General features: G+C 60.1%; 51 protein-coding genes (1 of these 51 cut by a window edge). 31 read left to right on the top strand and 20 right to left on the bottom strand.

Annotation, left to right across the window (positions count from 1 at the left end; genetic code table 11):
• Window positions 1-266 precede the first annotated feature (266 nt).
• From LDL32_RS00550 to LDL32_RS00560, 3 genes are all read left to right on the top strand, one after another.
• The gene (locus tag LDL32_RS00550) at window positions 267-1,343 is read left to right on the top strand and encodes an SGNH/GDSL hydrolase family protein (protein ID WP_233063558.1); all 1,077 of its coding nucleotides are present in this window, start codon (window positions 267-269) and stop codon (window positions 1,341-1,343) included.
• A 145-nt stretch (window positions 1,344-1,488) separates the two neighbouring features.
• On the top strand, window positions 1,489-2,733 hold the full coding sequence (locus LDL32_RS00555) for an NAD(P)/FAD-dependent oxidoreductase (protein WP_233063560.1): 1,245 nt from the start codon (window positions 1,489-1,491) through the stop codon (window positions 2,731-2,733).
• A 200-nt stretch (window positions 2,734-2,933) separates the two neighbouring features.
• Window positions 2,934-3,869: a LysR family transcriptional regulator gene (locus LDL32_RS00560; RefSeq protein WP_233063568.1), complete on the top strand. Its 936-nt coding sequence runs from the start codon at window positions 2,934-2,936 to the stop codon at window positions 3,867-3,869.
• A 37-nt stretch (window positions 3,870-3,906) separates the two neighbouring features.
• On the opposite strand, the gene LDL32_RS00565 is transcribed toward LDL32_RS00560, so the two are convergent.
• From LDL32_RS00565 to LDL32_RS00575, 3 genes are read right to left on the bottom strand one after another with little or no spacing between them, the layout of a single operon-like run.
• Window positions 3,907-5,673, bottom strand: a complete 1,767-nt coding sequence (locus tag LDL32_RS00565; RefSeq protein WP_233063576.1) for an ABC transporter permease subunit — start codon at window positions 5,671-5,673, stop codon at window positions 3,907-3,909.
• A 15-nt stretch (window positions 5,674-5,688) separates the two neighbouring features.
• Entirely contained in the window at window positions 5,689-6,735 is a 1,047-nt protein-coding gene (locus LDL32_RS00570) for an extracellular solute-binding protein (protein WP_233063578.1), read from the bottom strand.
• 34 nt (window positions 6,736-6,769) lie between these two features.
• Entirely contained in the window at window positions 6,770-7,912 is a 1,143-nt protein-coding gene (locus LDL32_RS00575) for an ABC transporter ATP-binding protein (RefSeq protein WP_233063587.1), read from the bottom strand.
• A gap of 341 nt (window positions 7,913-8,253) precedes the next feature.
• Here LDL32_RS00575 and LDL32_RS00580 point away from each other — a divergent pair, with 341 nt between their 5' ends.
• A complete protein-coding gene (locus tag LDL32_RS00580) occupies window positions 8,254-9,594 on the top strand; it encodes an LLM class flavin-dependent oxidoreductase (protein WP_233063589.1) in 1,341 nt (446 codons plus the stop codon).
• 96 nt (window positions 9,595-9,690) lie between these two features.
• Here LDL32_RS00580 and LDL32_RS00585 read toward each other — a convergent pair whose 3' ends face one another.
• The gene (locus LDL32_RS00585; protein ID WP_233063591.1) at window positions 9,691-10,119 is read right to left on the bottom strand and encodes a RidA family protein; all 429 of its coding nucleotides are present in this window, start codon (window positions 10,117-10,119) and stop codon (window positions 9,691-9,693) included.
• A gap of 171 nt (window positions 10,120-10,290) precedes the next feature.
• Here LDL32_RS00585 and LDL32_RS00590 point away from each other — a divergent pair, with 171 nt between their 5' ends.
• Window positions 10,291-11,127, top strand: coding sequence for an IS5 family transposase (locus LDL32_RS00590; RefSeq protein WP_048856220.1), 837 nt, complete (start codon window positions 10,291-10,293; stop codon window positions 11,125-11,127).
• A gap of 123 nt (window positions 11,128-11,250) precedes the next feature.
• Here the strand turns inward: LDL32_RS00590 and LDL32_RS00595 are convergent, their stop codons facing one another.
• Window positions 11,251-11,982 carry a class II aldolase and adducin N-terminal domain-containing protein gene (locus LDL32_RS00595; RefSeq protein WP_233063599.1) on the bottom strand — a complete coding sequence of 244 codons (732 nt, stop codon included), beginning with the start codon at window positions 11,980-11,982 and terminating at the stop codon, window positions 11,251-11,253.
• Window positions 11,983-12,515: 533 nt separating this feature from the next.
• Here LDL32_RS00595 and argE point away from each other — a divergent pair.
• Together argE and LDL32_RS00605 are read left to right on the top strand one after the other, a co-directional pair.
• Window positions 12,516-13,655, top strand: coding sequence for an acetylornithine deacetylase (gene argE, locus LDL32_RS00600; protein WP_233063606.1), 1,140 nt, complete (start codon window positions 12,516-12,518; stop codon window positions 13,653-13,655).
• Window positions 13,656-13,803: 148 nt separating this feature from the next.
• On the top strand, window positions 13,804-14,481 hold the full coding sequence (locus LDL32_RS00605; RefSeq protein WP_233063614.1) for a DUF1028 domain-containing protein: 678 nt from the start codon (window positions 13,804-13,806) through the stop codon (window positions 14,479-14,481).
• A gap of 153 nt (window positions 14,482-14,634) precedes the next feature.
• Here LDL32_RS00605 and LDL32_RS00610 read toward each other — a convergent pair whose 3' ends face one another.
• The gene (locus LDL32_RS00610; RefSeq protein WP_233063616.1) at window positions 14,635-14,814 is read right to left on the bottom strand and encodes a hypothetical protein; all 180 of its coding nucleotides are present in this window, start codon (window positions 14,812-14,814) and stop codon (window positions 14,635-14,637) included.
• A 470-nt stretch (window positions 14,815-15,284) separates the two neighbouring features.
• Here LDL32_RS00610 and LDL32_RS00615 point away from each other — a divergent pair, with 470 nt between their 5' ends.
• The 6 genes from LDL32_RS00615 (at window position 15,285) to LDL32_RS17940 (ending at window position 20,362) form a co-directional block, all read left to right on the top strand.
• A complete protein-coding gene (locus LDL32_RS00615) occupies window positions 15,285-15,563 on the top strand; it encodes a hypothetical protein (RefSeq protein WP_233063619.1) in 279 nt (92 codons plus the stop codon).
• Between the two features lie 360 nt (window positions 15,564-15,923).
• Window positions 15,924-16,301 carry a hypothetical protein gene (locus LDL32_RS00620; protein WP_233063627.1) on the top strand — a complete coding sequence of 126 codons (378 nt, stop codon included), beginning with the start codon at window positions 15,924-15,926 and terminating at the stop codon, window positions 16,299-16,301.
• Between the two features lie 7 nt (window positions 16,302-16,308).
• Complete coding sequence (locus tag LDL32_RS00625) at window positions 16,309-18,021, top strand: hypothetical protein (protein WP_233063628.1); 1,713 nt, start codon at window positions 16,309-16,311, stop codon at window positions 18,019-18,021.
• A gap of 20 nt (window positions 18,022-18,041) precedes the next feature.
• Window positions 18,042-18,233 (top strand): hypothetical protein, encoded by a 192-nt coding sequence (locus LDL32_RS00630; RefSeq protein ID WP_233063629.1) that lies wholly within the window; start codon window positions 18,042-18,044, stop codon window positions 18,231-18,233.
• A 2-nt stretch (window positions 18,234-18,235) separates the two neighbouring features.
• Window positions 18,236-18,796: a hypothetical protein gene (locus tag LDL32_RS00635; RefSeq protein WP_233063631.1), complete on the top strand. Its 561-nt coding sequence runs from the start codon at window positions 18,236-18,238 to the stop codon at window positions 18,794-18,796.
• Between the two features lie 15 nt (window positions 18,797-18,811).
• The gene (locus LDL32_RS17940; RefSeq protein WP_233063668.1) at window positions 18,812-20,362 is read left to right on the top strand and encodes an AAA family ATPase; all 1,551 of its coding nucleotides are present in this window, start codon (window positions 18,812-18,814) and stop codon (window positions 20,360-20,362) included.
• A 189-nt stretch (window positions 20,363-20,551) separates the two neighbouring features.
• Here the strand turns inward: LDL32_RS17940 and LDL32_RS00645 are convergent, their stop codons facing one another.
• A complete protein-coding gene (locus LDL32_RS00645; RefSeq protein WP_233063671.1) occupies window positions 20,552-21,286 on the bottom strand; it encodes a DUF72 domain-containing protein in 735 nt (244 codons plus the stop codon).
• A gap of 431 nt (window positions 21,287-21,717) precedes the next feature.
• Window positions 21,718-23,463, bottom strand: coding sequence for an oleate hydratase (locus LDL32_RS00650; RefSeq protein ID WP_233063674.1), 1,746 nt, complete (start codon window positions 23,461-23,463; stop codon window positions 21,718-21,720).
• A gap of 321 nt (window positions 23,464-23,784) precedes the next feature.
• On the opposite strand from LDL32_RS00650, the gene LDL32_RS00655 reads away from it, so the two are divergent.
• The 3 genes from LDL32_RS00655 to LDL32_RS00665 all read left to right on the top strand — a co-directional run bounded on the left by LDL32_RS00655 (window position 23,785) and on the right by LDL32_RS00665 (window position 25,976).
• Window positions 23,785-24,231 (top strand): MarR family transcriptional regulator, encoded by a 447-nt coding sequence (locus LDL32_RS00655; RefSeq protein ID WP_233063687.1) that lies wholly within the window; start codon window positions 23,785-23,787, stop codon window positions 24,229-24,231.
• 65 nt (window positions 24,232-24,296) lie between these two features.
• A complete protein-coding gene (locus LDL32_RS00660) occupies window positions 24,297-25,328 on the top strand; it encodes a 2OG-Fe(II) oxygenase (protein ID WP_233063690.1) in 1,032 nt (343 codons plus the stop codon).
• A 63-nt stretch (window positions 25,329-25,391) separates the two neighbouring features.
• Window positions 25,392-25,976: a nicotinamidase gene (locus tag LDL32_RS00665; protein ID WP_233063695.1), complete on the top strand. Its 585-nt coding sequence runs from the start codon at window positions 25,392-25,394 to the stop codon at window positions 25,974-25,976.
• Between the two features lie 110 nt (window positions 25,977-26,086).
• On the opposite strand, the gene LDL32_RS00670 is transcribed toward LDL32_RS00665, so the two are convergent.
• From LDL32_RS00670 to LDL32_RS00695, 6 genes are all read right to left on the bottom strand, one after another.
• Window positions 26,087-26,683: an LUD domain-containing protein gene (locus LDL32_RS00670; RefSeq protein ID WP_233063716.1), complete on the bottom strand. Its 597-nt coding sequence runs from the start codon at window positions 26,681-26,683 to the stop codon at window positions 26,087-26,089.
• Window positions 26,680-28,206, bottom strand: coding sequence for a lactate utilization protein B (locus tag LDL32_RS00675; RefSeq protein WP_233063719.1), 1,527 nt, complete (start codon window positions 28,204-28,206; stop codon window positions 26,680-26,682). The genes LDL32_RS00670 and LDL32_RS00675 overlap by 4 nt, the downstream gene beginning before the upstream one ends.
• A complete protein-coding gene (locus tag LDL32_RS00680; RefSeq protein WP_233063722.1) occupies window positions 28,203-28,946 on the bottom strand; it encodes a (Fe-S)-binding protein in 744 nt (247 codons plus the stop codon). The genes LDL32_RS00675 and LDL32_RS00680 overlap by 4 nt, the downstream gene beginning before the upstream one ends.
• Before the next feature lie 36 nt (window positions 28,947-28,982).
• Window positions 28,983-30,734: a D-lactate dehydrogenase gene (gene dld / locus LDL32_RS00685; protein WP_255673752.1), complete on the bottom strand. Its 1,752-nt coding sequence runs from the start codon at window positions 30,732-30,734 to the stop codon at window positions 28,983-28,985.
• A 39-nt stretch (window positions 30,735-30,773) separates the two neighbouring features.
• Window positions 30,774-32,219: a carbohydrate porin gene (locus tag LDL32_RS00690; RefSeq protein ID WP_233063725.1), complete on the bottom strand. Its 1,446-nt coding sequence runs from the start codon at window positions 32,217-32,219 to the stop codon at window positions 30,774-30,776.
• A gap of 238 nt (window positions 32,220-32,457) precedes the next feature.
• Window positions 32,458-33,801, bottom strand: a complete 1,344-nt coding sequence (locus LDL32_RS00695) for an IS1182 family transposase (RefSeq protein ID WP_233063728.1) — start codon at window positions 33,799-33,801, stop codon at window positions 32,458-32,460.
• Window positions 33,802-34,024: 223 nt separating this feature from the next.
• On the opposite strand from LDL32_RS00695, the gene LDL32_RS00700 reads away from it, so the two are divergent.
• Both LDL32_RS00700 and LDL32_RS00705 read left to right on the top strand, forming a co-directional pair.
• Entirely contained in the window at window positions 34,025-34,240 is a 216-nt protein-coding gene (locus LDL32_RS00700) for a hypothetical protein (RefSeq protein WP_233063731.1), read from the top strand.
• Between the two features lie 50 nt (window positions 34,241-34,290).
• Window positions 34,291-34,473: a hypothetical protein gene (locus LDL32_RS00705; RefSeq protein WP_233063733.1), complete on the top strand. Its 183-nt coding sequence runs from the start codon at window positions 34,291-34,293 to the stop codon at window positions 34,471-34,473.
• Between the two features lie 306 nt (window positions 34,474-34,779).
• Here LDL32_RS00705 and LDL32_RS00710 read toward each other — a convergent pair whose 3' ends face one another.
• Entirely contained in the window at window positions 34,780-35,259 is a 480-nt protein-coding gene (locus LDL32_RS00710; protein ID WP_233063736.1) for a lipocalin-like domain-containing protein, read from the bottom strand.
• 166 nt (window positions 35,260-35,425) lie between these two features.
• Here LDL32_RS00710 and LDL32_RS00715 point away from each other — a divergent pair, with 166 nt between their 5' ends.
• Window positions 35,426-36,346, top strand: a complete 921-nt coding sequence (locus LDL32_RS00715; protein WP_233063739.1) for a LysR family transcriptional regulator — start codon at window positions 35,426-35,428, stop codon at window positions 36,344-36,346.
• A gap of 444 nt (window positions 36,347-36,790) precedes the next feature.
• On the opposite strand, the gene LDL32_RS00720 is transcribed toward LDL32_RS00715, so the two are convergent.
• Window positions 36,791-36,952, bottom strand: a complete 162-nt coding sequence (locus LDL32_RS00720; RefSeq protein ID WP_233063762.1) for a hypothetical protein — start codon at window positions 36,950-36,952, stop codon at window positions 36,791-36,793.
• Between the two features lie 321 nt (window positions 36,953-37,273).
• On the opposite strand from LDL32_RS00720, the gene LDL32_RS00725 reads away from it, so the two are divergent.
• From LDL32_RS00725 to LDL32_RS00735, 3 genes are all read left to right on the top strand, one after another.
• On the top strand, window positions 37,274-38,104 hold the full coding sequence (locus tag LDL32_RS00725) for an IS5 family transposase (RefSeq protein ID WP_233043143.1): 831 nt from the start codon (window positions 37,274-37,276) through the stop codon (window positions 38,102-38,104).
• Between the two features lie 64 nt (window positions 38,105-38,168).
• Window positions 38,169-39,023, top strand: a complete 855-nt coding sequence (locus LDL32_RS00730; RefSeq protein WP_370636728.1) for a transporter — start codon at window positions 38,169-38,171, stop codon at window positions 39,021-39,023.
• Between the two features lie 431 nt (window positions 39,024-39,454).
• Window positions 39,455-40,390 (top strand): DMT family transporter, encoded by a 936-nt coding sequence (locus LDL32_RS00735; RefSeq protein WP_233063767.1) that lies wholly within the window; start codon window positions 39,455-39,457, stop codon window positions 40,388-40,390.
• A gap of 43 nt (window positions 40,391-40,433) precedes the next feature.
• Here the strand turns inward: LDL32_RS00735 and LDL32_RS00740 are convergent, their stop codons facing one another.
• Window positions 40,434-41,228, bottom strand: a complete 795-nt coding sequence (locus LDL32_RS00740) for a family 1 encapsulin nanocompartment shell protein (protein WP_233063789.1) — start codon at window positions 41,226-41,228, stop codon at window positions 40,434-40,436.
• Window position 41,229: 1 nt separating this feature from the next.
• A complete protein-coding gene (locus tag LDL32_RS00745; protein ID WP_233063791.1) occupies window positions 41,230-42,267 on the bottom strand; it encodes a Dyp-type peroxidase in 1,038 nt (345 codons plus the stop codon).
• A gap of 695 nt (window positions 42,268-42,962) precedes the next feature.
• On the opposite strand from LDL32_RS00745, the gene LDL32_RS00750 reads away from it, so the two are divergent.
• Together LDL32_RS00750 and LDL32_RS00755 are read left to right on the top strand one after the other, a co-directional pair.
• Window positions 42,963-44,468 carry an aspartate ammonia-lyase gene (locus LDL32_RS00750; protein ID WP_255673753.1) on the top strand — a complete coding sequence of 502 codons (1,506 nt, stop codon included), beginning with the start codon at window positions 42,963-42,965 and terminating at the stop codon, window positions 44,466-44,468.
• A 1,141-nt stretch (window positions 44,469-45,609) separates the two neighbouring features.
• On the top strand, window positions 45,610-46,506 hold the full coding sequence (locus LDL32_RS00755) for a fructose bisphosphate aldolase (RefSeq protein ID WP_233063794.1): 897 nt from the start codon (window positions 45,610-45,612) through the stop codon (window positions 46,504-46,506).
• A gap of 178 nt (window positions 46,507-46,684) precedes the next feature.
• On the opposite strand, the gene LDL32_RS00760 is transcribed toward LDL32_RS00755, so the two are convergent.
• Window positions 46,685-47,293 carry a hypothetical protein gene (locus tag LDL32_RS00760; protein ID WP_233063798.1) on the bottom strand — a complete coding sequence of 203 codons (609 nt, stop codon included), beginning with the start codon at window positions 47,291-47,293 and terminating at the stop codon, window positions 46,685-46,687.
• Window positions 47,294-47,823: 530 nt separating this feature from the next.
• Here LDL32_RS00760 and LDL32_RS00765 point away from each other — a divergent pair.
• The 3 genes from LDL32_RS00765 (at window position 47,824) to LDL32_RS00775 (ending at window position 51,075) form a co-directional block, all read left to right on the top strand.
• A complete protein-coding gene (locus LDL32_RS00765; RefSeq protein WP_233063801.1) occupies window positions 47,824-49,455 on the top strand; it encodes a DUF885 family protein in 1,632 nt (543 codons plus the stop codon).
• A 217-nt stretch (window positions 49,456-49,672) separates the two neighbouring features.
• Window positions 49,673-50,134 carry an Lrp/AsnC family transcriptional regulator gene (locus tag LDL32_RS00770; protein ID WP_233063804.1) on the top strand — a complete coding sequence of 154 codons (462 nt, stop codon included), beginning with the start codon at window positions 49,673-49,675 and terminating at the stop codon, window positions 50,132-50,134.
• A 143-nt stretch (window positions 50,135-50,277) separates the two neighbouring features.
• Window positions 50,278-51,075, top strand: a complete 798-nt coding sequence (locus LDL32_RS00775; protein WP_233063807.1) for an alpha/beta fold hydrolase — start codon at window positions 50,278-50,280, stop codon at window positions 51,073-51,075.
• A 19-nt stretch (window positions 51,076-51,094) separates the two neighbouring features.
• Here LDL32_RS00775 and tmpT read toward each other — a convergent pair whose 3' ends face one another.
• Window positions 51,095-51,733, bottom strand: a complete 639-nt coding sequence (gene tmpT, locus LDL32_RS00780; protein WP_233068615.1) for a thiopurine S-methyltransferase — start codon at window positions 51,731-51,733, stop codon at window positions 51,095-51,097.
• A gap of 883 nt (window positions 51,734-52,616) precedes the next feature.
• Between tmpT and LDL32_RS00785 the strand changes: the two genes are divergently transcribed.
• The 4 genes in view from LDL32_RS00785 to LDL32_RS00800 are tightly spaced (at most 11 nt apart) and all read left to right on the top strand, a layout consistent with a single transcriptional unit that may run on beyond the window.
• Window positions 52,617-53,093, top strand: a complete 477-nt coding sequence (locus tag LDL32_RS00785) for a hypothetical protein (RefSeq protein WP_370636612.1) — start codon at window positions 52,617-52,619, stop codon at window positions 53,091-53,093.
• A gap of 11 nt (window positions 53,094-53,104) precedes the next feature.
• A complete protein-coding gene (locus tag LDL32_RS00790) occupies window positions 53,105-54,358 on the top strand; it encodes a TolC family protein (protein ID WP_233063811.1) in 1,254 nt (417 codons plus the stop codon).
• Window positions 54,355-55,506 (top strand): efflux RND transporter periplasmic adaptor subunit, encoded by a 1,152-nt coding sequence (locus LDL32_RS00795; RefSeq protein ID WP_233063818.1) that lies wholly within the window; start codon window positions 54,355-54,357, stop codon window positions 55,504-55,506. Before LDL32_RS00790 ends, LDL32_RS00795 begins: the two co-directional genes overlap by 4 nt.
• Window positions 55,506-57,671: the 5' portion of an efflux RND transporter permease subunit gene (locus LDL32_RS00800; protein WP_233063822.1), read on the top strand. The gene runs 909 nt beyond the window's last position; 2,166 of the gene's 3,075 nt are visible here — the first part of the coding sequence; the start codon lies at window positions 55,506-55,508; its stop codon lies beyond the right edge, outside the window. Before LDL32_RS00795 ends, LDL32_RS00800 begins: the two co-directional genes overlap by 1 nt.

Here is a 57,671-nt window from a genome sequence, read left to right on the forward strand (position 1 = left end):
TATGATCCTGTTGCAATGCCGGCTGGTCCCGGCCTTCAGGGAGCGGATTCATGTCCGGATCAGGCGCGAAAATGAACCGAAGGCGGTTCCGGACCCGATGTTCAGGAAAGCCATGGCGGAAAGTATCGTGTCTGCACGGGGTGCTGGCCGGAATCATTGCATGGTCTGTTCCGGCGTATGCACAGCCGTCCTGGGTGGGGTCATGGGGGGCGTCCCAGGTTGGTACGGTCTGCCCGGAAATTGCCAGGCAGACCGTGGTGCAGGTCATGCGGTTAAGCGCGGGCGGCACGGATGTGCGCTTCAGGTTTTCCAATGAGCTTGGACAGTTTCCCCTGTCGATCGGCAGGGCGTCCGTCCAGGCCATTGCTAACGGTGCCGGCGCCAGCCCCGCAGCACCTGCCCCATTGACCTTTGGCCGGGGGGCACGCTCCGCTGTCGTGGCGCCAGGGTCTTCGGTATTGACCGGCCCTGTCACGCTCCATCTGCCGCCGCTTTCCGATGTCAGGGTGCTGATCTACATTGATCGTGATACGGGTCCGATGCCCTGCCATCCGCTTGGTATGGCAACCGCGGTCATTTCCGCCCCCGGGGACTATACATCGGGCGCATCCCTGCCAGTGGCACGGACCGCAACCGCCCGTCTTGTCGTAACCGGGATCGATACAGGCCCGCAGGCGGATGGGGCGGTGGTGCTGCTGGGGGATTCCATTACCGATGGTTATCATTCCGGCATGGACCGGAACCATCGCTTTTCCGATTTTGTGGCGCAGGGACTGGTGGCAGCCGGCAGCGGCCTTGGTGTGGTGAATGCGGGCATCAGCGGGAACCGGCTGCTGCATGACCTGCCGACAGTGCAGCGCGGGCCATCCGCGCTGTCCCGCTTTGACCGGGATGTCCTTCATGTCAGTGGGGTACGCGCCGTCGTGCTTCTTGAGGGGATCAATGACATTGGCGTGCCCGATAGCCAGGGCCTGCCCGATCAGGCGGTGTCCGCGACGGATATCATAACGGGATACCGGCAACTGATCGGACGTGCCCATGCATCGGGCCTGATGATCATCGGGGGCACGCTTCTCCCGTTCGCCAATACGGCCGAGGATCATTACTATTCCGCCAGCAAGGAACGGACGCGCGAAGTGGTCAACCGGTGGATCCGGACATCCGGACAGTTCGACGCCATCATCGATTTCGACGCGGCACTGTCCAATCCGGCCAGGCCCGCACAACTGCGCCCGATGTTTGATAGTGGAGACCATCTGCACCCTGACGACCGGGGCTATCAGGTCATGGGGCAGCTTACGGCAAAGGCGCTTGACGCCGCACTGGATCATGCACGCAACTGATCTTCCGGATGTTCCCCCGGCAATAGGGAAAAGCTAATCAGGGGTGAGTAATATTGTTGTTTCGGTATTGTCATCAATACAATACAAGGATGTGGACACCTTATTTTTTCTGCTGTTTTATGTAATTCCGGAAAGAGTGCCGAACATGTCCGTTGAAAAAGTCGATACACTGATCATTGGTGGCGGGCAGGCCGGACTGGCGATGAGTGAACATCTCGGCAGGCGTGGGCTGTCTCACCTGATTGTTGAAAAAAGCCGGATTGCGGCAAGCTGGCGTGGACGATGGGATTCCCTTGTGGCCAATGGTCCCGCCTGGCATGACAGGTTCCCCGACATGACATTCAGCGGGGTTGATCCTGATGCTTTTGCATCACGTGAAAAGATCGTGGAATATTTTGTTTCTTACGCGGAGCGTATCGCCGCGCCGATCCGCTGTGATACGGAAGTGAAGACCCTGCGCAGGAAGCCCGACGGATCCGGTTTTGTGGCGGAAACGTCTTCGGGCATCATTGAAGCGGCCAATGTCGTTGCCGCGACCGGGGCGTTCCAGCGCCCGGTCATGCCGGCCATCGTGCCGCCGGATGCCGGGTTCAACCAGATTCATTCCTTTTCTTACCGCAATCCGGCCGGGTTGCCCGAAGGGGGCGTGCTGGTGATCGGCGCCGGGTCGTCCGGTGCACAGATTGCCGATGAACTGATGCGCTCCGGGCGGCGTGTCTATCTCTCGGTTGGTCCGCATGACCGGCCGCCACGCCGGTATCGCGGGCAGGATTTCGTATGGTGGCTGGGCGTTCTGGGCATGTGGGATGCCAGGCCCGACAGATCATCATCCGCCGAGCATGTCACCATTGCCGTCAGCGGGGCACGTGGCGGGCATACCGTTGATTTCCGTGAACTGGCCAGCCGTGGCATGACCCTGCTGGGGCGCGCGCGGACATTCGCGCAGGGCACAATGGAATTCGAACCCGATCTGGCCAGAAATATTGCCCTGGGGGATGCGAACTACCTGGCGATGCTTGACGCCGCCGACGCGTACGTGGCGCGTGAAGGCCTTGACCTGCCGGAAGAACCCGCCGCCCGGATCATCGCACCGGACCCGGAATGCGTGACCAGTCCCCTGCTGCATCTGGACCTGGCGCAGGCCGGGATCACGTCCATCGTATGGGCGACGGGCTATGCGCTTGATTTTACCCGCTGGCTGAAGGTGGATGCATTCGATCCATCCGGTGCCCCGATCCATGAACGGGGGGTGGCAAAGGTGCCGGGACTGTATTTCCTGGGGCTGCCCGGCCTGTCGCGACGGGCCTCGGCCTTCATCTGGGGCGTGTGGCACGATGCGGATTATCTGGCAGGCCATATTGCCGCCGGGCGCAGGGTCGCGGTCGCGTAGCGGGCTGCCGTCCCATCCCCCCGGCAGCGTCCGGGGGGAACGGGCGTGGTGAAGGCGGGGCCGGCCACCCGTGTTGATTATGGGGGGGAAGGCGGTCGGGTCCGGCTAGCCCTGAACCGGCGTGACAATGCGCGGATTTTGTGGCTCAACTTTCTTCCGTCGCACCCTGTTCGCGGTGTGGGACCAGAGCGGAAGGCATCATGCGCTATACATTACGTCAGCTCGAATACTTCATCGCCGCGGGTGAGGCGGGCTCCATCAGGCATGCGTCAGAGAGATTATCAATCTCCCAGCCCTCCATTTCGACCGCGATCAGTCATCTCGAGCAGGAACTGGGGGTCCAGCTTTTTATCCGCCATCACGCGCAGGGTCTTTCACTGACACCGGCAGGACACAAGCTGGTGGCGGAAGCCAGGCGTATCGTCCAGATGGCCGAAGGGCTGTATGCCTCTGCCTCTGATGCAACGGGGCAGGTTCGCGGGTCCCTTACGGTCGGGTCCATGGTCACCCTGGCCCCCATGATCATGCCCGAACTGGCCCACAGCTTCATGTCCACCTATCCGGGAACGGAAATCCGGCAGTTCGAGGCCAATCTCGAACGGCTTGTGGACAGGCTGAAGCGGGCTGAAATCGATATTGCAATCACGTATGACCTGCTGATCCCCGAAGGCATCGATTTCGTGCCACTGGCAAGCCTGCCGCCCCATGCACTGGTCAGTGCAGATCATCCCTTTGCCCGCAGGGCGGAGGTGGAACTGGCGGAACTGGCCTGCGAACCCCTGATCCTGCTGGACCTGCCGCTTAGCCGCGAATATTTCCTGGCCCTGTTTTTCAGGGAAAAGCTGAAGCCGAAGATGTATTCATATTCCACCCATCAGGAAGTCGTGCGGACCATGGTGGCCAATGGTTATGGCTATACGCTGGCCAATGTCAGGCCACGCTCCGATCTGGCACTGGATGGGCGGCGTGTCGTACGGGTACCGATCGCGGGTGAACAGCGGCCCATGGTCATGGGGATCGCAACGCCTGCGAATGTGCGCAGGTCACGGCTGCTGCAAAGCTTTGCCGACCATTGCCGGACCACCATATCCGATGCCCGCATTCCGGGAATGGCAGGACCTGACCGCACGCCCTGAACCTGCCAGCCACCCGCAGGGCGCGCAGGGTGGCTGCCTACAATGTGGCCCTGTTGCGCTGCATGCTTTCCATCACCACGAACAGCACCGTTATGATCAGCATCATGACGACGGAAACCGCGACCAGAAGCGGACTGACCTCCAGCAGGACTGCGTCCCACATCTGTTTGGGAAGCGTTGTCCTGAGACCACCCCCCAGGAAAAGGGCAACGGTCAGTTCATCGAACGAGGTAAGGAAACCCGCGACAAGACCTGCAACCAGAACGGGGCGCAGCAGGGGAAGCAGGACACGGGTCAGTACCTGCGGCATACTGGCCCCCAATGTTGCCGCCGCCTGGTTGAGCTGCCAGTCATACGACCGGAACCCGCCAAGCAGAATGGTAAAGACGATGGGCATGCACAGCACGGTATGTCCCAGCATGATTGCACTGTCGGTCGCAATCATTGAAACGCGGGCGAACAGTCCGAACTGCGCCAGTGCAATGACAATCGGCGGCACCGCCAGGGGCACCATGAAGGCAAGGATGCCCACACCCGCCATCCGGCCCTGCATGCGCGCAATGCCGGATGCCGCCAGACCCGACAGCACGACGGACAGCACGGCCGCCCCAAGGCCGATCCGGAAGGAACGCAGGGTGGCCGAAATCCATAACGGGTCATGGAAATAGAGCGCAAACCAGTGCCATGTTCCCAGGTGCGGTGGAAAGACGATAAAGGAATCCCGTGTAAAGGCCATTGGTATCATGGCCAGCAGGGGCGCGCCCAGGAAGGTGATGACAGACCATGCAAAGCAGGCCAGCATCACCCCGGCCCGTTTTCCCGGTCGCATGCGGCGTGGAACAATACCGCCAATTGCGCCTGACAGACGTGCCATTCCATCATAAATTGCGGGCGGGCGGGACGTCGCCGCGGCACGTGCCGTACCCGAAAGGTCGAAAAGCCAGTTGGTCAGGACAATGGCCGTGCCCCCGATGATGACAAGGATCACCGCCAGCGCATTGCCAAAAGTCCAGTTCTGCAGTCGGTCGATCTGCAAAATGATCATTTCACCAAGAAGGACGTCATGCCGGCCGCCCAGCAGCATGGGCGTAATGAAGAACCCAAGGGCGGAGAGAAACACAAGCAAACCGGCCGCCGCCGTCCCCCGCATGGAGAGCGGCAGGTAGATGCGCCAGAACAGGTCGGCAGGCCCGGCCCCCATGGTGCGGCCCGCATCCAGCCATTGCCGGTTTATGCTGCGGTGCGCGGGAAGCATGGCAATGATCGCCATGGGAAGCATGACGTGCAGCATGGCCAGGATCAGCAACGGGCGATTGAAAAGGAGTGAATCCGCCCCCTTCAGCCCCATGGCGCGCATGAAGCCTGCAACCGGTCCATGCCGCCCGAGCAGCACCAGCCAGGTAAAGTTCCGCACCAGCACACTGGTCCAGAACGGCGCCATGATCATGAACAGCGCCCGGCGGCGCACGGCCTCCGATGTCACGGCCAGCCAGTATGCAACGGGATAGCCCATTCCCATGGACAGCAGTGCGCACCACAGCGCAACCCATATTGTATTCCACAGGACATGACGATAGGCCGGTATCTGGAACACATGCAGGAACGCGGCGGCACTGAGCCTGCCGCTGGCCGGATCGTGGATGCTGCTCCAGGCCGTCTGCATGAGCGGGAAAACCAGGAACATGGCCATGAAAAGAAGGCCAGGCAGCAGTGGCGCACAGGGCAGGAACCACCTGTACCGGCCTGTCGGCATATCCCCGGCCGCCATGGCGGGTGGGGGCAGCTTTGCAGAGGTTGCTTTCATTGGAATCCTTGATCCTCATTCAAGCAGGAATTCTTCAAAACGCTCGGCGATCGACCTGCTGTTCTCGCCCCACCACTGTGCGTTGAATGCGCTCAGATTGCTGAAATTGGCTGGTGACGTGGGCAGGAATGCCGCTTCCGCCGGGGAGAGATAGTCAAAGGCGCGGCGGTTGGTCGGCCCGTTCGTGCTATGAACCGCATATTCGGCCTGCCGGTCGGGGCGCATGCAGTAACGGACAAAAGCCCGGGCAATGTCCGCCCGCGGGCAGCCTGCGGGAATGGCCCATCCATCGGCTGCGTACAGGCCATTCCAGACAAGCGTGATCGCCGCGCCGCTGCGCCGTGCCATCTGTGCGCGTGCCGACCATGTATCGGAAAGGTCCAGTTCATCACTTTCCAGTAACAGCGTGTTCTGCGCGCCGCTGGTCCACCAGATGTCCACATTGTCACGCAGGCGCGCCAGGGAAGCAAAGGCCCGCTCCACATCCAGCGGGTACAATGCCTGTGGCGCGACACCATCGGCCAGCAGCGCCAGTTCCAGTGTCGCCGCGGGGGCCCGGCACAGCCCACGCCGGCCGGGGAAGCGTCTTACATCCCAGAAATCCGTCCAGTTCCGCGGGCCACCATGCGGAAAACGGGCGTTCTGCCATGCCATCATGATCGCATAGACGGAAAAACCCATCCAGATGTCACTGGTCATGCCGGGAATGAAATCCGCTGTCTCCGCCGGGGTGATGTGCAGGGGTTCGAAATACCGGCCCTCCCGGTTCAGCCGGGCGATATGCTCCGAATTCAGCATGCAGGCATCCCATATGTAGGAACGTGCGTCGACCATCAGTTTGAACTGGGTAACCGGGTCGGCGGCATGCGGGACCGATATGACGCGGATGCCGGTTTCCTTTTCAAACGGGTCATAGAAGGCCCGGCGTATGGCAACCGAGGGCGCGGCCCCCACATCCGCCACCGTCAGCTGCGTGATCCCCTGTGCCCTTGCCCGTCCTGCCGCGCCCAGCAGCCCGCCTGCAGCACCTGTTGCCAGAAGTGCCCGTCGTGTCAGAAACATGGAAAAAGTCCGGCCCCTGTGCTGGAATGAATGGTCATGGACAGGCGATGAAATGCCCGGCGCCCGGTTCCCACCGTACACCGGCCTGTTGGCCCGCATGCAGGGGCATGTCCGCCGGTGCGCGAAGGACGACGCGTTCATCATTTTCCAGCCGGAAGACAACCCTCTGGTCCGGCCCGCTGAATGTCACATCCTCGACATTGCCCCGCAGGCCGGATGTATCACCGGTATGAAGGATCAGGTTTTCAGGACGCAGCACCATGGCGCCTTCCGTCCCGGCGGGAGCGGTACAGTGACGGGGCAGGGGGATGGGCCCCATGGGGGTCTGTAGCGTTCCGTCCGCGCGCACCACGCCGTGCATGATGGTGGAGGCCCCGATGAAACGGGCGGCAAACACCGTGCGCGGCGTTGCATATAGCGCACGGGGCGTATCGAACTGCACGACCCGGCCCTCATTCATCAGGCAGATGCGGTCGGACATCGTCATGGCTTCTTCCTGATCATGGGTGACGAATATGAAGGTGGTACCGGTTTCACGATGGATGCGCCGCACTTCATCCTGCATGACCAGGCGCAGGTTCCGGTCCAGCGCGGAAAAGGATTCATCCATCAGGATGAGCGAAGGCCGATAGACCAGGCACCGTGCCAAGGCCACGCGCTGCTGCTGGCCACCCGAAAGTTGCGCTGGCATGCGCGCGGCATACCCGTGCAGGCCGACCATCTCCAGTGCTGCTTCCGCCCGCCGGACCATGGCAGCCCTGTCCACACGCCGGATCCGGAGCGGGAAGGCAACATTCTCCCCGACCGAGAGATGCGGGAACAGGGCATAATTCTGGAACACGACCCCGATGTCCCGTTCCGCCGGCGGGGCCCAGGTCTGGTCGCGGCCATCAATGAACAGTCTGCCGCCGGCTGGTGGGGTCAGCCCGCAGATCAGCTGCAGCAGGGTGCTTTTGCCCGACCCTGACGGGCCGAGCAGGGTCACGAATTCACCCGCCGCGACATGCATGTCGATACGGTCCAGCGCCAGCGTCCGGCCATAAGTCTTGTACAGTCCCCGTGTCTGCAGCTTGTATGCGCACCGGTCCATGGCGCTGCCGGATGGACGGGTGCTTGAGTGGCCCGCATCATGCAGGCCGGGTGACATCTTGCTGCCCGATCTCTCCATGCCTCTCATGAAACGTCCTCTCTGGCCGTGTGTCCACCGTGGGCGGAAGGCACAACCATCCGAAAGTGATATGAACCGCGCCGGGACCCGCAGGACCTGACGTGACCAATCCTGCCATGCCTGCGTTTTGATACAGTAATAATATTTTTTGCGGACCTGATATGGAAAATCCGTTGCCGTGAGGATCTGCCCGTTCCCGCCCGCGCTGATCAGGCAAACTGAAGAAAGGGGCTTTACCTGCCTGTGCCTGTCGCGCATTCTTTTCTTGTTCGTAATGGTATTGGCGACTGGAATGGCCATCGGCGCCCTGTCGCGTCTTGCCGTGCCTGAACATGAAGGGAAGCCGTGAAATGAAGCAGACCGGCGGACATATGGTTCTTGGTGGTCTTTTTGAAGCCTATGGCTACCATTCAGCGGCATGGCTGCAGGAAACGGCACAGGACAATGCCGCAACGGACGTGGATTATTTCCGCCAGATCATACAGCAGGCGGAGGCAGGCAGGCTCGATTTCTTTTTCCTGGCGGATACGCCTGCGGCACGTACGGAAAATCTCGATTTCTGGAGCCGCTCCCCGCTTTACATGAACATGCTGGAACCTGTTACGCTGCTGTCGGCCCTGGCCGGTTCCACCCGGCATATCGGTCTTGGCGCGACGGCGTCCACCAGCTTTTATGAGCCGTATAATATTGCCCGTCTGTTCGGATCGCTGGACCATATCAGCCACGGCCGCGCGGCATGGAACGTGGTGACGACGGCCAATGATTATGCTGCCCGGAATTTCGGGCTGGACCGCCTGCCGCCGCGTGACAGGCGTTATGAAAAGGCTGCCGAATGTCTGGAGGTCGTCCAGGCGCTGTGGGACACGTGGGAGGATGATGCATTCATTTTCGACAGGGCGGGGGCGCGCATGTTCGACCCGGAAAAATTCCACGTTCTGGACCACGCGGGTGAATTCTTCCGTGTCCATGGCGGACTGAACATGTGCCGTTCGCCGCAGGGGCAGCCGGTCATCTTTCAGGCTGGCGCATCCGAGACCGGGCGGGAATTCGCGGCCCGGACCGCCGAGGTGGTATTTGGAACCGGTGCCACGCTGGCGCAGGCACAGGCATTCTACACCGACCTGAAAGGCCGGATGACCCGGTACGGACGCACGGCGGATTCCCTGAAGGTACTGTCAGGTGTATCGATCGTGATGGGTGAAAGCCGGGAAGACGCACGCAGGAAATGGGCAAAGTGGCAGGAAAGCGTACCAATCGAAATTGGTCTCATGTATCTCAAGACCGATCTGGAAACCGACCTGTCGGACCTGCCGCTTGATGAACCGGTTCCGGAACATCGCATTCCGGAACGGTCGAATTTCCATCAGGTCTATTTTGAGGAGATCGTGGGCCTGATCCGCGAGGGACTGACCCTGCGACAGGTCTGCCGCACGTATAACCGCAGCAAGGTGATCTTCTACGGCACGGCCGGGGAAGTGGCCGACCAGATGGAAGAATGGGTCGGCAGCGGCGGAAGTGACGGCTTCATGATGGCCCTGCCGGTGCTGCCCGACAGCCTGACCGACGTTACGCAAGGGATTGTGCCTGAACTGCAGCGCCGGGGCCTGTTCCGCACGGAATATGAAGGCAGGACCCTGCGTGAAAATCTTGGCCTTGCACGCCCCGTGAACCGCCATGTCAGGAAGCGCTGATCCTGTCACGCGCTGTCGGGCATGATTGCATCATGCTGGCCCTGCCCCCGGGACAGGGCAGGGCACGCGCTCAGCACGTTCGTTCCTGTTGTCTGATCAGTCCATGACGGCGATGACATCCACCTCCACCAGCCATTCAGGGCGGGCGAGTGCCACGACCACAAGACCCGTGAAAACCGGAAACACGCCACGCAGATGCTTCCCCAGCGTGCGATAGACATCTTCCCGATAGCGTATGTCCGTCAGGTAGACCGTTACCTTGCAGATATGCCGGATGTCCGCCCCGGCCTCCCTGAGCAGAAGGGCGATGTTCTGTGCGACCTTTTCAGTCTGGCCAATGGCATCACCTACGGCAACATTCTCACGCGTGTCGAGATCCTGTGCGACCTGCCCGCGCAGGTAGATGGTATTGCCCGCCACGACAGCCTGACACAGGTCATTATCAAGATTCTGTTCAGGATAGGTATCCCTGGTATTGAAAGGACGGATACGCCGATGGGTTACCGTGGAAGGAAGTTCTGTCATCTTACGTTCACTCTTCAAGGACTGGGCTGCCAGCCTATTGCATCTGTCATGCCATCATAAATAATTAAAAACATAATGCCCGGTTATAAAATGACTAAGAGCCCGATCCGAAAGTTTTTGAACAATACCAGCCTGTTGTGATTCATCCGTCTTTGCAGAGAGATGGAGTGAATGGTGACATGGACTGGTATTGCCCGGCGCGAGTATAGCCGGGAAAGATTGCGATATCCATCGGACATGACGGACGGGGAGTGGACTTTGATCATGCCATTTGTGCCCCCGGCGAAACGGGGCGGTCGTCCGCGCACGACGGATATGCGCGAGGTGGTCAATGCGATGCTCTACATAGCCTCGGCCGGGTGTGCGTGGCGTCTGCTGCCGAAATGCTTTCCGCCGGTCTCGACCATCAGGCGCTATTTTTACGCCTGGCGTGATGCCGGAGTGTTCGAGGTCATGAATACGGTGCTGGTCATGAGCCTGCGCGAGATCGAGGGACGTGACGCCTCTCCGAGCGCGGGCGTGATTGACAGCCAGTCGGTGAAAACCACGGAAAGCGGCGGGATTTCGGGCTATGACGCGGGGAAGAAGGTCAAGGGCCGCAAGCGCCATATCGTGACGGATACCTGCGGCTTCCTGATCTTTCTCCTCGTTCATGCCGCTGATATCCAGGACCGTGATGGGGCCGTTGATGTTCTGGCAGCGATACGCAGGCGCTTTCCCTGGCTGCGCCACATCTTCGCTGATGGCGGCTATGCTGGCGACAAATTGCGATCCGCGCTCGCCTCCATGGGAAAATGGACCCTCGAAATCATCAGGCGGTCCGATACGGTGAAGGGTTTTCAGATCCTGCCGCGTCGCTGGGTGGTGGAACGGACATTCGCATGGCTGGGACGATGCAGGCGGCTCGCCAAAGATTGGGAACAATCCATTGCTTCCTCAACCGCATGGACATTGATCGCCTCAATCCGAATGCTCACACGACGGACAGCAAGGCATTGTCAGGGTTGAAAAACTTTCGGATCGGGCTCTAATTCATGATGCCGCAGGCAACGGATGCAGGACCTCCATATGTTCCGCTTCTGCATCATCGTGGCCGCCATGCCCGATGGGCAGCCACGCCCGCGGGCAGGTTCAGTCACGATAGTCCGGTTCGTCCCTGTCCAGGATCAGTTTCATTTCCTCAAAGTGGCGGATTGAGAAATCCGTGATTTTCTCCCAGTCCCGCGCGGTCTTTTCCGCCACGTCATCGGACAGTACGGACAGCTTGCGCCCGGTTGCACAGGCGGTGACGAAAATCTGGCAGGCCCGTTCCAGCGTATACATGTCATCAAACGCCTCACCCACCGACGGAGCCACGACCATCACGCCATGATTCCCCATCATGAGGCGTGACCTGTCCCCCATGACCCGTGCCAGGCGCGCGCCTTCGGCATCGCTGTCGGCCATGCCGCCATACATGCGGTCAATGGCAACCCGGCGGAAGTAACGGGCCGTATTCTGTTCAATGGGGAGGATGGTCGGGTCTGCAAAAGTGGAAACGGTGGTGGCGTAAACGGGGTGCAGGTGCATGGCAACCCGTGCATGGGGGTTGACGGTGTGCAACTGGCCATGGATGGCCCATGCCGTGGGATCAATATCATGGCCTGTGGCATTGCCGGGGCTGTTCAGGTCCACCATGATCAGGTCGCTGGCGCGAATACGCGAGAAATGTCGCCATTTCGGGTTGATGAGAAATCGGCTGCCATCATCGGAAACGGCGGCGCTGAAATGGTTGGCGACGGCTTCATGCAATCCAAGTCGTGCCGCCATGCGGAAAGACGCAGCCAGGTCCACCCGCATTCTCTGTTCATGGTCCTGCGTCATATCATATCTCCTCGATATCGGGGGCAGACTGGGGCAAGGGATGGTCTGTTTCATGATAGGCATGTCATTTCGTTCAGGAAAAGACAGTCCTGTTCGTATTCTTGTGGTCGATTTCAGTTGAAGCATAAGGAAAATATATGACCTGATGCGTTTTTTCTGAACATATGTATCATTGCATGGATATCGAAATGATGACGGAAAGCATGAAGATAGCGCGATCCGGCCCGTATCCGTGCATGGAATGCCCGGATGGTTTACTGGCGTCATACCCTTGCGCGGGCAGCGTATCGGGCCATGCCCTTCGGGCAGGCAGAACCTGTCGGGGGCAGGGGGCATGCCGCGTGTGTCCGGATCAGCCCGCGCATCCGGTCGCCCGCGCCATGTATTGCTTCGGTATTATTCATGTCATGGATCAGGAAATAATATCCCGCAGCCCCTTCCTGTGGGTTGCCCATTCACAAAGGGGACGTTCATGATGGGCCGACAGGACTGCCTGCATCGTGATGACCTGCCCCGCCCGGAGCGAATATGCAATGACGCTTACAGTGAATACCCTGCGCGAACTTGTTGCCTTCCGCAGCCTGTGCGGCGAGCCGAACGGTGACATGATCGACTGGCTGGAAACGTTTCTTGGCCGGGCTGGTGCGCGGGTCCGGCGCGTGGCGGGTGACAGGCCGGGTGCGTCCGGGCTGTTTGCATCAATCGGACCGGATGTGCCGGGCGGGATTGTCCTGTCCGCGCATTCCGATGTGGTTCCGGTGGCGGGGCAGGCATGGTCATCGGACCCGTTTGTACTGACCGAGCGGGATGGCAGGCTGTACGGTCGCGGCACAAGCGACATGAAGGGCTTTATCGCATGCATGCTCAGCAGCGCGGCCGGTGCCGCGCGGCGGGAACTCAGGCGTCCCCTGCATCTGGCGATTTCGTATGACGAGGAACTGGGCTGCCTGGGCGTGCATTCCCTGCTCAGGGCGGTGGCGGATAGCGGCGTGGAAGTGGGGGGCTGCATCGTCGGTGAACCGACGGGCATGCGGGTGGCCGTTGCCCACAAGGGCAAGATTGCCTTCCGCATTACCTGCCGGGGGGAAGCAGCCCATTCCGCCAATCCGTTCAGGGGTATAAGTGCCATCCGCATGGCGGCGGCCATGGTGGGGGAACTTGACGCGCTGCAGGACCATATCCGGGATACCGAAGCGCATGACACACGTTTCGAGGTACCTTTTTCCACCGTACAGGCTGGCCTGATCGAAGGCGGTTGCGCGCTTAACATCGTACCCGATCTGTGCACCATAACAGCGGAAATGCGGCTTCTGCCGGGGCAGGATGGTGCCGCCTGTCTGTCCTGGCTGCGGCAGGCCACCCACCGCGTGGTCGGGGCGACGGGCGGCGGCACGATCAGCATCGAGGTTACGAATGCCTATCCGGGGGTTGATAACCCGCCAGACATGGCCATCTGCTCACTGGCCTTGCACGAAGCCGGGCAGAATAGTACATGTGTCATAGATTTTGGAACGGAAGCGGGGCTGTTCAAGGAAATACTGTCCGTTCCATGCGTGATCTGTGGTCCTGGTTCAATCAGCAGGGCCCATAAGGCGGACGAATACATCACACAGTCCGAACTCGACCGGTGTGACCGCTTTCTTGAAGGTATTGTGGAAACGCTCTGCCAGTAATCTTGCATGAATCGCATTCTGGGCGGAGGGGAATGTGTGGCCATGCATGCATGTGCCCCGTGTCTTCTCCTTGCCTGATATCGTGCCGTACCATCATGGCGGACTGCCTGTCCGTCATTCCTGTTTTCAATAAGGAACCGGACAACACATGACATTTTCCATCGTGGCCAGATGCGCCCGGACCGGGCAGTTCGGCGTTGCCGTTTCATCTTCCTCCCCTGCCGTAGCCAGCCGCTGTGCCTTTGCCCGGGCGGGCGTGGGCGTGGTGGCAACCCAGAACATAACGGATCCGCGTCTGGGGCCACAGGGGCTGGATCTCATGCAGCAGGGTGCCAATGCCGCCCAGTGTCGTGATATTCTGGTAAACAATGCCGCGTTTGCCGAATTCCGGCAACTCGCCATCATTGATGTAAATGGTGAAACAGCTGTCTGGTCGGGTGCCCGTACCTTGGGCTGCCATGCGGCTTCCATGCACATGAATGTCGCATCGGCTGGTAACATGCTGGCCCACGAAGGTGTACCGGATGCGGTAACAGACGCGTTTCTGGCATCCGATGAAAACCTGCATCTGGGTGAGCGCCTGCTGGTCGCCATGCGCGCGGGACTTCAGGCCGGGGGGGAGGCCGGGCCCGTCCATTCGGCCGGGATGGTCGTGGTGGACAGGCAGGCCTGGCCGCTGGTTGACCTGCGTGTTGACTGGGATGACGCGCCCATTACCCGTCTTGCTGATCTGTGGCACATATGGCAGCCCCAGATGGATGACTATGTGACACGGTGCCTTAACCCGCTCTCCGCGCCATCTTACGGTGTTCCGGGGGATGCCTGACCCCGGTGACGGACCGCCCGGTGGCCTGTAACTACAGGCTGGCGGGGCGTCATCCGGCGGGTGAGGCAGCCGGTCCTGTGGTGCAATGGTGCGTCGTCATCAAAAATCACCCCCCATACAGCGCCTTCCGATGGGCCCGGCCGGGACGCGGTTTCACGCCTGTGTGTGGCGGCGGCCCGTGAGCGCGCCGGGTATTCCACAATGACAATCGAGATGCGTGCCATCACGATCGGATTGCACGATACCGAACGCCTGCGGCAGGCCGGCCCTGCCGCTACAGGCGGGTCTGTCACGCTGCGGCACGAAGCCTGCCACAAGAAGGTTCGACGCCACACAGATGTTCAGGGCACAGCATGCCCGGACGATCCGTTTTTTGTAATGACAGACCATATCCGTGCGCGGATTTCCCGGATGGACGTCAGGTAGTTCTCAAGAAATCATTTTCGAGCATGGTGCAGTAAATACCATTATGGCAACGCGCCTGATGGTGCGGGATAGAGAATGGCGGCATGCAGGTGGAGATTGATGTCCGGCCTTGACCGTATTTTGCCAATACGGCCCGTATATGCCAGGTGGTTCTGTTCGTTTTGAAATGTTTATGGATTATCCTGCCAAATGACAAAATAAAAAACAACAGTAAAAATAAAATACAGGGAATATATTAATAATAACGGTTTATTTTTATTTATAAATTATCTATTTTTATTCAATTGCGCACGAAACCCTGTTCAGCCCAGGCTGTTCTGTCATGGGACGGCCGAATGAACGACCGTCCCGTATCAGTAAAACAGGGAATGAAAAAAATGGCGAACCAGGGCGGAACCCATGAGCAGCACGTCAAGGCGGGCGAGCAGAGCCACAAGAACACCGGCACCACGCATGGTGACAAAGGTGAAGGCACGCACGGCGCCGGCACCCGGGGCGGCACGCATGAACAGCATGTCAAGGCCGGGCAGCAGAGCCACAAGAATACCGGCACCACGCATGATGAAAAGGGCGAGGATGCGCATGGAACCGGCACGCGTGGCGGCACCCATGAGCAGCATGTCAAGGCGGGCCAGCAGAGTCACAAGAACACCTGACATCGTGCCGGTCATCGGGGGGCGCCAGCAATACCGCTGGCGCCCCCCGGAACCGGGGACCATATTGCGGCATCTTTTCTGTCATGGGTCGTGGTTACCCGCAGCATGGAAAGGGGTCCTGTGGCGGCATGCTCGGGAAATATCGCTTTTTAAAGCCACGGCCTGATTGTGGTTTTGGTAAAAACAAGTAATTGACAGAATCCATTTACTTCAATACCGAATATAGAATATAGGGGATGCGGACTAATTGGAGTAAGCTGATTCTTTATGGCGCGGCAGATATTTATTAACAAAGGCGGAGCGGGAAAGCTCCAGACAGCAACCCATACGACCGTCCGGGATGCGTCCGCCAGCAGGCAGATGTCTGTCGAGCAGCTTCGCCGTCGGCGCAGCGGCAACTATGTCGATGCGGTCAGTCGGCTTGATACGGGGGGGCCGGTTTCAGCGCCGGATATCGACGCCATCCGTGCAGCCGTGACCGCGGAATTTCCCGACGGTCCCGCCAGCTGGCCACTGGGCTGGGTTTCCAAATGTTATCTTGGTACGCCCTACGAAGTACACATCGTTGATATTTCCGGTCATATCATACAGCATTTCAAGCGTGGTGAAGCGATGCCGGGCGGCATGGAACGTGCGCGTTCGCTTGCGGCTTCCGGCCGTTATGCCGTGATCGAGGTTTTTTCCGATCGTCTTGTCGCCATCGGCAGTGACGGCACCACATCCGTTTCAATGGGCTGATATTTCAATGGCTGAACGCATTATCCATACTGCTGACCTGAGTGCGATCCGCAACAACCTGCGCTCCCTTGCCGAAGGCATCGAAGATGTCGGTGATCGCGTTAATCACGTTGATGATACCATAAAGATCACCCGGCAGGAACTGTCCGACCTGCAGGCGCATTTCAACCAGTTCATTGATACCTACACCCGCGCCACGCAGGTCAGCCTGGCCGAGACGCGGCTGATCAAGCTCCGGCAGGAGCTGGCTTCTAAATTCGGGCATTATGATGATGTGCGCCGTGCGGCGGTCGGCCTGCTGCAGGCTACCGACATCAGCGTCGTCCATACGGCCACGATGCGCGACATTACCGAAGAACTGATGGTGCTCACACCTGCCTACTGGCTGGCCCCGGCCTTGGTGGCCCTGGCGGCATGGCTGCGTGATGACCAGCCCCTGGCCCAGCGCGCGCTGGGTGAAGCCCTGCGGCGGGATGATGAAAAAACCAGCCTTTTCTTTGCCCTGATCGCGCGCCGTGCCGGAAGAGGGACGGCCTGCGCCACATGGCTGGACCGCTTTCTGGGGCAGCAGGACCCCATGCAGCTGAAGCGGCAGACCATCGTGCTGATCAACGCCACCGCAGGCGGGGTTTTTGCCCCCGGTGTGCAGCAGATCTGCTACCAGCGCCTGCAGGCCTGGATTGATGAGCTCAGTGACCGGGCAGGCTTTGTGGAAGAGCAGCGCAGGCAGTGGCGCAAGGCCCTTGAATCCAAGATCCCCGAGGAGCAGCACGGCACGCGCTATCCGCATCTGGAACGGCTGTGCACGAACTGGCAGGTTCTGAACAGCCAGCTCAACCGTGCCAGCCTGAACACCGTGTTTCTTGATCACATGCGTGATATATTTGAATCACCGCTGCCTTCATCCGCCCGTCTGGCGGATGCGGTCGATGATCTGCTGACCCACCTGACCACCGATCACGATGCGGCCGAACTTCCCATGAAAATGGAGGAAGCACGGCTGGAGGCCATCATCGCGCAGGACGGCCGCGTCGATATTGCCCAGAAACATCATGACCTTGAGCGTGAGTCACTGGTGGAGGAAGTCAGCTTCACCCAGCTTCTGACGAATGCGGCCATGCATGCCGAGCGGTTCGGCGCCTCGCGCGCCTCGCAGCGCCTGGCCTTCGCGCTCTCGCGCGGCTGGGTGCATGATGCGTTTTCTGACCTGACGATTGAAACGCGGCGCAACCAGCCTGACTCAGCCCAATTGCAGATCGGCAACTGGAACGGGCAGACACATGATGGCACGGAAGAAAAAGCCCTGCAGTCCGGTCTGGAACAGCATATCCAGAGCGAGTGCATGGCGGCGGTGGCCCAGATCAGGCTGGGTCCCAAGCATGTGATCTGCAGCATAGTGGGTGTACTGCTTCTGCTGACCATCTTCATGGGCAATTTCATCTTTGCGCTTATCGGGGCGGCATTGCTGGCCTGGGTCTTCTTTGAATACAGGGGGCTGGAAAAAAAGCGCGACATGGTGCGGGATTCGTTCGACCGGCGCAGGCAGGCCGAAACGGCGGAACTGGGTGGATGCCTTGCGGAATATGTGGAATGGCTGCGTGATTTCGATGCACGTGACGCCGTGGCCACGCAGACCAGCGCCTATATCGATGCCATAGCCCCGGACACCCATCTTGCGCTGCGGGAGGAAAGTTCCCGCCGCATCCTGACCAACTCCTGAACCAGAGGGAAGCCGCTGCCATGACCCGCGATGTTTTCATCCCCCGCGCCGGAACGCCCCCCACGGTATCGACACTGGCCCCCGATACGTCTACTCCCGCTGCTCCCGCTCAGGCGCCCACGGGTAACGGTGACGCACCGCCTGACCCGCTGGCAGGGGCTTTTCCCGCATGGGATCTGGTACCTGCCACCCAGTTCGTACGGCGGCGATAGGCATGTTCGGACTATGGGGCAGGCGCGCTGCCAGGAATGGTTCCGATACAGACGGCGCACCTGAGACCTATGCCGAATGGAGCGCATGGTTCGAACGCTTTGAACGCGGCGGGGAAGATGACGTGCTGCTTGAACTTGCCAGCCGGGGCAAGGTCAACTGGTCCAGCGGCATGGCGACCAGCTTTGCCACCCGTGCGGCCAGTACGCTCCATGCACGCATGGAGGCCATCCGGCTCATGCTGCAGAAGCATCTTGGCACGGGGCGGGACGAAGGTGACCTTGGTCGCGCCGTGGTGAATGCCCGTCGTGCCTTTGCGCAGCTGTCACGCTATGCCGCGTTACCATGCTGGCCCGATCCGCTGCCCGGGCAGCTTGCCGACATGATCAGCCAGACGACCAGGGCCATCCAGCAAAGCCTGCTTGAAAGTGCCGCGACCGACCGCACCGGCCGCCTGGCCAAGATGCTGCGCGACAATCCGGTCGACCGTGAGGTGGCGCCTGTGGCCCCGATGGCGGAACATGGCCCCGCGTCACCTCCATCCGGTCGCCGCATCCTGCTCTGAGTGAACGAGGCCATAGTGAATACCAACGAATTTCTCGATGCTTTCGAACGGACCTTCAAGGCCCGTGTTCCCTTCATTCTTGTCCAGACAACGGAACGCAGCCGTGCGGTCGAACTGATCCGTGACGTATGCGCGCGGCAGAGTGTCACGGCCTATGTCCATACCCTGTCGAAGGGCACGCTGGATATTACGACCAACCGCGTGACCAACGAGGACCGTTCAGTCATCGGTGCCGTGGATTTTGCCGCCCAGCAGATGATGCAGCGCCAGCACCTGACTTTCGTGCTGACCGAACTTGATGATGTGGACACCGACAGCGCATTCGCACGCCAGCTGCTGGACACCGTTATCCTGGCTTCGGAAAAGGGCGGGACGATCGTCGCGGTCACGACCAAGACGATATGGAGCCAGGTGCAGCGCCTTGGCGTGTCGCTCATGCTTTCGCCGCCGGATCAGGACGAGACCTATATCAACATCTCCCGCCAGATCGATGATTACCGCAGCATCATGCCCATAGAATGGGATGATGCCGACATGCGGCGCGCCGCCACGATCCTGGGTGGCGTGACCAAGATCGAAGCGGAAAACATCATCGCGATGATGGCCGCGCGTGGCAGTATCCGCAAAAGCGATTTCCCCGAGCTCATGCGCGCGAAGGACAGTGTCTTTTCCGATGTGTCGGGCATTGAGCGGGTCGCCCTGCGTCCCGAGACCCTCAACATGGGTGGCCTGAGCGGGCTGCAGACGTGGCTGCAGCGCAAGCGCCCGCTGCTTACAGCCGACCTGCGCGAACGTGTGATCCGGCCGCCGCGTGGTGTGCTGCTGGTGGGCGTGCCGGGCTGTGGCAAGTCTCTGTCCGCCAAGACGATCGCGGCGCGGTTTGAAATTCCGCTTTACCGGCTGGATCTTGCCAATCTCATGGGGATGTACGTGGGCCAGAGCGAGGGACGCCTGAAGGAAGCCCTTGAGGCCGCCGACCGTGTGGCCCCCTGTGTGTTGTGGATTGACGAGATTGAGAAGGGCCTGGCCGCCGGTGGATCGGACTCATCGGGCGTGACCACGCGTATGATCGGGCAGTTCCTGTTCTGGCTTCAGGAATCACAGGCACGTGTTTTTGTGGTCGCAACTGCCAATGATGTCTCTAAGCTGCCGCCCGAACTGTTGCGGCGGGGCCGGTTCGATGAACTGTTCTTCGTTGACCTGCCTGGCAGCGATGAGCGGCGCGAAATCATTACCCTGTATGTGGAACGGGGCAAGCTGCTGCCACTGGATGCGGGGCTGCTGGAGGAACTGGTCGAACTGTCGGACGGGTTTGCCGGTGCGGACCTGGAAGCCGCCGTGCGCGAAGTGGTGGAGGAGGCTTTCCTGAACGGGGATGGCGCGGTCACGGCGGATCTCTACCGATCAAGCTTCCAGAACATCGTCCCGCTTTCGCGCACCAGCCCGGAGCAGATCGAGGCAATTCGCGCATGGGGCCGCGAGCGCGCGGTGCCTGCTTCTGGCCAGCCGATCGGGGATAATGCATCTTCTACCGCGCCCATGCGCCGGGCGGTACTGTTGGGATAACGGGCCACGCCGTTGCGTGCAGTCACGGCACGCGGCGGCCCCCTGACCCTTGGGCAGATGTGCCGCCATGGCAGAAAGATGGAGTAAGCATTCCATGCCGCCATGCGGGAATACGTAAGAAGGCAGGCATTTCCTTAACAGGGGCAGGTGGCCGTCAAAGACGTTATAACCCGTGCAATGAAAACGATGTCATTGCATGCAGGCGTGACAGGCCTGTGCAAGTTCAAAGGCGTTCAGTGGCGCGGCGCCATGGGTGGTGTTGTCAAAAATCGTCCAGACATCGGTGCCGCGTGCGGTTAACATGGCGATGGCTTGCGCATGGGCTTCAATGGTCTCCTGCCCATAAGGGGATTCATAGATGCGTGGGGAACCGTGCAGCCGGAAATAGGCAAGACCGCTCCAGCCACCGGGGCGGGCGGCTGGCAGGGGTACGGCCGGGTCCGCCGCAACGCGTGATATCCGCCGGCTTTGCAGCATCTGGTCGACTGCCGGCAGGAACCAGCTGGCATGCCTTGGCTCCAGAACGACCGGTCCGGTGATCATGGCCTGCAGGTCATGGAAGAACTGTTCGGCAATGTCACCAGGATAGGCGAAGCTTGGGGGAAGCTGGACCAGAATCGGCCCGCGCCTGTTGCCCAGACCGCTCGTTTCCTCGGCAAACCGTTCGATCAGCGTGCGGCAGCCGACCAGACGGCGCTCATGCGTAATCGCTTTGGGCAGCTTTACGGAAAAGCGGAATTCCGGTGGCACGCTTTCCGCCCAGCGCATGTAGGTGGTGCGGCGGTGCGGCCGATAGAAACTGCTGTTCACCTCGACTGCCAGAAACCGTGCGCCATAGCGTTCAAGATGCGTACCGGCCGACGGGAACCGCCCGACCAGCGCGGAAGGAATGGACCAGCCAGCGACACCGATGCGTATGGTCATGACCCGTTTCTCCTGCCATCGGCCAAAAGCGGATCACCCGTTTCCGGCCTGCGCCATATGGAAATGCAATCCTGCATGCATGAAGTCATGCGTTCTTCTGGCGTTCGTGTTAATTTCTGGAAATAGACCACATACATTCATAAATGGCTCCAGAATATGAAACTGACATTTATTATTTTCCTGTTTGCATCACATATTTGAAACTATGCGGTATATGGTGCCTTGTGCATGCTGAACGGCCCGGCAATGACTGGAACAGGCGGCCCATCCTGTCTGTTCCTGCCGTGTCCATGGATGCTTTTGATACCGGATTTTCCAGCCTGACGCGTCTGCTACCGCCATGACCGGCCTTGGCGCCGTGGCAATCGGCCGGCCCCGGCACTCCGGGCCGGACAGGTTTGCGGGCGATACGCCGCCGCGGTCTCTTCCGGTCAGATCAGCCCGTAGCGTTCCAGCAGGCTGTCGATTTCTGTTCCGTCCGTCAGATGATGCACAAGTCCGGATGCCGGGACCTCCTTTCCGTCCCGCAAGGCCGCTGCTGCCTGCAGCAGCATGCGGATATCATAGATACTGTCAAAAACCTCGGGCACAGCCCGGTCGAGATCGAGAAGCGTATAGACCGCCTCCATTGCCGTACGGACGGAATATTCCGTTGTGAAGACCGTGTCGCGTGGTGTTTCGGCAAACTGGCCAAGGAAGGCAAGGTTGACGCTGCCATCCGGCACCACCTTCGGCCTGTCTCCGGCGGCGCGCGGCATGAACTGTGCGGTGATGAATGGCATCATGCATGGATGCGTGATCGCGCCGGTTGCGGCCATATCGTCAATCTGATCCACTGGCACGCCCATATGGAACAGCCATTCCTGTGTGATTTCCGCGCCGGTGCAGTCCTGCATGGGCTTGTTCACGTAATTTCCGGGCACATCGCTGAACAGGCCGTAAAGCCACGCGACCATCTGCCCCGGGGGCTGGTTTCTGAAATGCGGCTGGCGACTGACAACCCAGCTCATCAGCCACGCGGAATCCTGGATTGTGACCGGCCCTCCCGTCACGGTCCGGCCGGAGAAGGGATCACGCCCCGTTATCCTGTGCACCAGATCGGGGATGCGCGCGTCCCGTGTCGTGACGGTGGCGGATACCCAGCGGGATTTCCCGGTATCACCACAAAATACATCGGGTCGGCCAAATGCCGGGTCCTGGGCCGCGATATTGCGCCATAGCTGCCAGATACCGCCCTGCCTGATCTCGGTATCAACCGGTGCGGGTGTGTGGTGGTCGCCCCAGCGTGAATTCTTCACCATCGAACCGTTGGTAACGAAAACCAGATCCTCCGCGCCTACATCGACACCACCAGCCACGCCGTTTTCCAGCCAGTCGATATGACGCGCCACCTTCTTTGTGTCTGCCATGTCCACGCATACATTGGTAACCTGCATGCCATGGCGGAAGATCACGCCGTGGTCGGCCAGCCATGTGGCCAGTGGCCTGCTCAGGGATTCCTGCTGGTTGAATTTCGTGAATTTCAGCGTGTGCAGGTCTTTCAGCCCCAGGACCTGATGCACGAAGCGGGCCAGGTAGCGTTTCATCTCGATTGCACTGTGCCATGTCTCGAACGCGAACATCGAGCGCCAGAACAGCCAGAAATTGGATTTCATGAAATCGTCGGACAGGACATCACTGATGACTTTGCCATCCAGCCGCTCCTCATCCGCAAGGATGAGCGAAATAATCTCCCGTCGTGCCCTGCCGGTCAGCTTCAGGCTGTCACGATCCGGCAGCTTCTGCCCGCGCGCACACATGGCCCGCACCGGGCTGCTGCTGGGATCAATGCGGTTGAGCCGGTGGAATTCGTCCAGCACCGAAGCGCCCGGCATTTCCAACGACGGGATCGAGCGGTAGAGATCCCACAGGCACTGGAACTGCTCCTCCATTTCCCGCCCACCACGGATACGCCAGCCGGTCGTGGCATTGCCCGCGCCGTCCAGTGCCCCGCCATTGGCATCGGAGGCCTCGAGAATGGTAATCCTTGATGGCGTCATCCGTGCGTCACGGATCAGGAATGCCGCCGCTGCCATGCCACCCAGGCCGCCGCCCACGATCCAGGCCGAACGGGTATCCATCCCGGCGGGTTTGTCAGGACGCACGAAGGCTTCGAAATTACTGTGGGCGTATCTCATGGCAGGGTGCTGCTTTCAGGATCCGTGACGGAGCGACCGATATGATGGAAAGAGGAGGTCATCACGGCCATACCGTGCCCTCCGGTGATTACTGTCCTTGACATGCATCAATTTCACGAAAACGGCACCCCGCCGGGATGCTGCCCGGTCGTGACTGTTGCTGACGGTCATGTTCATGAAACGGTCCGCCTGCCCAAAAAACGGCGCCATTGAGGCGCATCGCCAGCCATGTCCGCAACGGAAATGGCATAATCCACCGCAAACAGATATATTCCGCCGCTGTTCTATCGGGGCGGGCCGCATGGGAGGGGATGATCAACCGTGACTGACACCAAAAAGGATAACAATGCCGGGTATGAGCTGGAAAACCAGATCGGGCATCTTCTGCGGCGGGCCTACCAGCGGCATACATCCATTTTCCAGGGTACCATCCCTGATGAACATCTTACGACAGTGCAGTTTGCCGTGCTGGTCACCATACATGATGAAGGCGAAGGCTCGCTGATGCATATCGGCCGGCTGACCGCCATAGATCATGCAACACTGCGTGGCATTACGTCGCGCCTGAAGCAGCGCGGCCTGATCCGCATACGCAGCAATCCAGATGACGGGCGCGAACGGCTGCTTTCGCTCCTGCCCGCGGGGGAGGAAATGGTCCGTCAGTACATACCGGCGGCACAGCGGATTTCGGAACTGACCCTGGCACCGCTGAATGAATGTGAACAGGTCGCGGCGCTGCATGTGCTGCACAAGCTTGCGAATGGCTAGAAACCATGCCTGAACCGGCAGGAACCGCCATCATGCCCACCCTGTTGCACGGATAAAAGGCAGGAATGACATTGCATCACGTCATGGCTGGCGACCCTGCGCCCGGTTTCATCCAGCATTGCACCACGCACTGGGGGCGCTACAGCTTTGACATGGCGGCAGGACGTTACAATATCCTGCTGTTCGTCCCCGGGCTGCATACGCCATCCGCAAAGCAGGCCCTGGCGTCTTTCCGGCGGTACGGTGCACAGGGCAGGGACGGCCATATGCAGCTGTTTGTTGTCGTTGCGGACCCGGCGGACCGGATAGCCCATTCCCCGGCCGACAGGGTGCCCGGCGCCCTGTTCGTGTGGGATGCCGACCGCCTGGTGCATGGGCTTTATGGCGTTGCGCCCGATACCTGCCTGTGGGTCGTGGTTGACCCCATGATGCGGATCTGCCTGGTCAGGGAGGATACACCCGATGGTGCCGGACAGATATATGAATGGACGGACCGGCAGCCCCGGCATCAGGATGGTCCCGTTCCGGCCCTTCTGCTGCCCGATATACTGGAGCGTGCGTTCTGTGACAGCCTGATTGCGTATTACCGGGTACGGACGCCGCAACGCTCGGCCATCCTGACGCAGGGGCGCGCGGGGCAGGCGGTCAGTATAACGGATCAGGCGTTCAAACGGCGTCATGACTGCGTATTGAATGACCCTTATCTGGTCCAGCAGCTTCAGGCCCGTATCATCCGCCGGGTCGTGCCCCAGATTGCCAAGGTCTTCCAATGTAAGGTGACGCGGATGAACAGGATGATCGTCAGTTGTTATGATGGCCGGGAGAATGGATGCTTCGGGCCACACCGTGACAATACGGTTGCTGAATCGGCCCACCGCCTGTTCGCGATTTCCATCAACCTCAATGATGAATACGAAGGGGGTGAACTGGTGTTCCCGGAATTTTCCGCACGCGGGTTTCGCCCACCCGCCGGGGGTGCCATGGTCTTTTCATGTGGACTGCTGCATGCCGTCAGGCCCGTTACGCACGGGTGCCGCTATGCCTGCCTGCCCTTTGCCTTCAATGATGGCTCACTGGCCCGTTCAGTCACGAAATGACCGGATGCACATTGATGCCTGCGGGCACGGATCAGTAATGTCCATATGGATGAAGGGCGATTCATGTACAAGATAACATCATCCGATGCATTGCTGATCATCGACATGCAGCCCGATTTCCTGCCCGGGGGGCCGCTTGCGGTGCCGGGCGCGGACATGCTGCTTCCCGTGATCAACCGGTTGTCCCGTCTGCCATTCGGCCTGGTTGTCGCCAGCCAGGACTGGCATCCGCAGGATCATGTGTCCTTTGTCACGCGATCCGGGCCATGGCCGGTCCATTGCGTGGCGGATACGCCGGGTGCGGCACTGTCACCACATCTGGAGCAGAAACGGATCGGCGTCATCATGCGCAAGGGCATGGACCCGGATGTCGACAGCTATTCCGCGTTCGGGGACAATAACGGCACGACCCGGACCGGGCTTGCAGGACTGCTGGAAAGCCGGGGCATGACCCGTGTATTCATTACGGGTGTCGCACTTGACTACTGCGTGGCCTGTACCGCGCGTGATGCGCGCCGGGCAGGCTTCAATACGATTGTGCTGCATGATGCCTGCCTGGGCGTGGCGGCAGCCCCTGACACGGTTTTTTCCGCCCTGGCGGCGGATGGGATCACAAGCGCATCCAGCCCGGATCTGCAACCGGGCTGACGCGGCAAGAACCGGATGCACGATATCGGCACCATGTATCCTGTCAGGCGCGTTCGGTGGCCGGTTACGCGCCCGGCGTGCCCCGCCTTGTTTTCCACCATGCCGGAGGGTCAGCCGTCATGGCCCGGTACAAAGAACAGGCGCAGGGAACGCACACCCTGTGCGCCATGTACCAGCACCCCTTCGATATCCGCCGTGGCGGATGGGCCGCTCTGCAAGACCGCATAATGCATCGATCGCCATTCCGGACGTTGATAGGCACGATGCAGGTTGCTGACAATCCGTGCCGGGTCCAGCAGCACGATCAGGTGCTGTGGCAGGTAACCCAGCGTATTGACCAGCAGGTCCTCTTCCGTCAGGCAGACCGACCCCGTTTCCGCCACGCCAAAGGAAGCCCGTACCACGCCGATGTCGATATCCGCCAGTGATGCGGGGGGCGTATCATCGCTCAGGCTACGGTTGCCCCTGATTTCGGGCACGCGCGAGCAAGTGACGGGGGCTGTGGACATGATCCTGCGCACCACGTCCAGCGGGTCGTCCTGGCCACAGTCGGGTAGCGTTCCCCCCATCCGGACAAAGGATTCGCGGAAGGTCGCAGGCAGGTCCGTGCCCGGTGGCGGATCAAAAAACGGCACCTGTGGCAGGGGGCGGGCAAGAGCGGGTTTGTGGGCCCGCACGCGGGCCAGTATGTCTTCGCGGCTGCTCATGCGGGCTTTCCTTTTTTTGTTGCGCGGTTTGCGGCATACCATTGATGGAATGTCTCACGTGGCGGGGCAGGCACCTCACGGCCATGCCCCCATGTATTCAGGCGGTTGTACACCATGAAGCGGGGCAGATGTTTCAGGGCGCTGTCCGCCGTTGCGATGGCCGTGCGATACAGCGCCGGGTGGGACAGCAGGTGCCCGGCTTCGCGCATAATCACCTTTTTCATGAGTGGCAGCTCATGCGTTTCAGCCAGAACCCTGCGCCAGCCCGCGATCTGTTCGTGAATATTGATCCTTACGGGGCAGACATTGGTGCAACTGCCATTGAGCGTGGAGGAAAACGGCAGGCTGCTGTAGCGGTGACGGTTGAAGGTCGGGTCGATGATCAGCCCGATCGGCCCGGCATAGGTTGCGCCATAGCTCAGCCCCCCGCTGCGGCGGAACACCGGGCAGGTATTCATGCACGCGCCACAGCGGATGCATTTGAGCGATGTCCAGAACTGCTCCATGCCCAGCCGTTCGGACCGCCCGTTATCCACCAGCACGACATGCAGTTCCCCTCCACGGCGGGGGCCGCGGAAATGGGATGTGTACTGGGTGATGGGTGAACCCAGTGCGCTGCGCGACAGCAGGCGCACGAAAACCGGCAGGTCTTCCAGCCGGGGGATGACCTTCTCGATCCCGATGGAGGCAATCTGCAATGGTGGCGTGTTGGCCGAAAGATCGGCATTGCCTTCATTGGTGCACACAACGAACGTCCCGGTTTCGGCCACCACGAAATTGGCGCCCGTCAGACCGGCCTGCGCATCCAGGATCAGCGGCCGCGTCTTTTCGCGCTGCTGTTCGGTCAGGTAATGCACGTCATCATCATCCGGGTCCGTGCCCAGTGTGCGGGCGAACACCTCCGCCACGTCCGAACGCAGCTTGTGCACGGCAGGCACCACGACATGGCTGGGTGCTTCATCATCAAGCTGCTGGATGCGTTCACCCAGGTCGGTTTCCACGACTTCGACCCCGGATTCAGCCATGAAATCACGGAAGCCGCATTCCTCCGTCAGCATCGACTTGCTTTTGATCAGCCGTTTGACGCCATGATCGCGCAGCAGGGACAGGATGATGGCGTTATGTTCATCCGCATCCTGCGCCCAGTGGACATGGATGCCATTGGCGCGCGCATTGGTCTCGAACTGTTCCAGGTAATGGTCCAGATGGGTCAGGGCATGTTCCTTGATTTCGGATGCCAGCCTGCGCAGGTCCTCCCATTCCGCGATCCCGTGCATCTGCCGGTCGCGTTTCTGCCGCAGGTCCCACAGGCGTGCATCATGCATGCGTTCATGTTCGGGGGCTGCGATGAAGCGTTCGGCGGCCCCGGCCTGATCGATGGGCTGGTCGCCGTTTATCACCGCGCCACGCGGCTGGGCCTCACGCACGCGCGAATGCAGCGGGATGGATGCCCCTTCGGCATGGTCCAGGCGGCCGGGATGGGGCGGGTTGCGGTTCAGGTCGCTGCCCTGTGCGCCGCTCATGCCCGTGCCCCGTTCAGGATCTGGGCGATGTGGATGAACTTGAGCGGCATGTCCAGCCGCTGCGCGCAGCCCTGCTGGTGCATCATGCATGAACTGTCGGCCGAGACGACATAGTCCGCCCCGGCGCTGCTGTGGTCACGCACCTTGTCATACCCCATCTTTTCCGACACACCCTTTTCAAAGACCGAGAACGTGCCGCCAAAGCCGCAGCATTCATCGGGGCGCCGGATATGCACGAATTCCAGTCCGCGCACCTTCGCCAGCAGGTCGGCCGGTTTGGAAAAGGCCGGTTCGCGCAGTTCGCTCATGCTGGCATGGTTCAGCCCACGCAGGGCATTGCAGTTGTTGTGCAGGCTGACACGGTGCGGGAATTCGGCCCATGGAAAGGCATCGACCTTCAGGATGTCATGCAGGAATTCAACCAGTTCATAGGTCCGTGCACGCACCTGCCGCACGTCATCGGTCTGTTCCACCGCATCCATGTCGCAACGCACATGGTGCACGCAGCTCCCCGATGGGGCGACGATATAATCGTATCCGGTAAAATTGCGGACAAACAGGTCTTCCGTGGCGGCGGATTCCGCGTGGCAGCCGGTATTGGTCATGGGCTGCCCACAGCAGGTCTGCTCACGCGGGTATTCCACATCCAGCCCGAAGCGTTCGAGCAGTTCCAGCGTGGCGATACCCACTTCGGGGTGAAAGGCATCAATGTAGCAGGGTACGAACAGGCCGATACGCATGGCGGGTACTCCAGAATATGCACAAAGGGAACGGGGTCAGGACACGCTTTCAGCCAGCCAGTTGCGGCGTTTGGTGGTCTTGCCGATGCCGGGATTGAAGCAGTTGCAGGGATCAAGCGCGCGGTAGTGCTGCTGCAGCGATTCAGGGGCGGCGTACAGGTGTCCGTAATTATGTTCCGCCGGGTAGCGCGCGCCGCGGCGGTCCAGCAGGGTCAGCATCTGCGCCTCGATCGGTGGGCAGGCATTGCCTTTGCGCACGATATAGTCCTGATGCATGACGTGGCACAGGAAATGCCCGTAATACAGTTTGACAACCAGCTTGTGGTCCAGGTCGGAAGGCAGGGTTTCCGACCATTGCCGGTCATTGCGGCGCAGGGCCACGTCCAGGGCGACAATATCCTCCACCGTGCGGTGATGCGTGGTGCGGTAACGGATGGCGGCGCCGGCCGCGGCAAAACGGTGCAGGAAGGCCCTGGCCCCTTCATCGGGCGTGCAGGCGAAGTAGCGCGTGCCATTTTTTGCACAGAAACCGTCAAGGAATGTCCGGGCTTCCCCGGCAAGGTGCCCGCTGACCTTGAGCATCAGGTGATGTTCGAACCGGTCCCGGAAATCATACATGCGTTTGGGCAGGTGGCGGGGGAACAGCCGGCTTGCGGCCTGCAGCAGCCGGTCGCTCATGTTGCCGGGCAGGAAGGCCACGCGTTCGGCCAGCCGGTCAAAACGGTTCTTGAGCGCAAACAGCATGGGCAGGCGGCGCGTGCCGATGGCGCGGATGATCAGGAAGGTGTCCTTGCCATATTCTTCCGCAATGTCGAAGGCGTCACGGTGGATGTATTCACCCGCGATCGGCAGTTCGGAAAACGCGGTCAGGATATGGCGGCGGATGTCCTCCAGTTCATCGGGGCTGTTGGTGCCGATATAGAAAACGGCAGGGTTCTTTTCAGCAGGGAATGTATCCAGCCGGACGGCAAACAGCGCCATGCGCCCCGCACAGCCCGCCCCTTCGAACAGACGGGCCGGGTCGGCATTGTAGCGGGCGGGCGTGTCCGCCTCGACATCGCGCACGTGGGTTGCGTAATTGTCGTCATGTCCTTTGCCGGCGTTCCAGTTGATGGCGTTTTCCGCGATCACGCCGCGATCGAGGTTGCCCAGTATCTCCTCGGCATCCTGACCCAGTTCGACACCGAGATGATTGACAAGATGCAGCGTGCCTGTGTCATCCACCTGCGCGAAGACCGACATCTGCGTGAATGCCGGTCCACGCTGCACCAGCGCGCCACCGGAATTGTTGCTGACCCCGCCAAAAACTGCAGCCCCGATGCATGATGAGCCAATGACCGAATGCGGCTCGCGCCCCAGCGGCGCCAGCGTGCGTTCAAGCTGGTCCAGTGTGGCGCCCGGCAGGCAGATGACCTGCCTGCCCCCGCCAATGACAAAGATCTTTTTCAGCCGCATGCCACTTATGATGACGATGTCGCGGTCATAATCATTGCCGTCAGGGGTCGAACCGCCCGTGATGCCGGTATTGGCCGCCTGCATCAGCACGATCTTGTTCGCCCTGATGCACGCCTGCACCACCCGCCACTGTTCCACAAGCGTGCCGGGATGCACCACCGCCAGTGCGTTGCCCAGCCCGAAGCGGAAACCGCGGCGGAACGGCAGGGTCCGTGCGGGGTCGGTCAGGACATGGGCATCTCCCACGATCTGGCGCATCTGGCCGATAAACGGGTCCCGCGCGGCATCGTGTGTGGATTGATGCGCAAAGCGGGCTCTCAGGGTGGTAAACATGTCATTTCTCCTCCCGTTCCGTGGGGGAACGGATGCGGGTTACAGGGTGCCGATAACTTTCAGCCCCACCACTTCGGCATTTGGAATGTGCGCGGTCTCGCCGGGGCGCATCATGTATTCGAATTCCGGCTGGACCAGGATGCCGGGATAGACCGGCACCCCGTAATAGGCTTCCAGCACGGAGGCATGGGTCTGTGGCCCGTTGACATGTGCCCCCAGCGCCATACCCGCATCCATGCGCAGCTGCTGGCCCAGTTCGGTGCGCGGGCTCATGCGGTAGTAGGAATACATCAGGCCAAACCGGTCATGCGGGCGATAGGGAATGATGCCCAGCAGGGACGAGCCGACATAGAATTCATCCGATATGACCGATACATCCGGGGTATTGTGGATATAACCGGCCAGTGCATAACCGCCCGCCATCTGGTTGCTGCCACCCTTGCGGTACAGCATCTGGTCGGCTTCCAGATAGAAGGTATCGCGGGCCTCTCCCCCATGGCGGCGTACGGTGCTGCCGGTGGGGATGTCACCAATGTTATCGGCGTAACGGGTGGTGTCATGCGCGAAGCCCAGAACGTAATGGCCGGGCAGCTTCCTGGGGCCGAAAAAGGGCTGCCATGCGAATTCCACCGGTATCATGAGCCCGGTGCTCTTTTCCCCTGCCCAGGCCCAGCCGCTTATGTCCTCATTCAGCGGGCTGACACTGTAGGCGCCGACCTGCATGATCGTGTCGCGTGTCGGCCGCAGGCGTACCCGCCCGCCCCATGTCGCCTTGGGATAGACGCTGAACCCCGCATCAAGCTTGATGGCCACGGGGGCGGAGCATGTCATCATGAAGCTGCACAGCAGGGGCGATGTCGCAAAGACATGGGTCAGCGCCATGCGGCCAAACGCCAGGTCCACCGTGTTGTGCAGGAATGATTTCTGGGCGTACATGTCCGTCAGATGCGCGACCGAATGCCCGGACAGGCTGTACACTTCCATAAGGCTGATATTGTAGTCGCCCACCCGGTCATGCGAGACCTCGCGCCCCACGCGTTCCATAAGCAGGGTATGGACTGTCCAGCCGTCCAGCCCGAACAGGCGCCCCAGGTCGAACTGGGTCTGCAATGTCAGTTCATGCACGTAATCCATGCCGCGGGATATGCCACCGCCAACATCGGCCATCGCTTCACCCTTGTAAGTAAATGAAAATGTGATCCCCCTGCGTTGCAGGCGTGAACGGAAGGCCCCGATCTGGGGCAGGAGATGGCCCGGTGCCTCGGATGAAGCATAATAACCCGCTGACAGGTCACGGACGCGCAGCGCGTCCTCGCGATTATTCAGCAGGATCGACAGTCCCTCACTCCTGAAAATGGTATTAAGCCGGGTGGAGACAGAAGCGTGTGACACCGTCGGCACGTCATGCGGTTCGGCATGGGGCTGGGAGACCAGTAGATGCAGACGTGGCTGTGCAGTATAATCCGCATCAGATTTACGCGCCAAGGATGGTTTGCAATGTATAAAGGCTATAAAAAATACTAATAGCCAATAATTTATGTGTAAAAAGTGCAATCCATTGCAGGGCGCGCATCCTGTTATTTTAAGGGCGCGAAACATGAAATGGTTTTTAAAATTGATTCCTTCGTTCCGGCAACACACGAAATGGGGATTGACGCCTTCGTTACCTAGCAGCCTGTCGGGTTGGGCATTTTGCGGCTGATAACGCCGAGGCTGACCCGGCTTATGCTGCCTGAAGCCGTGCCATTCTTTTGCAGTTGTATGCGAGAGCGACGAGGGTCCATTCAGTCGTGACTTTTGCAAGGCCACGCAGACTGAATCTTCTGAAGCCCATGATGCTTTTGATAATTCCAAAGACCGGTTCAACGGTCTGTTTTCGTAGTCTGTAAATATTTCCGGCTTTTGTGGTTTCCAGTTTTTTCTTCATGGCAAGCCGCCAGGGTTCGGTGATCCGGCGCGGTTCCCTGTCTTCAGGAGGTGGCCGGAAGTCATAAGGCCTGCGGGCGCAGGGCCGTCCGATGGCGACCAGCGGATCGATGCCTTTTTTCCGCAGGTCCCGGACCGCCTGCCCGCTGGCGTAACCGGTGTCGGCGAGCACTGTCTTTGGGAGACCGATCGTGTGTTCCATCGACAGCACGGTGCTGGCAAAGGATGGCGCGTCCGCTGACGTGGCGACAACGTCGGTTGTCACGATCAGCTGACTGCCTTCGGCGCAGACCACGGCCTGGGCATTGTAAGCCTGCCGGAACTCGTGGGCGTCCGAACGCCGCATGAGGCGGCTGTCGGGATCGGTCAGACTGATCTGCCGGTCGGGTGGCGGTTCATCATCCGGCGGTTTCGGCGCCCTGCCACGACGCCCTGTTTTCGCATCATAAGCGGCTTTCTTCTTCTCGTATGCCGGTCGCGCCGCCTCGGCCTGCGCTTTCGCATCTGCTTCCAGCCGGGCGCAGGCTTCGTCCAGCTTCGCTTTCAGTGTTTCCCGTCGGGCAAGCTCTTCTGGCAGGGCCTGCGGATCTCTGTCTGTGGCATCTGCGTGCTCCGCCTGGTCCATCAGTTTCGCGATATCCACCGCCAGCTGTTCGCGCAGTGCCCTGATCCGGTCGTAGCGCAGGGAACGGTATTTCGAAGCGTCGGCATCAATTTTCGTGCCGTCAATCGATACGACACCCAGACGCAGCAGACCCGTCTCGCGCGCCAGAAGCAGGACCTGCGCAAATGCAGCTTCAATGGCTGTCCGGTTCGTCCGGCGGAAGGTCGCAATCGTATCATGATCCGGATGCAGGTTCGCCGCCACGAAGCGTACCCCGATGTCGCGATATGTCGCCCGCTCGATCCGGCGTGAGGAAAACAACCCGTTCGCATAGCTGAAGATCAGAAGGGCCAGCATCAGGCGCGGATGATACTGCGCCTTGCCTCCCGTGCGCACTGGCACGCAGAACGCACTCATCGGAACCCGCTCAACAGCTGCGACAATGAAATGCGCCATATCGTCAGCCGGAAGCCACGACGTCAGATCAGGCGGCAGAAGATACGGCTGGGATCGGTCAAACGGGATGAAGCGGCTCATCGCGACACTCTACAGCCTTACCCCTTCACAGGGTACCCCAACCCGACAGGCTGCTAGAGAAATTCAAAAAGAGAGTGATGCGGATTATGTCATTGATTTTTTATAAATACTTAAAGGAAGAAAATTTTTATTTGGATTCATACCGCTTGTGCGCCTGCATCCGCACGGTTCGGATCATTGTGCACGTTCCGTGCGTATCAGCATGTACATTGACGTCCGTGGCATGCCCGTTCTGGCATGCATCCGTTCTGGCCCGTGCAGGGACAGGGTGGAGCATGGACAGCCCAACCTGGCGCGGGCTATGGTCTGGAATGCCATCATTCAGAAAATAATAATATTTAATAAACAAATGATTATAAATATTCAGATTGATAAACAGGCATATGCTGGTTCGAAAATCATGCCGGAAGAATATTGTGTACATGTTGCCAGCGTGTGAGCGTGGGGCTGCCGGCCTGAAATGGTCCTGCTGGCGGTACGTCGCGTGGCATGGTCAGCAGGAACCTGACCGATCCAGTCATGAAAATGGATGCGCAGGCTGATTTTACTGGTGGCTCATTCAATACGGTACGGGCCACGGCCTTGTACCAGCGTATGGTCGCGGGCGGCCTGATCATTACAGGTGGCACGTTCATCATCATGGCTTCATGCAACGCGCATTGCGTGACATGATATCCCGCATCTGGCGCGACTATCCACGCAGGTAGGCTACGGCCCGGGGTGACTGCCCGTGTAACGGCACGGCGCACGCTTTGTGCATCCGTGCCTGATGGAGTATTGACGCAAGGCCGGTCGATGGCAGGGCATGAAGCTGGAAGTTGCGGTTCCACCTCCTGCCACGAAATTCGTGCGCCATCGTCCCGTCGTGCTGTGCCTGTCCTTCGGGAATGCCGCGTCTTCTGGCCGTTGCCGGACAGGCACGGCAATGGTGTGGGGACTGGCGGAAAAGGGGTGGTGTAAGGACCCTGCCTTTTTGCGTCAGGCTTCTGGCGCGCGCCGGAAACGGATGATGCTGCGCGACAGGCGTCCCTGCGCCCAGTTGGGCATGTTACGCCATGGGGTCATGACATTGGCGTGCCCGTCACTGACAACAACCGTCCGGCGCTGTTCCGTTCCGACCCATTCAGGCGCCCATGCGGTCTGGACATTCGTGATCCACTGATTGCCCTCGACACGGTAGCGGCCGATATATGCCACCAGCGTCTTCATCAGCCGGGCGCGATCCTCATCATTATGGGCCGGGTGGCGGTGGCTGCCTTCAAGATTGAAGGCGACCCAGCCATCGGGCGTGAACACCACGCGGCCCCGGGGGCTTGGCCCCATTGCCGGGATGAAGGAGCCGGATTCTTTTTCTTCCACCTTGTAGGACACGAGTTCCCATGTCCCGATGAGTTTCTGCCGCAGTTCCTCGCCTTCATGTCCGGCTTTTTCCTGCGGCATGGCCCCCTGAACTGGCATTCGTATGTCTCCATATGCTGCTACGTGGCACCGCTGCATATGCGTTTGCGGTGCCTGTTGATGGTAACATGCCGTTTACCTGGATAGTTCGGTAGTAACCTGTAAGGAAAAATAATATTACGATAAACGCAAAAATAGGATATGCAGGCAGGGGGAGATACCGCGTTTGTCACATGACGAGATTGGAGACCTGCGTTTTTTCAGCGCCCTGGTGGATGCAGGCAGCCTGACGGCGGGTGCGCGAAGTCTTGGCACATCGCCTGCCGCCGTGTCGCGGCGGCTTGCCCGTATCGAGGCAAGGCTGGGCAGTACGCTCGTCATCCGCAATACGCGGCATTTTGGGCTGAGTGAAACGGGGCGGCTGTATTATGAGCGCGGCCTGTCCATCGTGGCCGATATCGACCATCTGGAGGAGGAAATCTCCTCATCGACCCGCGCGCCAAGGGGAACCCTTGGTATCGGTGCGCCTGTGGAATTGGGGCGCAGGCAGATCGCGCCCTTTATTGAAGCCTTCAGCGCACGCCATCCACAACTGAACATCAACCTGGCCCTGGCTTCCGAAGGGGTGTACGATTTCAGTGATTCACTTGATGTCGTACTCAGGCTGGGGCTGCCCGATACGCCCGGTGCCGTGGTCACCCGTCTGGCTTCGACCATGCGGGTGCTGTGTGCTTCTCCCGCCTATATCGCGCGGCGTTCCGTGCCGGCGCATCCGCGTGATCTGGTCCGGCACGACTGTCTATGCCTGCGGCGGAACAAGACCATGGCGCTGCTGAACAGATGGGCCATCGGCAACGAGACGGAGACGGAAGTGGTGACGGTCGAGCCCCGTCTTTCTGCCACCAATGCCGAAATCATTCATGACTGGGCGCTTTCGGGTCAGGGTATCGCCTATAAACTGCTCTGTGATGTGTACCAGGATCTTGAAGAAGGGAAGCTCGTGCGGATATTTCCTGACCTGCAGGGCGAAAAAATCGATCTGTACGCGGTGGTGCCCGGCCGCCAGCATACACGGGCCAGCGTGCGAGCATTTGTGAGTGAACTCAGGCCCTATATTCGCACCGCGGGCTTCATGGAACAGGGATAGAACCCGACCAGCGCCAGTGCCGATATGCGGCTGCGCCTGCACAATGACCTGTCCGGGTCGGGCAGGCGGCTTTTTCATGCCGGTGATCTGAACCGACAGCCGTCTTGGCACCATGCATGCCCCATGACAGGGTCAGGGTGCAGGGGGCAGAAATTCCGATCGTTGGTTCATCCGGACAGTCCGGGCAGGATTGAACAGACCGTGCGAAGGCATCGGGGCCGTTCATTACGCGTTTTTGGCATTGCGTGGTGAACGGGACATGAATGGGGGAACCGGGAAGGGGGCCTTTCCACCGATGATGCAGGTCTTCAAAAAGAGGCAAGGCGCTCCGTATGCTGAAAAAACCTTTCCGATATTATCATTCATAATGATAATACAAGCGTATTTTTCCGGCATTTCTCCGTGCCGTACCGGGTAACATTGGGATTGGATTTCTGGTGACCATCACACGCAGGCTCTCGCCGCGTGCCGGGGGGCAGGTGGAATGGGGAACAGGCGGGGCCATGCACGGGGCAGGCCGTTGTCCATGGGCTGTATGCCGGTGGCACGATTGTGACCCGCGATGACATTGTCTTCACGACCGTCATGGCGAATGATGATGTCCATGCCTTGTGGCCGTGCGGCAGACAGGGTTATCCGGACCCTGTCTGCGGGCGATGTGGGGGCATGCCTGTGCCGTTGGCGGTGGAGACAGGTTACGGGTTCAGGTTGCGGCAGGCTGCCATGATGGTCCGGGGCGCCCGAGGCCGCACTCGCATTACTGTTGCTGTGCGCGGTGGCAGGGGTGCGGTCCAATAAATAACAATAACGTGCGGGGAAGTGGCAACGGGCACGAACCTGCGGCCTTCTTAGTGTCTGACCGAAAATGAGTTGAGTGATTTCAGTAGGTTATGATTCATGGGTTTGTGACAACCTGATGAGATCAAAATGGCCTGGACTGAAATCACCCGTGCGCAGTATCGCCGGGACGACCTGGAGTATGCAAGCGACCTGCGGGACAGGGAATGGGCGTTGATAGCGCCGCTGATGCCCGAGAGAAAGCGACTGGGCAGGCCACGGCGCACCGATTTGCGTCGTGTCATGGAGGCGATCCTGTACATTGTTACGACCGGCTGCCAATGGCGCCAATTGCCCCGGCACTTCCCTCCCTTCACGACCGTGCAGGGCTATTTCTACCGTTGGATCCGCGAGGGACGATGGGAAGCCATGAACCATATTCTCGTGATCCTGTCGCGAGAGCAGGACGGGCGTGATGCCACGCCTTCGGTGGGCATTATCGACAGCCAATCGGTTAAAACGGCTGAAAATGGCGGCCCTCGCGGTTATGACGCGGGCAAGAAAATCAAGGGACGCAAGCGGCATATCGCCACCGACACGCTGGGTCATATCATGACTGCCGTCGTACATCCCGCCGACATCCAGGATCGTGACGGGGCATTGATGGTTGCAGCCCGGATCCGTTCGCTGTTCCCCTGGTTGCGGCACCTGATCGCCGACGGCGGCTATGCCGGTGAGAAGCTACGAAACGGGTTGGCGCAAATCGGACAGTGGACGATCGAGATCATCAAGCGCTCCGATCAGGTCAAGGGCTTCGTCGTCCTGCCAAAGCGCTGGATCGTCGAGCGCAGCTTCGCCTGGCTGGGACGTTGCCGCCGCCTCACCAGGGACGTCGAAGCCACAATCTCCTCATCTGAAGCTTGGCTTATGATCGCTCATATCCGCAGAGTGCTGCGGAAAATCAATCAGGTCGCTTTTTGATTCAGACAGTTAGACGGAAGTTTGTCCCATGCGTCTGACAGAAAGATCGGCATGGCTGCATGCCATGCTGTATCTCACCATTCCATCCACAGTAATTTCCTTCGTTCCAGAAGTCCATGCGGCGGATGTGACCCTGGGAATCATCGGGCCGCATGAATATGACCTGCCGGTTGATTTCAAGCCGTTCAATGTGCTTGTGCAGTACGGGGATGGTAATGCCGCCGGACATTCCTATAACAGCCTGGGGCAGCGCAGGCCAACCGGGGGCAGCCATACCTGGTCCGGCATGACGAAATATGTCCATTTTCGCAGTTTTGATGCCATTCCCCATGTAGGCTTTGCCTTTGAACTGATCCAGACAGAAAGCTACAGCCTGGCGGACGGCACGAATTACGGTGGTCTTGGCCCGACCATTGTCGGACCTGCCGCATGGTTCAAACCCAACAGACACAGTACGTTCGGTATCCAGACCTTCATGCAGACAGCGGTGGGCACACGCGAGGCAACATCACCTAATTACTGGTCGAACATCTCCAGCTTCATCTTTGATTATGAATGGAAGTATTTCAGCTTTGATGGTGATGCCGGCACCGTGGCGGGGGCCGCCAGGCATGTAAAGGGTGGCCATGCCTATTCACCGGGCGTGGTATTCTATACCAACCTGCGCTTCAGCTGGAAGGCAACCCGTCTGTTCGAGCCCTTTTTCGCTCTGGACTGGCAGAACGTGAAAGGTACGTATGACCGCACCGCAGGCCAGTATCTGGATGACTCAAACAGTCGTGAGATCACCCTGGGGGCGGGCGCCATGTTCAACATCTCGCAGCATTTGTCCTTCACCACGCGGTATTCGCATTCCGTCGACGGGCGCAATGTGCCCGAAAGCAATGCCTATTATGTGAAATTCGTCTATCTGTGGTAGAATGTGCAAGATGCGCAGAGGGTCTTCCATGCGCAGTGTTCATGCCCGTTTCCGACTGCCATGGCCGCCGGGGCGTTGACGGACGGTGACTGCCTGCGCCCATGGCATGGGCCGACAGTGCAAGATACAGTGGCAGGATGATTCCCTGCGTCAGCATCACGATCGTGCAGGATGTGCCGCTGTCCGGATTCGTCGCATATTCCGGTTATGGCGCAACCTGTCGTATTGACTGATCCGTCCTGCCGCAGGCCTGATCGGGGCGGGAAGGGGCACAATCTCTGGTCAGGACTGTCGGGCCCGGTTTCCCGGCCCGTATGGGGCCGCTGCGACACCGGAGCGGCATGGCGCATAGCAGGCTCTCCCTACCCGCACTGGTTTTTCAGCGTCCATATTTATAATGCCCATTGTGGCCGCGGGTTAGGATGCTGCAGATGAAATGGACCTTTCTTACATCAGGCATGATGCTCGCATTTGCGGCATTTTCATCATTTTCGATCAGTGATGCCTGTTCAAAGCTTCTTGCCGGGCAGCTCGACCCGTTCGAGGTCGCATTTTCCGGTGGTGCCTTCGGTTTTCTGATCATTCCGTTCATCCGCAGGCCAGATGAATCCTATATGGATATCTTTTCCCCCCAACGTCCGCTGATGTGGGGGGTGCGGGCCATGGCCACCTTTGCGGCCACGGCCGCCAGCGTCGAAGCCTTCATGCTCCTGCCCATGCCTGAAGCGCTTTCGCTCATGTTCCTCATGCCGCTGTTCGTCACCATACTTTCCGTAACCCTGCTGAGAGAGAAAGTGTCGGCCTGGTCTTGGCTGTCCGTCATCCTCGGTTTCATGGGGGTACTGATTGTCCTGCGGCCGGGCATGCGGGCGCTGCAGTTCGGGCATCTGTGTGCCCTTGTTGCGGCAATCGCAAGTGCGGTGGGGGTGATTGCCTACCGGCTTGCCGGTGATGATACGCCCCGGCTTTCCCTGTTCGGCTCCAGCCTGTTCGGTCCACTGGTCGGGGATGGTGTGCTCATGCTCGCGCATGCCCACTGGCCGCATGGTGTCAGGACATGGGTGTTCCTGTTCGGATACGGTTTCCTGGCGGCGCTGGGGCAGCTGCTCATGATGATGGCAACCGCCCGCGCCCCGGCCAACCGGGTTGCCCTGCCGCAATACAGCCAGATGATCTGGGCCGTGGCCTTCAGCTATTTCCTTTTTCACCAGCCGTTGGATGGCTGGACCTTTGTCGGTATTGTCGTGGTGACCCTGTCAGGCATGCTGGGCTGGCTGCACCAGCGCATCCATTACGAACGTCTGGCGCTGGAGGCGCGGCGCGCGGCAAGACGGCACCCGATCCAGTACAGTCCCCGGGCGGGATGAAAGGCTGGTCATCCCGCCCGAAGGTAATGCGTAACCGGGGCGGTCAGCCAATGGCGACCACGGCCTCACCAGTCAGGACGCGGAACACGAAGCTTTCCTGCAGGTAAAGTTCTACCGTATCGGCTGTATGCCCCAGATAGCCGATCGAGAAATCCTGCCCGATATCAAGGGCAAGATCACCGCCGCGCATGGATACGACAAATGCGCCCTCGATTGCGGGCGCCCATATGATGTTTCCGTCAATCATGCTTTCGATATGCTTGCGGACCGGATAGCCATCATCGTCCCCTCCGCTCAGGGCCAGATAGGCCTGTGCCCCCAGCACGATGGAATAGGGGCCGTTTACACCCGCCAGGCGCAGCGCATTGAGGGCATCGGCCATGACATGGGGGTAATCCCTGGCCGTGGCGGGCAGCTTGAAATGCGTGTTGGACGTTCCCTGTAAAAGCCCGCGCATGCCTGCCGCAGCATAACCGTTGAAGATGGTCCGGTCTTCTGCAAAGGCGATCTTTTTTGCAGCGTCCTTGACCGGTTGCCAGTCGGAATCAAGGGATCCCCGTTCAACGGCATCGATTTCCTCACGCGACAGGGTGAAGGGAACGCGCAGTTCAACCAGCGGCAGCACCTCACGGCGGACCGCACGAATGCCATCCTGGGGGGCATCGATGGGGGTGGCACGACCGGAACCGACCCCGGCGAAGGCCGTGCCCTTTGGCTCCGAAGTATCAACCACGCGCCGACCCGCCAGATGGCGGCGGATGGTGCGCGTGGCCTCATTTTCAATTTCCGCCCAGGCCGCGGCGGAAACGGGGGCCAGATGTCTGTGAAGATTGTTCATGTCAGGATTCCTTCTTGAGTGATCCGATCCCCAGTGACCCGTCATGCCGGTCTGTGCCGTCGTGTTCCGGCGGGGGTGGTGCGTCCGTCCGGGCGGGCTGTGCTGGCAGGGCTTCAAAATCGGGCGCGTTATCCAGGAAATCGGCCGTGGGAATAAAGAACAGGGCTCCGGCCACCGCCGTGCTGACATCGAGCAGCCTGTCGTAATTACCGGGCGGCTTGCCGACAAACATGTTCTGCAGCATCTGCTCTATTCGTGTGGGCGAGCAGGCATAGCCGATGAAATATGTGCCGAATTCACCGCTGCCCACCCTGCCGAAGGGCATGTTGTCGCGTACGATCTGAAGCTGCTGGCCGTTTTCTTCAATATTGGTCAGTACATTATGGGCATAGCTTGGCTTGGCGGCTTCGGCCAGTTCGATGTCGGATACTTTCCGGCGGCCGATGATGTGTTCCTGCACTTCGGTGGGGATGGTGTCCCATTTCTTCAGGTCATGCAGATATTTCTGTACTATGACATAACTGCCCCCCGCAAAGGGTGCATCTTCCGCGCCGATAAGGGTGGCGTCGCGCGCGGCCTGTCCGGTCGGGTTTTCAGTACCGTCCACGAAGCCCAGCAGGTCACGTGCATCAAAATACTTGAACCCGTGCACCTCATCCACAACATGGGCGACCCCCTCCAGCCGCGAGACGATGTTGGTGGCCAGTTCAAAGCACAGATCCATCTGTGTCGCGCGGATATGGAAAAGCAGGTCCCCCGGGGTGGAGGGGGCATGATGGACGCCATTGATTTCCACAAACGGATGGAGTTCGCGCGGGCGGGGGGCGGCGAACAGGCGGTTCCACGCATCCGAGCCTATGCCGGTCACGCAGCTCAGCCGACCATCGGGCACCCGGAAACCGACAGCACGCTGAAGGGATGAGAGATCTCCCAGCAGATCCCGCACGGTTCCGGCAGCCGCGTTGTCCGGATCCAGTGTCATGATCAGGAAAATGGCGGCCTGGGTCGGTTGCGTATCAACGGGTTGAGGTGTGGCCAACAGACTGAAACTCCCTTTGGATGATACGTGCGTAACACATCATGACATCCAGCATAGGCGGATGGCCGATGGTGACAAGAGAGCCGGCAGGATGAAATGACAGCCACTATCAATAAGACGGGAGCGTTCATAATGGAAATAGATCAGGTCATTTTTTCCGCTTATCCAGCATGGCATGAATTAAAAATAAAAATAGAATAATCTATAATAAATATTCATATTTTCTGGATTTATATTCAATTTTTATTCCATAATCTGCTTGTCTGCAGCAGGGCTTATGACACGCATGAATGAACGGACTGCAATGCAGTCATGCATGGAAGAATTGATCAGGCAGGCAGGATGTTGCGCGGAACCCGCGCTGTCATCATGCCGCTGTGGTGTTGCGGGCCTCTGCTGTCATGGTCGGGCGATATCCACACCCTTCCCGCCATGTGTTCCGGGGTCTTGCCGGTCAAGATGGTGCAGGCCGTGGCGCCTGCTTCGTCCGGTTGATCTGCAAAGCCGCGAACGGGCGGTCTCCGCGGTCCTGAACGCGTATTATGGTGTGACACAAACCGTTTCGGCCGCGACCGGAGACCGCCGGAAATTGCGTGACGTCATGCAGCAATCCCATGGAGACAAAACGCTGCCGCACCGATACGATGGATCGGAGCGATGATCCATCTGCATGATCCCGAAGCCTGGTAGCCAACATGACCGATATGTCCGCCCGCGTTTCCCCCGCCACGATACCACAGCCCGATAATCCGCATGCCCCCCCACGGCACGGGACGGGAAAGCCGGCCCAGCCCGGTCGCACGGAGCGTGACATGCTGGGTGAGGTCACCCTGCCCGCCGGGGCATTGTGGGGCGTTCACACCCAGCGCGCGTGTGAGAATTTTCCCATAAGCGGCACCCCGATCGGCGCATTCGCGGAACTGGTTGACGCACTGGTCATGGTCAAGCGCGCGGCGGCGCGGGCCAACAGGGATCTGGGATACCTGGATGCACAACGCGCGCAAGCGATTGATGCCGCCTGCGGTCGCATACTGGGCAATCCTGCCTATCGCGCGCATTTTGTCGTTGATGCCATGCAGGGTGGGGCGGGTACGTCCACCAACATGAATGCCAATGAAGTCATTGCCAATGTCGCGCTGGAAGTATTGGGAGAGCCCGCCGGCACCTATGCCGTCATTCACCCCAATGACCATGTCAACATGGCGCAGTCGACCAATGATGTCTATCCGACCGCGCTCAGGGTCGGAATATGGCTTGCCACCGGTCCTCTGGTGGAGGCGCTCGAGAAGCTGGCGGACGCCCTGGGTGAAAAAGCGGATGAATTCGCTTCCATTCTCAAGGTGGGGCGCACGCAGTTGCGCGATGCCGTTCCCATGACGCTGGGCCAGGAATTCCACGCATTCCAGACCATGATCAGGACCGAGATCAGGAGCCTGAAGGAGCAGGTGCATGCCTTTGGCCAGATCAACCTGGGGGGAACCGCAATCGGGACGGGGCTGAATACCGACCCGCGTTATGCACCGGTCGCGGTGGCGCATCTGCAGGAACTGACCGGGCTGCCCGTGGCCTGCGCGCCGGATCTGATCGAAGCGACGTCGGATGTTGGTGTTTTTGTCCTCTTTTCAGGCGTGCTGAAGCGGCTGGCGCTCAAGCTTTCCAAGATGTCGAGCGACCTGCGCCTGCTCTCCAGCGGACCGCGCGCGGGGCTGGGCGAAATCACGCTCCCGGCCGTCCAGGCCGGTTCTTCCATCATGCCGGGCAAGGTCAATCCGGTCATACCCGAAGTGGTCAACCAGGTGGCCTATCTTGTGGCGGGGCATGACATGACCATTTCCATGTGCGCCGATGGTGGGCAGCTGCAGCTGAACCCGTTTGAACCGATGATTGCCTACTGCCTGTTTTCGTCCATCAGGACATTGCGGGCCGCGGTCGGGACCCTGTCCACCCGCTGCATTGCGGGCATCACGGCGGATGCGAAGCAGTGCCAGCATCTGTCGGACATCAATATAGGTATTGTGACGGCGCTGGTACCCGTGCTTGGTTATGACAAATGCTCGGCCATCGCCAAACGCGCGCTGGCCGAACAGCGCAAGGTGATTGACCTGATTGTCGAGGAAAATTACCTGTCCCGCGAGGAACTGGCCACGCTGTTGCGCCCCGATGCCCTGACACGACCCAACCTGCATGGCCCGCTGGGCTGAAAAATCAGGTACCGCCCGGTTTCCTGGCCCAATTGCGGGATGTTGCCATGGCATGGTCTTGGGCAGGCTGGCCGGTAAGTCCCGCACGGCTGGGCGCTTCCCCGCCTGCGGAATGATTTCAGGAACGCGGGATCACGTATCTTCGTGTCTGACCGTATGGCGGAGCGGATCAATACGCGACTGGCTGGGTACGGCTGCGTTGTCATGCCAGCCTGTAGAATATGCGGGCCTTCGGCAAATCCCGCTTTGTCATGGGGATCAGCGTTCCTGGCAATGACATTGCGGCCCACCCTAGGTAATCCTGTCGATAACATACAGGACACGGTTACTGTAACAGATCTGCATAAACTTACAGATCGACAAATGTTTGCTCCCGGCGCGGGGCATGCATCCGGGTTTCATGTTCTGCATACATGGCCGGTGTGGAAGCTGACCGCAGATTGTGCCGCAAGGGATTAGCAATGTCGGTGTCGGTCATATGAACTAAAAATATTGTATACCTTTGTCTGGCACCGTTTTTGGTATATGGACAAGTGATAAGAAATATTTTACTTGGTTTATTATTCACATTTATTTAATGATCATATTTTTGGTAATGGATTGACTGTTTGATCCATACGGTCCGCGTTTTCCGGTCCTTGCGCAGACCATGCAGGGGCAGGAATTACCGCTACGCCCGACACAAACCGTATCCCAGATGAACTGGCATGACCATGAATGAAAACAGGCCAGTCCGGTAAGGTTGGAATGTTTTCATTCATGCCGTTCCCGTACTGCATCAGCCAGAAAGGGACGCCATGCGTATACTTACGGATTTGGCACAATCCGGTTGCCTTCATCATGGACTGTAGGCGACAGGACTGATAGCAGCCCTGTCTGTATTGGTACCGGACAGGTCTTGATTGCATCGTGTGAGATTTTGCAAACAGGACGGAATAGGGCAACATGACGGGCATGACGCATCAGGGGCATCCGTATCCCGGGCGCATCAGGCATGACAGGCCGCCCCGGAGAGCGGACCGATTCACGGCATGATGAAATTTTCCGTCGGGAGAAGTTAAAAAATCAGAGGAATGCCACCATATGACACCAGGGTATTCTGATCACGGTCATCAATTACCATGAGGGAGGATAAAGGGTTATGTCGATTGCCCAGATGAAGGAAAACATGTCCGGAAACGCCGGATTCATTGCGGCGCTGGACCAGAGCGGCGGATCGACCCCCGGCGCGCTCAGGCATTATGGAATTCCCGATTCAGCCTACAGCAACGATGCCGAGATGTTCGCGCTCATGCATCAGATGCGTGTCAGGGTCATGACCGCGCCTGCATTTACTGGCAAAAGGATCATTGCCGCCATCCTGTTTGAACAGACGATGAACGGCATGGTCGAGAACGTTCCGACCCCGACCTATCTGTGGAAGGAACGTGGGGTCGTGCCCTTTCTGAAGGTTGACAAGGGGCTGGAAGCCGAAGCGGGTGGCGTGCAGCTGATGAAGCCCATCCCCGGACTGGACATGCTGCTGGAGCATGCGGTCAAGCTGGGCATTTATGGCACCAAGGCCCGTTCCGTCATCCGCCTGCCGGAACAGGCAGGGGTTGCTGCCATCGTTAAACAGCAGTTCGATCTTGCACAGCAGATCGCAGGTCAAGGCCTTGTTCCCATTCTTGAGCCGGAAGTGCTGATCAAGAGCCCTGACAAGGCCGGGGCCGAAGCCCTGCTGCATCAGGAACTCAGGCGCGGGCTGGATGCGCTGCCCGGTGAATATCAGGTCATGATCAAGGTCAGCATTCCCGAAAAGCCCGACCTGTATCTTGATCTGGTCAATCACCCGCGGGTGCAGCGCGTGGTGGCGCTTTCCGGCGGGTATCCGCGCGATGAAGCGTGCAGGCGTCTGGCAGCCAACCATGGCATGATTGCCAGCTTCTCACGCGCACTGCTTGAAGAACTGCGTTACCAGATGACGGATGAGCAGTTCAATGAAGCGCTGGCAGCATCGATAGAGGAAATATACAAGGCATCATCACAAAAAGTGTGATGCAGGCCCTGCTCGTCATGGCGTGACCCGAAAAGGATTTCCGGATGCATCATTCATCCGGAAATCCCTTTACCGGGCATCAAGACCCGGTGCTGCCGGGAGTGCCCGGTCAGCATTGCATGCGGGCGGTCCCGCGCATGGTCATTGGCCGCGGCGTGCAGCCGTCTGTCGGCATGGTCTAGCGGAAGGGATTTTCGGAATAGGAAGGTGAAGAATAGCCTGCCGCAGGCATATGGTAGGCGGGCGGATCATAGTCCGGCGTGGCGGTGTGACCTGTCGTGCCGGTTGTCGCGCCAGCGGGCGCGATACCCTGTTGCGCTGGCGTGGAGCGGGCGGTTACGCCAATGCCGGTGGCAGGATCGATATCATCCGTTGGCACGGCGGCTGCGGGTGCCGCACCCGCGCCCGTGGGGGCGGAATAGGCCGACGGCATACCATTGTAGTCGGCAGGACTGTATCGACCCACGCAGTTCTTGCCCCGTTCGGCAGTATGAAGAGCATCCAGTTCCCCCTTCAGCCGGCCGATATCCTTGTGTTTGTCCCCCCCGATGCTGCCAACCGGCACCCCGATCAGCGCCACGCCCCATTCATCTGACTGGTGCATCCGGCGCTGGTGCTTTTCGGCCGAGGCCAGGTCCTGTGTATCAGCCTGATCCAGCCGGGCCAGCTGTGCACAGCTCTGCTGCAGATAAGGCTCGGGACTGACATATTGCGCCCCTATGTCCGAAGGGTTGGATGCGCATCCGGCCATGGCAAGGACAGCGGAGCACAGGAGTATTTTTTTCATGATTTTCCTGTTACGGCACATATCGTAACGGATTGTAACGTCTCTGGTCTGTCCTGTCCTATACCTAAAATCAGATGGCTGTATTGTGCGGTCATTTGCCAGTATGTTCACCATCGTGTGATTGACTGTTCCGCTGGCATGGTGATCATGAAAGGTGTCGTCTGCCTGCCTGCTTTTTACGCATCGGGGGATGTATCCGGTCGATACAGAAGTCATGCAGACTGCGGGCTGGCAAAATATGCCTGTCACCTGTGCGGCATATCCGGCACCCTGATGGCAGGTCGGCTTCCTGCAGGTCACTTTCTTAAAAAACAGCGGTCCTCATGCCTGGCAGGTGTGCGGATGGGGCCGGATGGGCAGGAAGCGTGATTGACACCCCGGATCGGATGCGGGCAAGCTTTCATGGTGTCTGCGCCTGCCGGGGTGGGTTGAAAAATCACGGCCTGCCACTGAAATCGGGAATGAAAATGCCGCAAAAAACCATGAAGCGCCATAGAATGGCGATGTTGTGTGCTACCGCACTGATTTTGTTGCCATTTCGTAATGATGTGATTCCGGCCGCGCAGGCGGCTGATCCCCGTCTTGTCAGCCTGTTCAGCGACTGGCGCGCTCTGGTCATTCCCGAACGGCGTGACGGTGCACCTGATTTCGGTGCCACGGCCCTGAAGCACAAGAGGCAGGGCCTGAAGCAGTTGCGCAGGCGACTGGCCGCGCTGGACCATGCAGGCTGGACCACGGGGGACGATATTGATGCCCGCCTGATCGAAGCCGAAATGAATGGCCTTGATTTCGACCTGCGCGTGCGCAGGCCCTGGGCACGGGATCCGGGCTATTACGCGACCGTTGTGGCGGAAGAAAGTGATGTCCCGGCGCATGAAGGCCCATTGGCCGAAACAATAGACCTGTTTCGTTACAGCTATCCCCTTTCCCCGGCGGATGCGCGGGGTCTTGCGGCACGGCTGGCAGGCGTGCCGGTCATGCTTGATCGCGCGCGCGGGCTGCTGGCCCGCAGCAATGCCGCCGATCTGTGGCGCTATGGGGACCGCGAATTCTTGCGGCAGAGAAAGGACCTGCAGGCATTGCTGGACGGTACGCTCATGATGCGTACGCTGGAGGGTGAAAAACACGCGACACTGGAGGGGGCAGGCCCCGAAATACGCCATGCGGCCGAGCAGGCGCTGGCAGCCACCAGTGATTTTGCAACCTGGATTGCCCTGCAGGCACCCCACAAGACCGGGCCATCGGGGGTGGGCATAAAAAATTATGACTGGTACATGAAAAACGTGCAGCTTGTTCCCTATACATGGGATGAGCAGGTCGTGCTCCTGCGGCGTGAACTGGAACGGGCACAGGCCTCCCTGCGGCTGGAGGAACTGCATGACCGCGCGCTTCCCCCGCTTGAACCGATCGAGAATCCCGCGGCCTACCGCCAGTTCGCGGTCAGGAAGATGCAGCAGCTGACGGATTTCATTATCAAGGCCGGTTTCGTGCCGGACCAGCCTTATTATCGTGCCGCCATGATGGCGCAGACCCTGGGTTACACGCCCCCGGACCAGCGCAATTTCTTCCTTAAGATAACGGCGCTGGACCCGTGGCCGCTTTATTCGCATGATATCCACTGGACGGAACTGGCGCGGATCAGGGACGACCCTAATTCCGACCCCATCCGCCGTGGCGCGCCGCTGTTCAATATCTACGCCGCACGGTCAGAGGGATATGCCACCGCGTTTGAAGAGATCGTGATGCAGGCGGGTCTGTATGATCATGATCCCCGGGGGCGGGAACTGGTCTGGATCATGCTGGCCAACCGGGCTGCGCGGGGGCTTGCCTCCCTTTACGTGCAGGCGAACCGGATCGATCTGGCCACGGCGGGCAAGATGCATGCGACATGGACCCCACGAGGTTATTCGGACCCCAATAATGCCCTTGTGGGTTTCGAGCAGCTTCTCTATCTGCGCCAGCCGGGATATGGAACCAGTTACGTGACGGGCAAGCTGCAGCTGGACCAGCTGATTGCCCGCCGCGCGCATGAAGCCGAACTGGCGGGCCGTCCGTTTGACCTGCCCGCCACGATGGCGGACATGGCGGGCGTAGGCATCGTGCCATGGTCGCTGGTCGAGGAAGCGCTGCTTCCCCCGGCGGCTCCGGGATCAGCCCCATGAGCGCGGCCCGCAATGCGCATGGACTGTTCCGGAATAACCGGCTGACGGGAATGCAGGTTTCGGGTGCTGCCATATTTTCACGAGCGCCCGCACCGGAACCATCCGTAAACCTGACAGGATGCCGCAAGGACAGACTTCCGGAATGGTGACAGCGAAACATATGGGCCTTGTAAGTTTTTTGGCTTTCCGGGTATTTCATGTGGTTATATGATCCGGCATGGCTCATAAAATGGATAATATTGATCGCTCCATATTGCGCGCCCTGCAAAAGAACGCCGGCCTGTCGCAGCGCGAACTGGCGGACAGGGTGGGGCTGTCACAGAATGCCTGCTGGCGTCGGCTCAATATCCTGCGTGAAAATGGCCTGCTGGGCAGCCATACACTGCGGCTGGATCCCGCCAGCCTCGGGCTGGGGCTGACGGTGTTTGTCATGATCCGTACGCGCCACCATTCACGCGAATGGCTGGAGCAGTTTCATCAGGTGGTGACAGCCATACCGAATGTCATCGATTTCTATCGCGTGGCAGGGGATTACGATTACATGCTCAAGATCATTACACAGGACATGGCGGCGTTCGATGATGTCTATCGGGGGCTGATCAGCCGGGTGGAGCTGGATACCGTGACATCCTACATGGCGATGGAAACGATTGCCGCCAATCGTGACCTGCCTGTCTGATCCATGGAAGGGCCGCATAGGCGGCGCTTCATGTCCCGCCCGCCATGCCTGATGTTTCATGCCCACGGATATATGAAAGGCGCCGCCTGCCCGGACACCGTAAGGTCGGCCATCTATGGTAGGAAAACGGAGCATTTCAGCCCATGCTGCTTAATACGATCGAACTTGGCCCGGAAAATGGCGACCTGTCGCAGCCGCCTGTTGTCTTCCTGCATGGCCTTTTCGGGCGGGCGCGTAATTTCGGCTTTTTCCAGCGCCGCATGGCCGTGACCCGGCGCACCCTTGCGCTGGACCTGCGCAACCATGGCAAAAGCCCGCATGGCATGATGGATTACCCGACACTTGCCATGGATGTGCATGAAACCCTTGTGGCGCATTCTGCCCTTCCTGCCATGGTCATCGGCCATTCCATGGGGGGGAAAACCGCAATGATGCTGGCGCTGCTCTACCCGGCGGCCGTCCAGTCCCTGGTTGTGGCCGATATTGCGCCGGGGGAGGGCGGGTTTGCCCAGTCCCGGCAACTGGCGCGGGACCTCGCGGCCCTGCCGTTGCCCGGTCATCTTGACCGCGCCGGGGCGGATGCATGGCTGGGACAGGTCATTGCCGACAGGCCGGTGCGTGAGCTCATGCTGATGAATCTCGATCTGGGTGAACGACCGCGCTGGAATATCGGCCTTCAGGAGATCGTGGCCTCCATGCCTGCCATCATCGGCTGGCCGGACATCGCACCGGGCCTGCATTATGATGGTCCCACACTGTTCATCGCAGGCGGGCAGTCGCGCTATATCCAGCCCGACAATTTTCCGGTCATGCGCAGGCTTTTTCCCCATTACCGGCTTGATGTCATCAAGGATGCCGGACACTGGGTGCATGCCCAGGCCCCCGATGCGTTTCTGGCGCTGGTAAACGATTTCGCCACGACGACGCGTGGCGGGGCATGATCCCGCGACCATGCGGCGGTCAGGCCGGGCGCAGCAGCCATACCGCTTCCGTCGCCGGGCATGTGCCCTTCAGCCCGCCCGGGACCGCCACCCTTTCAACGCAGGCCGGGATGAAGCTCTTGCCGTAAAGCTGCCTGACCTCGGCCGCATCAACACTGAAGGGCGGCCCGGCCCGGCAGGACTGGTCATATTCCACACAGACCAGCAACTGCGGGGCTACATGGGTAAGGGCGGCCAGATGCGCGGCATAGGCGGCCCGCACCGGTGCAGGCAGCGCGATCATTGCGGCGCGGTCGTATACGGCATCGACGCTGCCCGTTTCGCTCGGGTGCAGGTCGAATATGTCGCCCACGAATACACACAGCCCGCCAGCCTCATGGCGCTGCATCCTGCCCTCTGTCACGACGTGAGGCTTCAGGTCCAGTTCGGCAAAAAGCTGTTCTACGGCGATGGGGCTGAGTTCACACCCCACGACCTGGCAACCCTGTGCCAGCAGCCAGTGGATATCGAGGCTTTTCCCGCAGAGCGGCACAAACACCCGCGCGCCCCGTGGCAGGCAGAGTGCGGGGAAATGGCGGACAAGCAGTGCATTGGGCTGTAATTCGTGAAAGCCAATTTCATTACGCTGCCACCTGGTATGCCAGAAGGTGTCGTGCATCGGGTCTGGTTTCATGCCTGTGGTTCTGGCGTGGCACCATGCGCTACCGCCATGTTGTCCGTATCATGCTTTTTCCGGCATGTCGCCCTGTGGGTCGTTACGACAGGGTCTTGCGTCCTGCCTGCGGGGACAGCATGCCTTATCTTCTTGATCTTTCGGCCGACGCAGGTTTCATCCATTCCTGCGGCCGATCTTTCTGCGCTCACAGGTGGAAGGTTCCCGGATTACATTGCGTCCGGAATACGTTCAGTCATGAATCATGCGGTATTATACCGGATACCCGGATACCCGGATACCCGGATACCCGGAAGCCGGACAGGCTGGCGGCTGCCGATGCCCTGCTGTCAGCCCGGTCGGACGATACCCGCTGTCAACTTACCCGGAGTGGATCTGCCAATATTCGGGTCGGCTACAATAAACGTGCGTGACAGCCTGCTGCTCAGCGCAGCCCGGATGGACCGTGTGTTTGAAATCTTTCGTATGCTGCATTGTGCGGTCGGTCTCCGGATACGCGTTTAAAATGCCCGGAGGACCGGCGCAAGACCGTCTGGAATATTTATAAATAAACCTCGCAATATTTGGAATTAATAAAGTAATTTTTACATGCGCGCATAAAAAATATAAAATAAAAATAAATTATTTTTAAATAAATAAATTTACAAGTAATCAAAAATAAAATTTTATAATATGGGCCGAATTAAAGTAAGCAATTAAATATTCCTCTGGAAATACACTCAAATTCCGAAAATGATAATCATTTTCATAATATAAATTCCCTTTGCAGATGGAATGTTCAGGTTCGCGTCAGGTTTCTCTGTTATCAATGGCAAGTCATCGTCGTGATGTCGGAAATTTTGTGTATGACGGGGAACAGACGCGTATAATGCAAAGGATGTTGCGGGACAGTCTGTATACAGCCTGTATTTTCTTTCTGATGGTGTCGACCGCCTGGGCAGACAGCGGGACAGAAGGCATATGCATGACAATCCGGCAGGGCATCCGCCTGCATGTGTACGGCATGTATGGCGGATATCCCCATTCCGTACTGCGTGATGCGGTGCTGCAGGGCGTGGCCTGCCCGTCGGGTGAGGTGGAACTGCATGCGTTCAGCCTGATTGCCGATCCATCACCCCATCTGCACATTACCGTCACGCGACCCATAGGGCAGGGGCAGCAGGGGGCGATTTCCGCCCGGCTGTTCTCGAAGGGACATTTTGTTATCGGGGAGCGCATGCCCTTCTCCCCCCTGGCGCGTTCCCAGTCTCCCTTTTCGGTCACGTCGGACATCAACCTCATGATGGCACGGCTATGGGGCGATCTGGCCGAACGGATCAGCCATGGCGGTCCCGTCATTCCATGATGGCCTGAAGCATGAACCATGCCATGCGTCCCGTGCTGTCGGCCTCCGTGGCCTGCGTCCTGGCATGGGGGACTTTCGCCCGTGCCCAGGTTCCCCGGCCTGGCCCGTCATTCCATGAAGCGGTCGGGATGGCGTGGGCCATCGATCCCATCCGCACCGAACTGCAGGTCGGCCACAATTCCGCCCGTGCCCGCGCCAGGGCTGCGGGGTCATGGTTTGCTGGCGGTCCAACCCTGTCGGGTGAATACATGGATGACCATATGCTGGGCAGTAACGAAGGCTATACGACATATCAGGGCGGGGTATCCGTGCCGCTATGGCTGCCGGGACAGGGAAGCGCCACGCAGCAGGTGGCAAGCGCGGAAGCCGCGTCGATTGATGAACAGCTCAATGTCGAACACATGGCGCTGTCCATCCGGGTGCTTGATGCTGGTGCCGCCGCCCTGATTGCCCGCAGCCGGGTGGATGTGGCCCATGTCCTGTACGATGCGACAGCACGCATGGCCACCAGCGCCACGCGTGCCGTGCATGGTGGCGAACTGGCCTCCACCGATGGGCAGATGGCGCAGGCGGCGATGGAAAATGCCCGCAACGAGCTGGCCCTGGCACAGGAGGAGGCGGAGAATGCCCGCGCCGCGCTGGAGGTGCTGCTGGGGCATCCCGTCATTCCGGATATTGCCCGCTACGGTGGGGCGGACGTCACGCATGCGCGTTTCATCGCTGTGCGTGATATGGAAGAAAACGACCCCCGCATACAGGCCGCGCACCACACTGTTGAAGCGGCCGAAGCCAACATGAAGCTGGCCCGCCGTTCCTTCATGCCCAATCCCGAAATCGGTGTCGATGCGATCCATGAAAAGCAGTACGGCAGCCCGTGGGATGACCGCGTGGGCCTGAATTTCAGCATTCCCCTGCCCAGCGAGGTCCGCAATACCCCGATCATGTCCGAAGCGCGCAACCGGCTGGCTTCGGCCACCAGCCAGGAAACGCAGGCACGACGCATGGTGCATCTGGAAATGATGCGCGTGCGCGAGCGACTGATTGCCGCCACCACGGCGCGGCAGGCCACCCGCACCGCAGCCGAAAACATGGACAGGCGCGCCGAGGCACAGGAGCACGCCTGGCGGTTGGGGGAAGCCAGCCTGGACATGGCGCTTGCCGCCCGGCAGGCGGCGGCCAGTACGCGGCTGGCCTGCGCGCGGGCCGATGTGGAATGGCATGTCGCCAGCATCCGCATGCTGATCGCAACGGGCACCGTGCCATGAAGCGCCTTGCCCTTGCGCTGTTGCTTCTGGGCTCCGGCTGCCTTCCGGCCCGGGCGGAGGAAAGTACGCTGCCCCCGGTCGTGAAGCTGGATGCGGCGGCGGTCGCCAATGAAGGCATCAGTGTGGTCACGGCCATTCCCGGCACCGTTGCGCCGGTGCTGGCGGTCATGAGCCGGGTCATGCCCGATACGACGCGGGTCGTGCACATCCATCCCGCCGGTAGCGGCAAGGTGCTGGCGGTTCTGGTCCAGCCGGGCACGCATGTCGCGCGGGGGCAGGCCCTGCTGCGCTATCAGGACCATTCCCTGCACGTCGCGCGCCTGCAGGCGGCCCAGATGCGCGCGGCACTTACGGCTGCCATGGCGGCCCGGACCGATGCGGCCGGTGCGGTGCAGCGGGCAAAGGCACTGGCGGGCGAGAGCATATCCATGGCCGAACTGCACCGCAGGCAGGATGCGCTGGCGCAGGCGGATGCTACCCTGCGCGCGCGACAGGCGGACATGGACACGCTGGGCCACCGCTTTGCCGAGGAGTTCAATTCATCATCGGAACAGGATAGCCAGGGCGCGGAGGATGAAACCTCCACCCTGATTTCCCCGGTCGATGGCATGGTGCAGGCGATCGGTACATCGGTGGCGGGCGACGTGGACCCGACCATGGACGTGGCCACCGTGGCCGACCTGTCCCGTGTCTGGATCGTATCGGACATCGCGCCCGATCAGGCGGTACGGATCGCACCGGGTGGCCAGCAGGTGACACGGTTGGCTGGTGGCCCGCTGGTATCGCGCATTGACACGGTGGACAGCATGGCCAGCCCGCTGACCGGGCTGGTCCGGGTCATAAGCAGCGTTTCCAACCCGACGGGCCTGCTGGTGCCCGGCATGGTGCTGGATGCGACACTGGCGCAGCGTGACAGCGTGGCGGGCATTGTCGTGCCGTCCGAAGCCATCCAGCGCATTGACGGGCGTAGCATCGTGTTCGTACGGGCAAGCGAGAGCGATTACCGGCCCGTCGTGGCCGATGTGGCGCTGGATGACGGGACGCGCGCGGTCATCCGCTCCGGACTGAAAGGGGGTGAGCCGGTTGTGGGCCACGGCAGCTTCGCCCTGCGTTCGGTCATCGGCCTTGCCGGGATGGATGCGGACTGATGGCGCGCAGGTATCTCGAGGCCCTGCTGCGCGCGCGCATGCTGGTGCTGGGCGGTCTTGGCCTGCTGCTGGCGGCGGGCATCATGGCGGTACTGGGCCTGCCGGTGGAGGCCGTGCCCGATATCTCTCCAAGACAGGTGCTGGTCTCGGTCGTGGCCCCCGGCCTTGCGACGGAGGAGGTGGAGAAGCTCATCACCTTTCCTGTCGAGGCCAGCATGACCGGCATTCCCGGCATGACCGACCTGCGTTCCGTCTCCCGTGGCGGGGTGTCGGTGGTGTATGTGCAGTTTGCCGATGAAACCGACATCAACCTTGACCGCACGCGCGTCAATGAACGTATCCAGCAGGCGCGCGCCAGTATCTCGGTGCCCGGCATTACCGTCAGCATGGGGCCGCTGGCCACCGGCATGGGCGAGATCATGCAGTTCCAGATCCGGGGCGCGGGGCGTTCGCTCATGGATCTCAACCGCATCATGAACTGGACCGTGGTGCCGCAGATGCGCCTCGTGCCCGGCGTGGTGGATGTCAACGTCAATGGCGGGGCGGAGGAAACCTATGAGGTGACACTGGACCCCGCACGGCTGATTGGCAGCAACCTGTGCGTGGGTGAGGTCTATCGCGCGGTCGATGCCGGCAATGGTGCGTCTGGCGGTGGATGGATCACCCACCATGCCGAACAGCAGAGCGTGGTCGGGCGCGGACTGGTGGGCAGCCTTGCGGATTTTGGCAATATTGCCGTGCGGACCAACCCCGATGGGTCCGCCGTGCGGCTGCGTGACCTTGGCCGTGTCAGCACGGGCGCACGCACGCGTCTGGGGGCGGTCACGCGAGACGGGCAGGGCGAGATCGTGATCGGCGTGGTGATGATGGAAAGCGGGGCCAGTTCCAACGCCACGCTGGCCGCGATCAACCGCGCCCTGCCGGGTATCAGGCAGGCGCTGCCCACGGGGGTCACGATCGAACCCTATTACACCCGTGCCACCCTGACCGGGCAGACCATCGCCACCGTGCGCGACAATCTGGTCATGGGGGCGGTGCTGGTGGTGGGCGTGCTGGTGGTGGTGATCGGCAGCTGGCAGGCGGCGCTGGTGATCGCATCGGTCATTCCGGTGGCGCTGGTCTGCGCCATGGCGGGGATGCGGCAGTTCGGCATCTCGGCCAACCTGCTCAGCCTTGGCGCAATCGATTTCGGCATGATCGTCGATGGGTCGCTGGTGGTGATCGAGCATGTGCTCTCCCGGCGCGAGGAAGAGCCGGAGGCGGAATTCATGCCGCTGGTCGTCTCGTCCGTGCAGCAGGTCATGCGCCCGGTAGGCTTCGCCATACTGGTCATCATCATGGTCTACCTTCCCATCCTGACCCTGCAGGGGATCGAGGGGCACATGTTCCGCCCCATGGCGCAGACGGTCATCATGGCGCTGCTGGCGTCACTGGCCTACTGCTTCATCTGCGTGCCGGTTCTGGCGGCCCTGGCACTGGGGGGCGTGCGGCCTGCGGGTGATACGCGGCTGATCGCCTTCATGCGTCGCCCCTATACCCATATGGTGACATGGGGGGAGACGCATCCGCGCATCCTGTTTGGCGGCACGCTGGCGGTGCTGGCCATCTCTGCCGTCCTTGCCGCACGACTGGGGGGTGAATTCATACCCCAGCTTGACGAAGGCGCACTGGCCGTCACCACCACGCGCCTGCCCTCGGCCTCGCTCGGTACGGTGCTGGCGTCGGTAACAAAACAGGAGCAGATCCTGCGCCGCTTTCCCGAAGTGCGCTCTGTGGTCAGCAACACGGGCACGTCGGCCATTCCCACCGACCCGATGGGCGTGAACGAGACCGACAGCTTCATCTTCCTCAACCCGCCCTCCACATGGAAGACCGCCCGTACGCAGGCGGGGCTTGTGGCCGCGATGGACGATACCCTGCGGCGCGAACTGCCCGATGCGCTGTATTCATGGAGCCAGCCGGTGCAGATGCGCATGGACGACCTGCTGTCCGGCGTGCGCACCCAGATTGCCGTCTCGATCTTCGGTAATGACCTGACCACGCTGGCCGATCTGGGCGACCGGGTGGTGGCGGCAATGTCGGGCGTGAAGGGGGCGGCGGACGTGGCGGCTGCGGGGGATGGCACCGTGCCGCTGATCGTGGCCGACATCGACCGCACGCAGGCC

Source organism: Komagataeibacter sp. FNDCF1, assembly GCF_021295335.1.
Lineage (GTDB): Bacteria > Pseudomonadota > Alphaproteobacteria > Acetobacterales > Acetobacteraceae > Komagataeibacter.

Bases quoted from the DNA above. Each gene is read 5' to 3' on its own strand.
- LDL32_RS00720 (WP_233063762.1), bottom strand. From the start codon at position 36,952: ATGGACATCATCATTCGCCATGACGGTCGTGAAGACAATGTCATCGCG.
- LDL32_RS00580 (WP_233063589.1), top strand. From the start codon at position 8,254: ATGAAGCAGACCGGCGGACATATGGTTCTTGGTGGTCTTTTTGAAGCC.
- LDL32_RS00615 (WP_233063619.1), top strand. From the start codon at position 15,285: ATGGCGAACCAGGGCGGAACCCATGAGCAGCACGTCAAGGCGGGCGAG.
- LDL32_RS00650 (WP_233063674.1), bottom strand. From the start codon at position 23,463: ATGAGATACGCCCACAGTAATTTCGAAGCCTTCGTGCGTCCTGACAAA.
- LDL32_RS00785 (WP_370636612.1), top strand. From the start codon at position 52,617: ATGCAAAGGATGTTGCGGGACAGTCTGTATACAGCCTGTATTTTCTTT.
- LDL32_RS00760 (WP_233063798.1), bottom strand. From the start codon at position 47,293: ATGAAAAAAATACTCCTGTGCTCCGCTGTCCTTGCCATGGCCGGATGC.
- LDL32_RS00645 (WP_233063671.1), bottom strand. From the start codon at position 21,286: ATGACCATACGCATCGGTGTCGCTGGCTGGTCCATTCCTTCCGCGCTG.
- LDL32_RS00670 (WP_233063716.1), bottom strand. From the start codon at position 26,683: ATGAGCAGCCGCGAAGACATACTGGCCCGCGTGCGGGCCCACAAACCC.
- LDL32_RS00740 (WP_233063789.1), bottom strand. From the start codon at position 41,228: ATGAACAATCTTCACAGACATCTGGCCCCCGTTTCCGCCGCGGCCTGG.
- LDL32_RS00560 (WP_233063568.1), top strand. From the start codon at position 2,934: ATGCGCTATACATTACGTCAGCTCGAATACTTCATCGCCGCGGGTGAG.
- LDL32_RS00675 (WP_233063719.1), bottom strand. From the start codon at position 28,206: ATGAGCGGCGCACAGGGCAGCGACCTGAACCGCAACCCGCCCCATCCC.
- LDL32_RS00680 (WP_233063722.1), bottom strand. From the start codon at position 28,946: ATGCGTATCGGCCTGTTCGTACCCTGCTACATTGATGCCTTTCACCCC.
- LDL32_RS00735 (WP_233063767.1), top strand. From the start codon at position 39,455: ATGAAATGGACCTTTCTTACATCAGGCATGATGCTCGCATTTGCGGCA.
- LDL32_RS00620 (WP_233063627.1), top strand. From the start codon at position 15,924: ATGTCTGTCGAGCAGCTTCGCCGTCGGCGCAGCGGCAACTATGTCGAT.
- LDL32_RS00550 (WP_233063558.1), top strand. From the start codon at position 267: ATGCGGTTAAGCGCGGGCGGCACGGATGTGCGCTTCAGGTTTTCCAAT.
- LDL32_RS00575 (WP_233063587.1), bottom strand. From the start codon at position 7,912: ATGAGAGGCATGGAGAGATCGGGCAGCAAGATGTCACCCGGCCTGCAT.
- LDL32_RS00710 (WP_233063736.1), bottom strand. From the start codon at position 35,259: ATGCCAGTTCAGGGGGCCATGCCGCAGGAAAAAGCCGGACATGAAGGC.
- LDL32_RS00695 (WP_233063728.1), bottom strand. From the start codon at position 33,801: ATGAGCCGCTTCATCCCGTTTGACCGATCCCAGCCGTATCTTCTGCCG.
- LDL32_RS00790 (WP_233063811.1), top strand. From the start codon at position 53,105: ATGAACCATGCCATGCGTCCCGTGCTGTCGGCCTCCGTGGCCTGCGTC.
- LDL32_RS00770 (WP_233063804.1), top strand. From the start codon at position 49,673: ATGGCTCATAAAATGGATAATATTGATCGCTCCATATTGCGCGCCCTG.
- LDL32_RS00590 (WP_048856220.1), top strand. From the start codon at position 10,291: ATGGTGACATGGACTGGTATTGCCCGGCGCGAGTATAGCCGGGAAAGA.
- LDL32_RS00625 (WP_233063628.1), top strand. From the start codon at position 16,309: ATGGCTGAACGCATTATCCATACTGCTGACCTGAGTGCGATCCGCAAC.
- LDL32_RS00635 (WP_233063631.1), top strand. From the start codon at position 18,236: ATGTTCGGACTATGGGGCAGGCGCGCTGCCAGGAATGGTTCCGATACA.
- argE (WP_233063606.1), top strand. From the start codon at position 12,516: ATGACGCTTACAGTGAATACCCTGCGCGAACTTGTTGCCTTCCGCAGC.
- tmpT (WP_233068615.1), bottom strand. From the start codon at position 51,733: ATGCACGACACCTTCTGGCATACCAGGTGGCAGCGTAATGAAATTGGC.
- LDL32_RS00755 (WP_233063794.1), top strand. From the start codon at position 45,610: ATGTCGATTGCCCAGATGAAGGAAAACATGTCCGGAAACGCCGGATTC.
- LDL32_RS00585 (WP_233063591.1), bottom strand. From the start codon at position 10,119: ATGACAGAACTTCCTTCCACGGTAACCCATCGGCGTATCCGTCCTTTC.
- LDL32_RS00665 (WP_233063695.1), top strand. From the start codon at position 25,392: ATGTACAAGATAACATCATCCGATGCATTGCTGATCATCGACATGCAG.
- LDL32_RS00565 (WP_233063576.1), bottom strand. From the start codon at position 5,673: ATGAAAGCAACCTCTGCAAAGCTGCCCCCACCCGCCATGGCGGCCGGG.
- LDL32_RS00775 (WP_233063807.1), top strand. From the start codon at position 50,278: ATGCTGCTTAATACGATCGAACTTGGCCCGGAAAATGGCGACCTGTCG.
- LDL32_RS00750 (WP_255673753.1), top strand. From the start codon at position 42,963: ATGACCGATATGTCCGCCCGCGTTTCCCCCGCCACGATACCACAGCCC.
- LDL32_RS00605 (WP_233063614.1), top strand. From the start codon at position 13,804: ATGACATTTTCCATCGTGGCCAGATGCGCCCGGACCGGGCAGTTCGGC.
- dld (WP_255673752.1), bottom strand. From the start codon at position 30,734: ATGTTTACCACCCTGAGAGCCCGCTTTGCGCATCAATCCACACACGAT.
- LDL32_RS00555 (WP_233063560.1), top strand. From the start codon at position 1,489: ATGTCCGTTGAAAAAGTCGATACACTGATCATTGGTGGCGGGCAGGCC.
- LDL32_RS00570 (WP_233063578.1), bottom strand. From the start codon at position 6,735: ATGTTTCTGACACGACGGGCACTTCTGGCAACAGGTGCTGCAGGCGGG.
- LDL32_RS00595 (WP_233063599.1), bottom strand. From the start codon at position 11,982: ATGACGCAGGACCATGAACAGAGAATGCGGGTGGACCTGGCTGCGTCT.
- LDL32_RS00660 (WP_233063690.1), top strand. From the start codon at position 24,297: ATGACATTGCATCACGTCATGGCTGGCGACCCTGCGCCCGGTTTCATC.
- LDL32_RS00700 (WP_233063731.1), top strand. From the start codon at position 34,025: ATGCCCGTTCTGGCATGCATCCGTTCTGGCCCGTGCAGGGACAGGGTG.
- LDL32_RS00730 (WP_370636728.1), top strand. From the start codon at position 38,169: ATGCTGTATCTCACCATTCCATCCACAGTAATTTCCTTCGTTCCAGAA.
- LDL32_RS00705 (WP_233063733.1), top strand. From the start codon at position 34,291: ATGGTCAGCAGGAACCTGACCGATCCAGTCATGAAAATGGATGCGCAG.
- LDL32_RS00630 (WP_233063629.1), top strand. From the start codon at position 18,042: ATGACCCGCGATGTTTTCATCCCCCGCGCCGGAACGCCCCCCACGGTA.
- LDL32_RS00725 (WP_233043143.1), top strand. From the start codon at position 37,274: ATGGCCTGGACTGAAATCACCCGTGCGCAGTATCGCCGGGACGACCTG.
- LDL32_RS00795 (WP_233063818.1), top strand. From the start codon at position 54,355: ATGAAGCGCCTTGCCCTTGCGCTGTTGCTTCTGGGCTCCGGCTGCCTT.